This window comes from Lagierella massiliensis (assembly GCF_001407835.1).
GTDB classification, from domain to species: Bacteria; Bacillota; Clostridia; order Tissierellales; family Peptoniphilaceae; genus Mediannikoviicoccus; species Mediannikoviicoccus massiliensis.
Window position 1 is genome coordinate 519044 of sequence record NZ_CYUO01000005.1, and the last position, 57671, is coordinate 576714.

The following is a 57671-nucleotide window of genomic DNA, read 5'->3' on the forward strand; positions in this document are numbered from 1 at the left end:
TCCAAGAGACAACAAGAGTTCTAACAGAAGCTTCTATCAAAGGAAAAGAAGATAATCTGTTGGGATTAAAGGAAAATGTAATTATTGGTCAACTTATTCCTGCTGGTACTGGAGTTAAGTTATACAACACAATAAATATAGACTACGAAGGTATGGCTGAAGAAGATGCTCCAGTTGCAGAAGTTACTGAGTTGAAAGAAGCTGAAACTGTAGAAGAATAAAATTAAGCTGGGCCTTGTGCTCGGCTTTTTATAATATAGCATTAGTAGAGAATGGTCAACAGGAGGGAAAAATGGAAAATTTAAAAGCTCAATTAACGGATGTATTTGAATCACTAAAACAACAAAGTAAATTTGAAGACGGAAAAATTTTGGTTGTAGGATGTTCTTCCAGTGAAATTGTAGGTTCAAGAATAGGAACAAACTCAGATTTGGATGTAGGTCACACAGTTGCATCGACTATGCTTGAGTTATGCAGTGAAAATAATTTATATTTAGCTGCCCAATGTTGTGAACATATCAATAGGGCATTGGTAGTTGAAAGGGAATGTGCCTTGAAATATGGTTTTGAAATAGTTTCGGTAGTTCCACAAAAAAAAGCTGGGGGTTCATTTGCGACAGAAACCTATAAGCTTATGAAAGATCCTGTATGTGTAGAGTTTATAAAAGCAGATTATGGAATGGATATAGGACAAACAATGATAGGAATGCATATGAAGCATGTTTGTGTACCAGTGAGATTAAGCCCTAATAAAGTTGGAGAGACAGTTGTATCTGGTGCAAGAGTAAGACCTAAATTAATAGGTGGAGAAAGAGCAAAATACGCTTAAGGAAGAATGAATGGATGATATTTTAATAGAGGTAAAAGACCTGAGCTTTAAGTATGAGGATGAGGCAAAAAAATATACCCTTAAAAATGTGAACTTAAATGTAGAAAAGGGGGAATTTATTGCAATCCTTGGACATAATGGCTCAGGTAAGTCCACCTTAGCAAAACTTATAAATGGACAGATGGCTCCAACGGAAGGCGAGATAAAAATAAAAGGATTCAAGACTACAGAGGAAGAACATCTCTTAGATATAAGAAAGACTTGTGGTATGGTATTTCAAAATCCCGACAATCAAATAGTTGCAACAATTGTTGAAGAAGATGTGGCATTTGGACCAGAGAACCTGGGTGTTCCCATGCCAGAGCTTAGACAGAGGGTTGATGAAGCACTTGAAATAGTTGAAATGAGTGACTACAAAAGGCACTCTCCTGCACTTTTATCTGGAGGGCAGAAACAGAGAGTTGCCATTGCGGGAATTCTTGCAATGGATCCAGATTGCCTATTAATGGATGAACCTACAGCTATGTTAGATCCGCTTGGTAGAGAAGAGATTGTGAAAACCATGCTAAAACTAAATGAAAGAGGAAGGACAATAGTTTTAATAACTCACTTCATGGATGAGGCTATACTTGCAGACAGGGTTATCGTGCTTAATGAGGGAGAAGTTGTGATGGAAGGTAAACCAAGAGAGGTTTTCTCTGAGTTTGAAACTATAAAAGCTTTAGGGCTTGATGTTCCACAAGTTACAGAACTTGCATACAAACTCAATAGAGATGGTTTTGATATACCTAAGGATATTTTGTCCATAGAGGAAATGGCGGAGGCGTTATGGAAATAGAATTACAAGATGTTTCACATATTTACAATGAAGGTAACGCCTTCGAAAAGGTGGCATTAAAAAATATAAACTTAACTATTGGAGAAAACGAATTTATTGGCATTATAGGACATACCGGATCGGGCAAATCCACACTTGTTCAGCACTTAAATGCACTGAATCTCCCTACTTCTGGTGATATTTTTGTTGACGGTATAAACACAAAAGAAGATGGACAAAATAAGAGAAACATAAGAAAAAATGTTGGACTTGTGTTTCAATATCCAGAGTATCAACTTTTTGAAGAGACAATTTACAAAGATATTGCCTTTGGACCAGGTAATCTTGGATGCAGTGAAGAAGAGATTGAAGAAAGGGTTAAGTGGGCATGTAAAATGGTTGACCTTGACTTTGAAAGAGCAAAAGAGGTTTCTCCATTTGATGTTTCTGGTGGTCAAAAGAGAAGAGCTGCCATTGCGGGAGTTCTTGCAATGAAGCCAAAATTTTTGGTGCTTGATGAACCTACAGCAGGTCTTGACCCTAAAGGTAGAGATGACATTTTAGAAAATATAAATAATCTTTACAAAGAAGAAAATATGACCATAATTCTCGTATCCCATAGTATGGAAGAGATAGCAAGACTTGTAAATAGAATCATCGTGTTAGAACATGGCGAAATTCTTATGGATGGAAAGCCAAAAGAGGTTTTTGCAAGGCATAGAGAATTAAGAGAAGTTGGGCTAAATGTACCTCAGATAACTCAGCTTATGATTATGTTAAAAGAGAGAGGTATGGATGTTCCTACTGATGTGCTTACAGTTGATGAGGGAGAACGCGTTTTGAAAGAATTTTTAAGGAGGTCTAAATGTTAAAAGATATTACTTTAGGTCAATATTTTCCAGGAAATTCTTTCGTACACAAACTTGATCCACGAGTGAAGATATATGGGCTTACTATTTTTTTAGTTTCAATCTTTATTGTTAAGGATTTATATATGTATATTCCATTAGCCCTTGTACTAATAGCTGTAACCATGAACTCAAAAATTCCTGCTAAGTTACTTTTAAATGGAATCAAATCCCTTAGATTTATAATAATATTGACCTTTTTGATTAATATAATTGCAACACCTGGAGAAGTGGTCTTAAAATTTTGGATATTTAAAATTACAAGAGAAGGGATACAATTTGCAAGTTTTATGGCACTAAGACTAATTTTTTTAGTTACATCAAGTTCCCTTCTTACACTTACAACATCACCAATTGCACTAACAGATGGGCTTGAATCAATAATGAAACCACTTTCAAAAATTGGTTTTCCAAGTCATCAACTTGCAATGATGATGACTATTGCCCTTAGGTTTATTCCCACGCTATTTGATGAAGCAACAAAGATAATGAAATCTCAAGCTGCAAGGGGCGCAGACTTCGAGTCGGGAAATATTATTAAAAGAGCAAAAAATCTTGTGCCTTTACTTGTACCTCTTTTCATAAACTCATTTAGAAGAGCTGACGAACTTGCAACTGCCATGGAGGCAAGATGCTATCATGGTGGCGAAGGACGAACCAGACTTAATGCACTTAAGTATGATAGGAAAGATTATATAACAATGGTCTGTATAACTGTGTTTTTAGTTTTATTTATTCTTCAAAGGATTTTTATATGAAGAACATGAAGATAACAGTAGCTTATGATGGTGCTAACTATTATGGATGGCAAAATCAGGATGGTTATAGAACAGTTGAAGGAAGTATTCTTAAAGCTATAAAAAAGGTTATGCATAGAGATGTTAGACTTGCCACAGCGGGACGTACAGACAAGGGAGTTCATGCCTATGGGCAGGTCTTTAACTTTGAAGTTACAGATAATTATACAGAGGACAATGTTAGACGTGGACTTAATTCGTTTTTAACGGAAGATGAAATTCTTATAACAAAGGTTGATGAAGTTGATGACTATTTTCATTCGAGATTTTCTGCAAAAGGAAAGCACTACAGGTACATTTTAAATACTGACAGGCTAATGCACCCAATGTATCGAAACTACAAGGGAAATACTATCCACAGTCTCGATTTAAAGAAGATGCAAGAGGGAGCAAAGCTCTTAGTCGGACATCACGACTTTCAGTCCTTTACCAATTCAAAGCCAGATGAACCAATAAATACAAAGAGGACTATAGATAGTATAGAAATAGTTCAAGATGGTTATGATTTTATTTTTGATATAAAAGCAGAGTCATTTTTAAGAAATATGGTTAGGATAATCGTGGGGACACTTCACGAAGTTGGTAGAGGGAAAAAAGATTTATACTGGATTGAAGATGCAATAAAAAAAGCTGATAGGACATCAGCAGGACCTACCATTTCACCGGCGGGACTATATCTTATGGAAGTATATTATTAAAGGGAAGACGAATCTTCCCTTTTGCTATTTAAAAATATTAAGAATTTCGATTGGATTGTCTACTATAAAGTCTGCTCCAGCTTTTTCAAGCTCTTTTCTGTCTCCAAAGCCGTAGCTCACACCAATGGTCTTAAGGCCCCAGTGCTTACCGCCATTGATGTCGTAGTTTCTATCACCAACCATATAGGTTTTAGAAATTTCACAATCATAATTATCTAAACAATATCTTATAACATCGGTTTTGTGATTAATCTTGCCATCAAGACTTGCACCAGCAACATGATCAAAATATTTAAAGACATCGAAGTGTTTTAAAATTTCTATTGCAAATACCTCTGGTTTAGATGTTGCAAGAAGGATGTGATTGTTATACTCTTTTAGTTTTTCTAAGACATCTACAATCCCAGGGTATAATTTGTTTTCAAACTTGCCCTTGTCCCTATAATATATTCTATAAGTTTCAACTGCCTTTTGAGCATCTTCTTCATTTAAAGAAAAAACTCTTTTAAAAGAATCTATTAGAGGTGGACCAATAAAAGTGTTTAGTACTTCGTCACTTTGGTCCTCAAGGCCAAGTTCATTAATTGTATACCTAATTGCGTTTTTAATTCCTTCACCAGAGTTGGTTATAGTTCCGTCTAAATCAAAAAGTATGAAATAATTCATATTCCTCCTATTTAATAAATCTTTGTAGAAATTCTTTTGTTCTTTCTTCCTTTGGATTTTCAAAAAGTTCTTTTGGATTGTTCTCTTCTACTATTATACCCTTATCCATAAAACAAACTCTATTTGAAACATCTCTTGCAAAGTCCATCTCATGTGTAACCACAACCATAGTCATTCCAGATTTTGCAAGGTCTGACATAACATCTAATACTTCACCTACAAGTTGAGGGTCTAAGGCAGAGGTAGGCTCATCAAATAATAGAACTTCAGGATTCATGCACAATGCTCTTGCAATTGCAACCCTTTGCTTTTGCCCACCAGAAATTTGAGAGGGCTTTGCATCTTTTCTATCGAGCATACCTACTGATTCAAGAAATTTTTCTGCAGTCTTAGAGGCTTCTTCTCTGCCGATACCATGAACTTTAACTTGAGCAATAATACAGTTTTCAAGTACAGTCATGTTTTCAAACAAGTTAAAACTTTGGAATACCATACCAACCTTGCTTCTGTATTCACAGAGATCATAGCCCTTTGAGAGTATTGACTTACCATGATAGAGTATATCTCCACCAGAAGGTTCTTCAAGTAAATTTATACATCTCAGCATAGTAGACTTACCAGAGCCTGATGGTCCAATTATAGAAACCACTTCACCTTTTTCTATTTTCAAGTCAACATCTTTTAAAACTTCGATTACACCGAAGCTCTTTTCCAGATGTTGTAATTCTAAAATTGCTCCCATTAATTTTCACCTCCAGTAACTGACGAGATTTTAAAGTTTGATTGTTTAAATAATTTATACTCGATAAATCTTATTAATCTTGTCATAGCAAATGTGATTATAAAGTAAATCAATAACACTATGACATAGGTTTGGAAATATTTGTTTGTAGTTCCAGATACAGACCTTGATACAAAGAAGAGTTCTGTTACTGAAATTACTGAAAGTACAGCAGTATCCTTTATATTTACTACAAGTTCATTACCGATTGAAGGTATGATATTTTTTATAGCTTGTGGTAATATGACATATCTCATAGATTGACCATGAGTCATACCAAGAGCCTTACAGCCTTCGCTTTGTCCAGTGTCAATAGAGTTTATTCCTCCACGCACAACCTCAGAAAGATAAGCTCCGGTGTTGATAGAAACAACCACAAATGCAGTTATGGTAGCGTTGGTCTTTATATCAAAAAGATATGGGAGTCCATAGAAGAATAGTATAGCTTGAACCATCATAGGAGTCGACCTAAATATTTCAATGTAAAAAGTCAAAATAAAATCTACAATCTTCTTTAATACATATTTTATTTTGCTGTCCTTTGAAACTTTATGACTCTTTATAGTAGCAACTAAAAGTCCAATTAAAAATCCTACTGTAGTTGCAACTACTGCAAGGGCAAGAGTAAATCCAATTCCCTTAAAGAAGAGAGATTTATAGCTGTTCCAGATGTAAGCCACATCTTCCCAAAATGAAGTTTCTTCTTCAGCTTTTTCAGAAGTTTGAAGCTTGACCTTCTCCTGCATAATACTTTGTCTTTCATCTTCAGAGATACTTGCAAGAACTCTGTCCACATCTTCCGTAAGAGTTGTGTTCTTTCTAAGACCTACAGCTACTGAAGTATCTTCAGGATTTGTTTCAAAACCTTCTCCTTCATCAAAATCTACAAATGTTAAGTCAGAATTTGCAGTTATTGCAGATAGGGCTCCTGGTCTTTCAGAAACATATCCATCAATCTTATCAGTCTTAGTATTAAGGATTAAAGTTGAAAAAGTGTCCATAGGATCTTGTTTATTAACACCTTCGATTTGGTCGATTACTTCATAGTGGAAAGTATTTAATTGTGCGGTTATTTTTGCATCTTTAAAATCTTTTAAAGATTTTGAACTTTCAAATGGAGATCCTTTTTTTATAACGATTACTAAATCAGAAGTATAATAACTTGTTGAAAAGTCTACTTCTTTTTTTCTTTCATCAGTAGGGGACATACCTGCAATAATTGCATCTATTTTTCCAGATTGTAGAGCTGGAATAAGACCGTCCCACTCTATCTTTACGATTTCGAGTTTAAGTCCAAGCCCCTCGGCAATTCTCTTTGCCATCTCAACATCATAACCGTTAGCATATTCTCCTGGGCTATTAACTACTTCATATGCACCATTTTCTTCTGTAACTTGCGTCCAATTAAACGGAGCATAATTAACTTCCATTCCAACTCTAAAAACTCCATCAGTTTCAACTTCTACAGCGTTGGAAAAAGTGAATAGCAAATTAATTAAAATGAATGCGCTTAATAGAACTGTTAAATGCTTTTTCAATTTTTTCATTTTTTTCTCCTCAAATTATATAAATTGAAATTATTATATCATATAATCCCTCCAACATTAAAGGAAAATATGAAAATTAACGAAAAAATAACAAATAAATTCATCAAGGTACTTTACAAATTGAGAAAATAGGCTATACTATTGTTAAGATTATTAATAAAAGGAGGAAGTTATGGATAAAGCAAATAGTTCAAGTACAAGAAAAATGGTTATGTCAGCATTTTTTGTAGTGCTGAATATAGTTATGGGATTGTTAGTGGGGGCTTTAAAAATTCCTCTACTATTCATGGACACAATAGGAACTGTATTTGGTGCCGTGTGGTTTGGACCAGTTTGGGGGATGATTATAGGAGGACTTTCAAATGTACTTTTAGCAGTAACGCAAAACCCTAAGGACTTACCTTTTGCTCTTGTAAATATCGTGGTAGGTCTTGTAGTTGGACTTATTGCAAGAAAACATAAATTTGATTTAAAGACTGCCATAATCACAGGACTAATCCTTGCGGTCGTAGCACCACTAATAGGAACACCTATTGCAGTGTATGTATATGGTGGAATAACAGGAGATTTTAATGATGTATTTTTTACTGCGTTAAAACAAGGTGGAAGCACAATATTTTCTGCGGCATTTCTTCCAAGAATTGCATCTAATATAGTGGACAAGGTTTTAACTTGTGTAATAGTTGCATTAACTTTACCTAAAATTAGAAAGGGAATAAAATCATAGTGGACAAAAGAGAAAAAAGAGTTGTATTTTTATGCCACTGTATTTTAAATCAAAACACTGTGGTAGAACCATTAGCTCGTGCTAAAGGTGGATATAATCAAATAATTCAGGAAATCATGGATAGAAACATCGGTATTCATCAGATGGATTGTCCTGAGTATGAATTTTTAGGACCTGACAGAAAGCCGATGAACTACGATGAATATGATGCTCTTGAAGGATATAGAAAGGAATGTCAAAAACATGCTTTAAAGGTATACGAAAATGCTGAGAAATATTTAAGTAGTGATTACAAAATTATCGGGATTATTGGTATAAACGAAAGTCCAACCTGCTCTATTTCGGGACAGAGAGGTGTCTTTATGGAAGAACTTTTTAAAATCTTTGAAGATAGGGATATTAAACTTCCCTTTATAGAAGTTTCCACAAGTTATATGGAAGATGAAAAAAATGATTTAAATTCGTTAATAGAATTTCTTGATGCACAGGAACTTTAAAAGTTCCTGTTTTTCTTTGAAATATCAACTATCATAACACTTTTTTATTTGATTAAATTAGGCTTATCATTTAAAATAAAGATAGGTATATAAAAAAAGGTGTGATTATGAATAAAGAAAATTTAATGAGCTACATGATGCGTGTAATTCTTGCAGATAAAAATTTAACAGCACTCTTAGAAACTGGTAGGAGAATGAATCTTTCCTTAAGGCAAGATGATATGCCAGATTTTAAAGTAATAATTGGAGTAAAAGATCTTAATGAGATAGGACTTTTGGAAAATTTTCAAGAGATTGTAGAAGATAGCATAATATTTCATAAAAAGCAGGGTTTAAATATGATGAATAACCACTTTGGAAATGTGCTTAGGTATATAGTTATACTTAAAGACATTACAAAGGTGGATTTCACATTTATGAAAAATACAGATTTACAGTCCTATATTAACATTGATAGTTTATGTAAGGTTCATATTGATAAAGAGAGTTCTCTTGTATCAAATGCTAAAATTACAGATGCAAAGTATAGACAGTTAAAGCCAACACAAAAAGAATTTTTACAATGTTGCAATGAATTTTTTATAAAAGCCGTGTCAATAACAAAGGCGATTAATAGATCGGATTTGTTTTATGCTTCAATATTATTTGATAAGTTTAGATATGAATTAAATTTGATGACAGGTTACTATATCGGTTCTAAATATGATTTTGCAGTAAACATTGGTCCAAGATTCAAATCATTTAAAACCTATCTTGAAAAGGAACATTATGATAAGTTTATGGAAGTCTATCCGACTCCAAATGAAGATAAACTCTGGACAGCTCTATTCAATGCATGTATGCTATTTAGAAAGGCTGGTTTAGAAGTGGGTAGTGCTTTAGATTATGACTATCCTAAGAGAACCGACAGAGATATTTTACAGTTTATAAGAGAAAGTTGGAACAGTTCAATAAGATAAATGGGAACCTTCAATGTAAATGTTGAAGGTTTTTTGGTGGAAACATGGAAGATTTTAAATTATCCGTAAGGGGTTTAATAGAATTTGTTATGAGAAGCGGAGATATAGATAACTCCTTTACCGACAGAGGTAGACTTAAGGAAGGTCAGAGGATTCATCAGAAGCTTCAAAAGGAATATGGAAAAAATTACGAAAAGGAAGTTCGTCTTATAAACGAAACATTTCACAAGGAAATGTTGTTTAAAGTGGAGGGGCGAGCTGACGGAATATTTAGAGAAGAAGACCATGCTCTAATTGATGAGATAAAGACCACAACAAGACCTCTAAAGGAATTGGAATACAATACAAATCCATTACACTGGGCACAGGCAAAGTGCTACGGATATTTTTATTGTATTAAGGAAGAGCTTTCAAATATAGATTTGCAGCTTACTTATTATAACGTAGAAAACAGTGAGATAAAGAGAATTGTAAAGAACTTTTCTTTTTTTGAACTGGAAGAGTTCTATTTAAATTTGCTTGATCTATACTTAGACTTTTCTATTATGATAGTGGAGTTTAGAAAAAAAAGAGATGAAAAAATAAAGTCTACCCCATTTCCATTTCCGATTTATAGAAAGGGACAGAGGGAACTTTCTGTTGCAGTTTACAATGTAATATCTACAGATAGTAGACTATTTGTGGAAGCTCCAACGGGAATAGGAAAGACCATGTCTACAATTTTTCCTTCAATCAAGGCCCTTGGAAATAAAAAGACAGACAAAATATTCTACTTAACTGCACGTTCCACAACAAAGGAAGAGGCCAATAAAGCAATAGTTAGGCTAATGGGCAAGGGACTTGAACTTAAAACCTTAACCATTACAGCGAAAGAAAAAATTTGTTTGAACAATGAAATAAAATGTAATCCCAAGGACTGTCCATATGCAAAGGGACATTTTGACAGAGTTAACGAAGCCATATTCGACATATATGAACATGAAGATGTACTAAATATGGAAACTATACTGTCATATGCAAGAAAGCACAAGGTATGTCCAATGGAGTTTCAACTTGATATGGCAAACTTTTGTGACCTTATCATCTGTGACTACAACTATTGCTTTGACCCAGCGGTGTATTTAAAAAGATTTTTTGATGTTACAGTTGAAAACTATACTTTTTTAGTTGACGAAGCACATAATTTAGTTGATAGGGCAAGAGATATGTACTCTGCAGAGTTTTCCTTAAGCAGCCTTCGGGAAATTGTGGATTTATTTGATGAAAAACATTATAAAATTGTAAAGCAAATTGAAGAGCTTATAAAGTATTTAGAGAGTTTTAAACTTGACAACAAAACCACAGAAGTTGTAGAAGAATACATCAATCTGAATTTTTTAGACAACTTAGAAATAACATTGAGAATGCTTGAAAAGTTTTTGTCAAAAGAAAAAGAGGTTTCCTATTACGACAAGGTGTTAGAAAATTATTTTATACTTAAACAATTTTATAGAATAACAGACTATTACGCCGATAATTACAAAACATTGATTAGGAAGGAAGAAGATGATAGAATTATCGAGTTACTCTGTTTAGACACCTCACCTATATTAAAAAATATATTAAAGAGGGCAAAATCTTCGATATTTTTTTCTGCAACACTTTCACCTATGTCTTTCTATGTGGATGTGTTTGGTTGTAAAAATTCGAATTATTATAAGCTAAAACTTCCATCACCCTTTAATCCAGATTTTTTTAAAGCGGGGATTGTACCCCTTTCAACCAGATATATAGACAGAGAAGATAATTATGACATCATAACCAGGGTGCTTGAAAAATATGCAAAAAGAGAAGGAAATTTTTTGCTCTTCTTTCCATCATATAAATTTATGACAGAGATTTACAACCGATTTGATAAAAATGGCAAAGACATTGCAGTTCAAAATAGAGTTATGACGGAAGAGGAAAGACAAGATTTTTTAAGTCTATTTACACAAAAGTCAAACAGGGTAGGCTTCGTAGTTCTTGGTGGAGTTTTTTCAGAAGGAATAGACTTAGCAGGTGAAAGGTTAAAAGGAGTTGGAATAGTTTCAGTTGGACTTCCAGGAATTTCAACACAACGAAATCTAATTCGTGATTACTATGACGAAATGGGGAAAAAAGGATTTGAATACGCCTACATATATCCTGGCATGAACAAGATCTGCCAAGCTGCAGGGCGTGTTATAAGGACTGCACAAGACAGGGGAGACTGCGTTTTAATAGATGATAGATTTCAAAAATATCCATATAAAAATCTATTACCTTCACATTGGAAAGACATAAGACTTTTTAGAAGACCAAGAGACTTAGACTATTTTTTATAAGGAGAAGAACATGCTAAAATCACAAAATTTATTAAAAGGTGATATAAAAACATCCATAGCGAAAATGGCGATGCCTCTTATGGGTATAGCATTCATACAAATGGCATATAGCCTTGTTGATTTAATTTGGATTGGAAGACTTTCAACAGATGCAGTTGCAGCAGTTGGTACAGCAGGTTTTTTTATGTGGATGGCAAATGCAATAACACTAATAATAAAGACAGGAATGTCTGTAGAACTTGCTCAAGCCTATGGAAGAGGAGACGAAGAGGAAATTGAAAAGATTACCATAGGAGGGCTACAGTTAAACTTTTTACTATGGGCAATACTAACATCGCTATTTATATTTGGTAGAAAATATATATATGGATACTTTCATTTGGAAAAAGAAGTATTCAAACTTGCCTTAGACTACCATCTAATAATATCTATAGGACTTGTATTTACATTTCTACTTCCATTCTTCAGCTCCCACTTCTACTCCCAAGGTAACAGTGCAACACCATTTAAAACTTCGATAATCGCACTAATTTTTAATATTATTATGGACCCAATTTTGATCTTTGGAGTTGGTCCAATAAAGCCTATGGGAATAAAAGGAGCAGCCCTTGCAACAATACTTGCACAGGCTTTGGCAGTTTGTATCTACATCTATATTGGATTTAAATATAGAGAAGCTTACATGAAGTACAATTATTTTAAAAAGATAGAGTTTCAAAATGCAAAGGAGATTTTTAAGCTTGGCATTGCACCATGTGGCCAGTCACTTATACACAATCTTGTTTCCATAAAACTAAACAAGTACATTGCCGTATATGGCACAGTAGGAATTGCAACCTATGCAATAGGTTCACAAATAGAGTCCATATCATGGATGTCTGCAGAAGGCTTTGCAACGGCGTTTACAACATTCTTTGGACAAAACTACGGAGCGAAAAACTACGAAAGACTTGAAAAAGGAAAATGGGTTTGTATAAAGCTTATCCTTGCCATAGGAATAATAGCCACCGCTGTTTTGATGCTCGGATCAAAGAGCCTATTTAAAATATTTACACCAAATGACCCAAGAGTTATACAAGAAGGAACAATTTATCTACTTATACTTGGTTCAACAACTATTCTAATGTCACAGGAGATAGGAGTTTCAGGAATGTTAAACGGACTTGGACTCACAAGATACCCGGCAATAGTTTCAGCCATCTTCAATGTGATGAGAGTTCCATTAGCATTCTTCTTAATGAAAGTTTTTGAACTAAAGGGAATTTGGATAAGTATGTCCGCTTCCCAAGCATTAAAGGGAATCTTCATGCTTGGAATAATCACATATATCCAAAAGAAGACAAAGGGGTTCAGAAATAACATGGAAAGGTATATAAAAAAGAGATGAGAAAGAAAAAAGAGATAATATCAACAATTACATCAACAGAATTTCCAAACAAATCCATAGTAGAATATAACGATAAATTATATAAATTTAAAGGTGGAATCCCAGGACAAGTTGTAAAGATTTTGCCAAAGAGAAGAAAAAATAGCTACACCGAAGCAAAGCTTGTAGAAGTTTTAGAAAAATCAGAAATTGAAACAAATGAAACCTGTGACGTGTTTGGAAGATGTGGTGGATGTGCATACCAATCCATATCATACAAAGACGAAATTAAAATAAAATCAGGTGGAATAAAAAAACTTTATGAGGGACTATACGACGGTAAAATCAAAGTAAACCCAGCAAAGTCCATAAATGGTTATAGAAATAAAATGGAATATTCCTTTGGTGACCAAGAAATCGGAGGACCAATATTTTTAGGAATGCATACAAAGGGAAAGTTTTACGAAATAACTCCAACACTAAACTGTAATATAGTTCCAGAAGGATTTGAGATGATACGCCAAAATGTTCAAGAGTATGCAAGAGAAAAAGAATTTGACTTCTATAGAATAAAAAACCACGAGGGATTTCTAAGGCATTTGGTTTTAAAATATTCCTTTAGTGAAGACTCCTATATGATTAACATCGTAACATCATCCCAGGGAGAGCTCTATAAAGAAGACTTTTTAAAATCTTTAGAAGAACTTGAAATAAAAGACAAAATAAAAAGCGTTCTTCACACAACTAACGACTCCATGTCTGACTCTGTTCAGGCGGATAAGGTAGAAGTTTTATTAGGGGACAGCTACTTAGTGGAAGAGATGTTTGGACTAAAATTTCATATAGGACCATTTTCATTCTTCCAACCAAACCCGATTATGGCAAAAGAACTTTATAAAGTCGCACTTAACATGGCGGGAGATATCCACGACAAAATCGTATTCGACTTGTACTCAGGCACAGGAACAATTAGTCAAATCTTTTCAAAAAAAGCAAAGAGAGTATATGGAATTGAAATAGTGGAAGAAGCAGTTGAAAAAGCAAAAGACAGTGCAAAACTAAATGAAATAGAAAACTGCGAATTTATTGCAGGAGATGTCCTTGAAAAGATAGACGAATTAAAAGACCTTGCAGACATAATAGTTCTGGATCCACCAAGAGATGGAATCCATCCAAAGGCTATTAAAAAGATAATTGACATAAAACCAGAAAAATTTATCTATATATCTTGTAACCCAGTGACACAGGTAAGAGACTTAAAGATAATGAAAGAAAATGGATACGAAATAGAAGGTGTGGAAATACTTGATCAATTCCCAAGGACAACACATTGTGAGAGTGTAGTATTGATGTCAAGAATCGAAGGGGAATAGCTGAAAAAAGAGGATAATATTATTTTTTTTAATTTGAGTTATAATTCAAGTGATAAAAAATAGGAGATATTAAAAAATAGATTATTACGTAATAAGTCCATAGGTAGTTGGTGAGTATGATTTTATTGAGGTGATTTCTATTAAATATATAATAAATAATATTGAATTTCTTATTTCAACATGTATATCAGTGATAGCTATAATTGTTTCAGCAGTTGTTGCTAAAAATATACTAAAAAAAGAATTGAAAGAAAATAGAAAATTAGAACTTGAATTGAAAAATGCTGAAATCTTACAACAAGTAAGAAATTATAAAAATACATTAGTAATAAGACAAATAGATAATATGATAGAAATTTGTTTTGAAATAATTGATTATTTGAATGAAATCGAAAGTCTAAAGTTGTCAAATAAACTCTTTTATTTATTAGAAGACATTTCGAAAATTCCAACTATGATCAAAAGGTACGATTTGTTTAGGAAATTTGTCAAGGATTATAGATTAAATACTATTAATAAATGCAAATATCATATTAAAGAAATAAACAAAAAGAAACATAGGTTTAAACTTTTAGAAAATACTATTGAGTTTAACAAAGTAAAGATATCAATTGAACTACCAGATTTTGATGAATTAATGGATGATATAATACAAGATACTAAAATTTGCCAAAATATACTTTTAGAAACAAATAATTTAGAGAAAAATGCATTAACCACTAATGATGACAGAATAAATTATATGAATAGAAAAATTGAAGGTGAATTAAAAAATGAATTGTTATCACATAAAAATACTTATGAAGTTTTATATAACAAAATGTCAAATTTAATAAGTTTATTATATAAAATGCAACCAGTGATATCTGAATTTATAATTGACTTTGAGGAAGATCAAAAATAATGTTTAAGTATTAAATAATGTAGAGATTTGTTCAATATTAGCGTCTGTATGCAGTTTTAAATATATTATCATCAAGAATAGTATATTAAATTTGGATATGAAAAACTTTTAAAATAAATTCTTAAGATTAATGGATACTTTATTTAAACATAAGATTTCAAGTATAGGAACAACTTAATTTTGGGGAATACTAACGTGATAATAATAAAAGATGACTGTAAAAAAATTTTTAAAAGTAATCAATTAACTTATCTTAGAGAACGTCGAATTAAAAGATATAATAAAAGAGAACATTTAATAAGCTATAACAAGTAATAGAAGTGGAAGGATAGAGAAATAGAGAAAATGGACAAAGAAATGCTGGAGGTTCAAGAAGAGCTTTTAAAAGTTGCTAATGCCAAGAAAGATTACACAGACCTCGCAAAAAGGGTAGAAGAATTAAGGAATGAAAAAGAAAAGATACTTCTAAATTTAGCGGAAGAAAAGAATGAACAAAGCAGACTAATGGAATTAGAAGAGTTTTTAGACAATCAAGAATTAGAAATAGAAAGACACGATGAAGACTTGTTAGGGAAACTTATAGAGAAGATAGTAATTTATGAAGAAAATTTAAAAGTAGTATTTAAATCAGGAATTAACATAGAACTTGAAAGATAAACATAGATGTATTTAATGATTTAATTTTTACTGTAAAATGTTAAACTTATCGTTTATCTGGTATAATTATATAAAAAGGAGGTGCGACATGCTATATAATGAAATATTTACTGATGAATTTTTAAATAAATTTGGTCACTATAAAGATGGAATTTCAAAGCTTAGCTTGGTCGATAATTTGTATGAAATTGATGTTGAGGCTATTGCTGAAAAATGTGAAGTTTTATTAAAATATGGTTGTGTTGAATCTTCTGGATTTACTATTAATAGTGAAATGAATTCTCAAAATGGTAAGAAAGTAATTTCAATTAATGAATTTGAACCAGATTATAGACAGAGATTTACAATTGCTCATGAATTAGGTCATATTATCTTAGGACATGAAGGAATTTCATATAGATTTTCTGATGTGTCCAAATATAAAAATACGATTGAAAGAATGAATGAAGTAGCTGCTAATAAATTTGCAGCGGAATTAATAATGCCTGAAAAATTAGTTAAAGAAGTATTAGTGAATTCTATAAATGAATTAGACTATTCTATTGACCAAGATTTTGATGAGTATGATATTACTCAGTTAATTAATAAATCAGCAAATAAAATGGGTGTTTCAACGCAGGCTTTTAATTATAGAATAAAAAATTTAAGGGTTTTTATTGATGAAAATGAATAATGTCGACATATTATCATACAATGAATTACTAAATAAATGTACAAAAAACAAATTTTTTGATGAAGCTATAATAAGGATTATCTATACAAAAAATATATTCGATAACGGTAATGGAAGTCGCTTGTATAAAATTATTAGATTAGATTGTAATTATTCAGAAGATGAGGACAGGAATAAAAATTTAAAAAAATTTATAGAGAATTGTAACGATTCGATTCAAAACAATAAATATCCTAATGATTGGCAAATATTTTACTTATATAAGGAACTATTTCAACTTTTAATAAATGACCAAGTAAAATATAATTATTTTAGAGGCCAATCATGCAGCGATGATCCATTGCCAGGTATATTAAGAAATAGCGTTCCAAATTCATATAGATCAAATTTTGAAAATCTATACAGGAAGATTTCTAAAGAATTTCCAGATAAAATTGAATATGTGGAATTAAAAGATAACAGTCGTATTGAAGATAGGGAAAATCAACTTTCGCTATTGCAACATTATGGCTTAAAGACAAGTCTTCTTGATATAACAAGTAATCCTTACATTGCACTTTTATTTATGCTGTCTAGGAAATTTGATGAGTATAAGGAACCATCGTTATTTTTGTTTAGAATTAATGAGAATTATGATGATGAAAATTATTTGTTTACAGAAGTCAGAAAAGATAAAATAAATGAAAGAATAATAGCTCAAAAAGGTGCGTTTTTAAATTTTGATAAATTATGTTTTAATAGAGAAATACAAAAAATTCCTTCGGTAAAAATTATATTACAATTTTCTAGCGAAGAGTTATTGAAAGAAATCAATTTAGAGAGTTTTAAGTTGAAAGAAATGGAATCGGAGATTGATATATCTACTGGAAAAGAGGAAGATATTCTAATAATTAAAGAAAAATCAGATTATTTGAAAATACTAGAAACAGAAAAAAGCCAAGTAGAAGCTTCTAAGATTGATTGTTTAAATTTTATAAATGAAGAATTAATTAAAAAACTGAGAGAATACTACTATTTTGAGGAAGATTTATTCCCGGACTTTGAAAAAAGAATTCAATATTTATCAAAAAAATATCAAATAGAAACAACCAAAAAGGTTATCTCAGATGAAATAAAAAACCGATTATAACTATTGATTATTTTAGTAATTATTATCGGTTTTATTAGTAGAAAGAAACCATAATGTGCCTATTCATATTTTAATTATATAAAGCAGACATGTTCCCACATACGAGGCTTTTTAGAAATATGAAATTTTATCCATACTGACCATTCAAGCCATGTGGAGGCTATAGCGTTGATACAAAAGATATAAATTTAGAAATCCTGCATTTCAAGCAATTTTATAAGCATTTTGTCTTTGATAAAGATGAAGAAGGATACGTCAAAAAGACTCAAAAAAATTATATGGACGTAAGAGTAGTTTTGAGACTAGAATGAGGAAACACAAAAAATAGAATTAACTCATTTTGTACTTTCTACAAGAGTGGCTTAAAAGGCTGCTCTTTTTTTATTAAATGGAGTAATGTTTCGTTACATCCTTTTTAAAAAATAGAAAGCTCATAAGTAACTTTACATATTCGCTTTTATAAAATATTATAAAAGCGTAAATGAGAGGAGGAATATGAATACACTTAAAGAATATATACAAGAAAATTTAGTAATAACTAATAAAGAAGCAGAAGAACTTGGATATAGTAGGCATAATTTATCAAAATTAACAAAAATCGGACAATTAGAAAGATTAAGACCAGGACTATATCAATTAAAAGGAAAAGTAATAGACGATTTTGTTTTAATATCATCAAATAGCAATCGAATTATATTTTCCCATCAAACAGCTCTATACCTTCATGACCTATCAGACAGAACTCCAAATGTATTTCATATATCTGTCCCCCAAGGCTACAATGCAAGTCATATCAAAAAAAGATATGAAGATTTACAAGTTCACTATGTAAAAAAAGATTTATACGAACTTGGAAAGATAGAAATAAAATCACCACGAGGCAACCTTATTCCAGTTTACGATATAGATCGAACAATTTGCGACATCATAATCGATAGAGAAAAAATAGATAAGCAAATTTTTACACAAGCCATAAAAAGATATTTTAAATCACCAAATAAAAATCTAAGACGACTCATAAAATACAGCAGACTATTTAAAATATAAGATGAAATTAGGAAATATATTGAGGTATTATCGTGATTAATATAGAGAGTATAAAGGGGAAGATAAGAAGCATGGCAGAGAAGAAAAATAGTATAAACAGGAGATGCTATAATATTTGTATTAGCATTATCGGGTATAATTTAATAAATCCTTGTACAATTTAAATGAAAGGTGGTGGAAATATGGATATAATGAAATCATTTAACTTAGCAATTGACTATATTGAAGATAACTTAACTGATGAACTTGATGAAAAAGAAATAACACGGATAACGGGATATTCATTTCCAATGTTTTCAAGAATATTTTCAATCGTATCAGGATATTCATTATCTGAATATATAAGATTAAGAAAGATGACAAATGCTGCAATTGATTTAAAAAATTCAGATAAAAGAATTATAGATATTGCAATAAAATATGGCTATAATTCTCAGGATTCTTTTGCCTTAGCTTTTAAAAGTTTTCATAAGCTAACTCCAGGTCAAGTAAAAAAAGGAGAAAAGTATCAATATTTCCCAAGAATCTACTTTTCAATTTCAGTTCAAGGAGGAAATCAAATGGATATTAAGATTGAGAAAAAGAAAGCATTTAAAGTAGCTGGTATTAAATCAGATGTAACTAAGAGTTCAAATTTCCCAAAAGTTTGGGATAGACTAGTTGAAAAAGTACCAAGAGAAAAATTTGAAGAGTTTGGTAATGGTCAAATCTTTGGCGTAGGATATGACTATGTAATGGATGAAGAAGATTCATTTATATACTTAGCTGGTTTTGATTTAACGGATGAGGTAAAAGCTGAGGAGTTAGGTTTAGATATACTCAGTATTCCTGAAAAAGAGTATGCTATTGTAAGCTTAGAAGGTCCTATACCAAACTGCATTCACGAAGGTTGGAAGTATATTATTTCATATTTCTTCCCAAAAGAAGGATATAGACATGATGAAAGTCCCGATTTTGAAGTATATGGAGATGGAGACCCTAATTCAGAAGATTATAAAATGGAATTATGGGTTCCTATAGTAAAAGAATAATTTAAATTTGTTTAACGGCACCTATCAAAATGGTAGGTGCTTTTTTGTATAAGAAAACCCCCAGTTAGACTGGGGGTTCAGAATAGCTTTAGCGATGATAACCAAACAAAAATACCTCAGTGATATAATAAAATTGCGGTCTGCCAACTGCAAAATAAAAAATCAAGGAGGTATTGAATGACATCGTTAAATGACACTCATAGTTTATCACATACTAAATGGAATTGTAAATATCATGTAGTATTTGCACCAAAATATAGAAGAAAAGAATTTTAAGGATCAAAAAGACTAGAAATAGGAGCGATATTAAGAGAATTATGTAGTTGGAAAGAAGTAAATATCATAGAAGCAGAAGTTTGTCCCGATCATATTCATATGTTATTGGAGATACCACCAAAAATATCAGTATCAAGCTTCATGGGTTTTTTGAAAGGGAAAAGTAGCATAATGATATATGAAAGGTGGGGAAACTTAAAATACAAATACAGGGGAAGACAATTTTGGTGTAGAGGATATTATGTAGATACAGCAGGAAAGAATGCAAAGAAAATAGAAGAATATATAAGAAATCAACTTAAGACAGACCAATTAAGCGAGCAGTTAACATTTGATGTAGTTGACCCTTTTTAAGGGTAGCAAGTAAAGTCTGCAAGTGGCAGATTGACCAACGCCTTTGAGGCGTGGCTTGTTATACAGGCCATTTGGGCCGCATGTGAAAAACCCCCGGCTATGCCGGGGGATGTTTATTTTATATTAGGACATATTTTATAAATTTTTTTGTTGTAATATTTTTCGGACATTTACCTGATATACTATATACATAAAATAAAGGAAGTGAGGATATGAAGAAGATTTTAATTGTCGAGGACGACAATTTTTTGAATAAATTGTTAGCCTATAACCTGATCGCAGAAGGCTATGATGTGACTTCTGTCTTAAATGCAAGGACTGCCGCTGAAACCATTCTCCAGCGAGAATTTGATTTGGTAGTTCTGGATATCAACTTGCCCGATGGGAATGGTTTTGAACTGTGCAAGTTGATAAAACCTCAGTATCCATCCACAATTGTAATTTTCCTGACAGCCAATGATCAGGAGAGTGACCAGATACGAGGTTATGAGGCGGGTGCAGTAGACTACATCACAAAACCGTTTGGAATCGGGGTATTGCAGAGGAAAATCAAAGCAATGTTTGACATGATGGAACATCATAAACCAGTAAAGGATATTTACGATGATGGGCGCTTGTTTTTGGACTTCTCGGAGCAGGCGGCTTCCTTAAATGGTAAGGCTATAGCTCTATCAGCTATGGAGTTCAAAATGCTGAATCTGTTTCGCAAAAATCCTCGGATAGTTTTGACTAGGAGACAGCTTTTAGAAAAGTTGTGGGATATAGATGAGAAGTTTGTGGACGAACACACTCTGACAACCACCATCAGCAGAATTCGTAGTAAGATTGAATCTGATGGAGGAGCGCCATACATCAAGACTGTATACGGCATGGGTTATCAATGGACAGGAGGCGAAGCAAAATGAAGTTTAAGGATCTATCAGTAAAGCGTCTGTTTGTGTGGCTTATTCTGGGACTTTTTATCTCTACGTGTGGAATTATCATAGCTTTGTTTCTTATAACAAGACAGACGGCAGTCCTACTGACAGGAGGAGCGATGTTGACGTTCACCATTTTAGGACTCTTTATATTAACTCAGGAGTTTGGGAAACGCCTTTTGCAGTTTACTGATACTCTGTGTAAGACCTTAGACTATATGATTGCTGGAAATGAAGTTCCTCAGTGTCCGAAAGACAGCGAAACCCAACTTGATAAAATTTACCATCGCCTGACTAGGCTATATCATATCATGCAGGAGAATCGCCGTCTTGTTGACGAAGAAAGGAAGGAATTACAAACTCTTGTATCGGATATTTCGCATCAAGTAAAAACACCTATAAGTAATCTAAAAATGGCGACAGATACAATGTTGGAAAAGCATATAACCGAGACGGAGCGTATCGACTTTATTCACGGAATCCGTAGTCAAACAGATAAACTTGACTTTCTTTTTCAGGCCTTAGTGAAAACCTCACGATTGGAAACGGGAGTAATTCAGCTGGATAAGAAACCGAGTCGCTTGTTTGACACTGTGGCACAGGCCATGAGTGGAATTGTGTATGAAGCTGAACAAAAGAAAATCGCTGTGTTCGTGGATTGTTCGGAGGATTTCGTTGTTTCCCATGACAGTAAGTGGACATCTGAAGCAATATTTAACCTGTTGGACAATGCGGTGAAGTACACCGAGACAGGAGGAAAAATCACTGTGTCTGTAGTATTATGGGAAATGTATGTAGAGATTAAAGTAACAGATACAGGGAAGGGCATTTCTGAAAGTAATCAGGCCGCAATATTCCAGAGATTTTATCGTGAGGAAGAAGTACATGAACAGAAAGGTATAGGCATTGGTCTGTATCTGGCCCGCGAGATTGTAACACGTCAGGGAGGTTATATTAGAGTGATTTCTGAGCCAGGTAAGGGTTCAGAATTTTCTATAATGCTTCCTTTGTGGTGAAAAAAGTTTTCTACTTATGGAAAATTGAAACACAACGTAGAGATAAAATGAAAAGTCTTATCATTGTAACATTCTTTCATGGTTTTCAATGCATTTTTTAGCTACTGTAACATTTCACGGACATTTGGGTTTTATAATATTCTTAACAACAGGTAGGAAGCCTTGAAAGGAGTATTGAATATGAACGTTTTACAGACAATTGACTTGAAAAAGTATTACGGCACAGAACCTAACATTACACGAGCTCTTGACGGAGTAAACTTCTCAGTTGAGGATGGAGAGTTTGTGGCTATTGTAGGAACATCTGGAAGTGGGAAGTCTACCCTTCTTCACATGATGGGAGGATTGGATATTCCCACCAGCGGAACTGTGATTGTTCGGGGCGAAGAACTTGCAAAGAAAAATGACGAACAGCTTACCATCTTTCGTCGTCGCAATATTGGTTTTATTTTCCAAAACTATAATCTTGTTCCCCTTTTGAATGTTTATGAAAATATAGTCCTGCCAGTAGAGCTTGACGGGGATACGGTGGATCAGAAGTTTTTTAACGAGCTTGTTAATCTTTTGGGATTGAATGATAAACTGACAAGTATGCCAAACAATCTTTCAGGTGGACAACAACAGCGTGTAGCTATTGCACGTGCATTGATTAACAAACCAGCTATTGTGCTTGCCGACGAACCTACTGGTAATCTTGATAGTAAGACAAGTGCAGAGGTATTAGGTCTTATCAAGCGTACCAGTGCAGATTTTCGCCAAACTGTAGTTATGATTACCCATAATAATGACATTGCCCGTCTTGCAGATCGAATTGTTCGTATTGAAGATGGAAAAATTGTGGAGTAAGTAGGAGGTGGTATAGCATGATTTGGCCTTTTGAAAATGATACCAGCAATATTGAAAAGAAGATTGCTAAGCGTAGTTTACATAATGAACAACAGCGCAATCTATTTGCAATCATTGCTTTGGTTCTGACTGCATTTATGATAACTGCGACATTCAGTATTGGATTTAGTTATTTTGAAACATATAAGATGCAGCAAATTCGGTTAATGGGGACTACTGCAGATGTAGGAATCACAAATGCAACAGAAGAACAGTTAGTAGAAATCTCAAAATCAAATCTTGTACAAGACGTAGGAATACAGCAACATTTAGGTAGTATTGATACAGAGAAACTGCAAAACGTAAAATTAGGTATAGTTTGGATAAACGATACAGAATGGAAGGTTCATCGTCTACCGACCATATCAGATATCGTAGGAAATTACCCTTTAAATAAAAATGAAATTATGCTGCCAACATGGGCGCTTAAACAGATGGGTATTTCTGATCCACAAATAGGGATGGAAATAGTATTGTCTTATCAAATTGGTGATAGCTATGATTATGTATCAGACACCTTTTTGTTGTCGGGCTACTATACGGACTACATTTCAATGCGTACAAATAATCGTGGCTATGCTTATGTTTCAGATGCTTTTAGGGACAGTTTAAATGAACCACTGGATAATAGTGTTACGGCAATGATTAGCTTTCAAGGTAATGGTGATGTTGATAAGAATTGTGAAAGATTACGCGATGAGATTGACTTTACAGCAGGTCAAACATTTGAAATTGTCCCATTAGGACAAGCTAACGGATGGACAATTATTTTAGCTGTAATAATGTTAGCATTTTTTATATCATTTAGCGGATATCTTTTAATATACAATATTCTTTATATCTCTGTCATAAAAGATGTGCAATTATATGGTCGTCTAAAAACGATTGGAGCTACTAAAAAGCAAATAAAGAGAATTATCTATAAACAGACAATTAAAATTTCCTGTATTGGTATTCCGCTTGGTTTGCTACTTGGTGCGATTGTTTCTTTTGGTGTTGTTCCCTATTTCCTGAATATGATGTACTCAACAAATTCTGATGTGGGAACAAAAATATCTTTTTCGCCTTTTATTTTTATTGGAGCAGCTATATTTACATTCCTGACAGCTATGATTGCAAGCATGAAGCCTGCTAAAATTGCTGGGGGCGTTTCACCAATAGCGGCACTTCGATATACAGTAAAAAGCACAAAGACAGTCACCAAAAATGGCGGAAAAATGAAGTTATCTAAAATGGCATGGAACAATGTCTTTAGAAATGTAAAGAGTACAATTCTCGTCTTTACGTCATTGTTTTGTGGTTTTTCCTTGTTTCTAGTTGTCACGGGATTATTGTATGGATTAAGTCCAGAGAATTATGTTAAGCAATGGGGAGTAAGTGATTTTGCACTCACATATAGTATTTACGAAGATGAAGATTTAATTACCAATGAAATGGTGTCAGAGATTAGACAGATTGATGGAATCAAGAATTTGAGGTTGACATATGCGTCTTATCCTCAAGTAACAGTAGATGTTTCATATGATGATGCTGTATTTCATGACTTTCTCATGTCGTTAGATGGAGTAAGTGGACTTGATTTATCCGATTCTTCAAAGTTAAAAAATTATCAGCAAAATTTTTTCAGCGGAGTTTTTGGAATTGATAATGCATATTTGAAAGAAGTCAATGAAAACTTAAATTCGCCCGTTGATATAGATGCCTTTGAGCAAGGAGATGTTGTGTTACTTTCCAATACGTTAGAAGGCATCATTCAACCAGGACAGAAAATAACTATTCAGACACAGAACGGACAGCATTCTTTTGTAGTGGCAAATGGTTTTTTGAATGATGGTTTTCGTGCCGGAGGAGGAAATGAGCGTGGAACAGCTCCTGATTTATATATTAGCCAAAGAGCCGTACAAGAACTTTTTCCACGAAATAGAGTGTTTCGCATGGCCTTTGATACGGATGGTCAAAATGACGAAAGTATATTGAAAGAATTAAAGCAAATCACCTCATCTAAAACTAAAATTGATATTGTATCCCGCTATGAACGTAGAGAAGAAGTGCGAGATTATCTAGTTACAGCAAATGTTCTGGGAACAGGGTTATCTATAATTTTAATGTTAGTGGGTGTTATGAACTTTGTAAATACAATGGTTGTTAACGTAAGTACTAGGCTTTATGAATTAGCTGTTCTTGAAAGTATTGGAATGACAAAGAAACAAATTAAACGGATGCTGTCTATGGAAGGTTTATACTACTGGGGTATTTCTTTTTCCCTCGTAGTCACAATAGGGACGGCAATCTTCTTCTTACTATATGTTTTATTTAGCAAAGTAGTCTATTATGCTGTTTTTTCTTATCCATTTATCCCGATGATACTTGCATCTGGACTGGTGTTGTTAATTTGCCTTATAGTTCCTATATTAGTATACAAAACTGATATTAATCTTCCAGTTGTTGAACGTTTGCGATTGATAGAGTGAGTTTAAATAAAAAGATATCTTTCAGATTAATAACATCTAAAGGGAGCAGATTCTAACTGCTCCTTTTTTATTGAAGGGAGTAAGGATTTTTTATATATGTTATATAAAATTTAAAATCAATCAATATTGACAATGTGTTGACACTGCACGAAAAAAGTCATATAATTATTCTAAAGGAGATGAGGATATGGCTACAACAAATTTGAATATAAGGACAGATAAAGAAGTAAAAGAAGCAGCAGAAAAAATCTATTCTAGTTTAGGTTTAAATATGACTACTGCAATTAACATGTTTTTAAGGGCAAGTATTAGAGAAAGTGGCATTCCTTTTGATTTAAAACTTGATGTTCCAAGTGATGAAACCATAAAAGCTATAGAAGAAGGAAGAATGATAGCAAAAGATAAGAACGTCAGAGCCTACGATAATATGAATGACTTGAGGAAAGCTCTTGAAGTATAAAATAAAGTTTACTAAGAAATTTAAAAAGGACCTAAAGCATGCTAAAAAACAAGGGAAAGATATTGAAAAGCTATTTGAAATTATTGAGAAGATAGCAAAAGATGAAGCTCTTGATGAAAGATATAGAGATCATTCATTAGCTGGAAATTACAAGGGGACTAGAGAATGTCATATAGAGCACGATTTTTTGTTGATATATGAAAAAATAGATGAAGTTTTAGTATTATCCATAGTAAGAACTGGCTCACACTCTGATTTGTTTAAGTAAAATAACACGAATGAGAGACTTCTACGACATATACACCCTATACAAACTAAAAAAGATGAGATAAGCTATGAAATTTTAAAAGATGGAGTAGAAATAACCTAAAACAAAAGAGAAAGCATAGAGATAATGAAAGACTATGAGGAAATAATTGAGGACATAAAAGAAGATTCATACCTAAGACCTTGTGGAAAGTATATCTCAGTGAGAATAAGTATATTGGAGATTTGACATTTGATAGGGTTGTTGATGTGGTGAGAATTATTTCAAATAAAATAAATTAATCATGACCACACATTTTACAGGTGGTTCATGAGGGTCTGTAAATAATTTTGTGTATCAACCTAAATCCTGATATAGGGTAAGGGTTGATACATTTTTTTTATGTATCAATACCTATCCATTCCTATAGGAATGGAGCTTGTCTTAATTTTACACGACTTTAATAAGCTGTCAAATTTTTCGGAAATTTGCAGTCGATTTCATTTTTGTATATAACACCAGTTGTATTAGTTGCTTTTGCAATCTGGTTTATATTATTTGTTGCCTTTGAAAGTAGCCATTGTAGCTTTCTAAATGGTTCTAAATCTACTACATAAATTTCTTTTTCTAATACACACTTTCTAAGAAGGTGGGACATAGTTTTGCAATTTGCAAGTTTCATTTTCTTTTCAAAAACTTCCTTTTCTTCCTTAGTTAATTTTATTTCTATTCTTTCATTTCTGAATCTATTTGCCATTTTATTTTCCTTTATAAAATATATTTCGGGGTCTTAGGGTCCTCCCTAACAAGGTAAAAATTAGCAGTAGACTTCAACCAATCGCTAACTATATTAGCTCTTGGGAAGTCCTTGCATAGCACCTACCAAACACTTGAGTAAACTTTCGTGTGGTTAGGTGCGTAAAAAAATGGAGCATTCCGTAAAGGTTTGCTCCATTAATTTTTACGTAAGTGTCCGTACACTTACTGTGCTTGCTTCTTTCAAAGCTCCTTTCAAAGTTTATATATTTTTTTTAAAAAATAGAGTAATTATAATTTGGTTATTTTTTAATATTAGAATTGATTAGATAAGAAATGGAGGAATAATGTATGGAAATTATGCTTGAAACAAGAAATTTAGCAAAGAAAATCAAAGAACAAATGATACTTGAAAATGTATCAATTAAAGTAGAAAAAGGAAAGATATATGGATTATTAGGACCAAACGGTGCTGGCAAATCAACACTATTAAAAATAATTACTAAAGTTATGAATTGTACATCGGGGGATATTTTTTTTGAAGGAAAAAGCATGTGTACAGAAGATTTAAAAAAAGTTGGAGCTATCATAGAGCATCCTGCTATCTATCCAAATTTAACAGCATATGAAAATCTGGAAGTTTTAACAGTATTATTAAATATTGACAAAAGAAGAATTGACTATGTGTTAAAAATAGTTGGTTTAGAAAACACAAATAAAAAATTGGCAAGAAATTTTTCGTTAGGTATGAAACAAAGACTTGGAATCGCAATGGCGTTGATAAATAATCCAGAATTATTAATACTTGATGAACCGACAAATGGATTAGATCCTTTGGGAATTCAAGAATTAAGAGAATTGATAAAAGAGTTTTCTAAAAAAGGAATTACAGTCATTATTTCAAGTCATATTTTGAGTGAGATAAAGCAGATAGCAGATAAGATAGGAATTATTAATAATGGACATCTCATTTATGAAGCGAATAATTCTGATGAGATGGATCTGGAGAAGCTATTTTTAGAAATGATAAAAAAGGATGTGAAAAATAATGATTAGTTATATTAAAACAGAGTTAATGAAAGAAAAAAGATCTGCTAACTTTAAATTAGGAATCATTGTGCCTATAATTTTTATTTTATTTAATATAGCTATGGTTTGTTTGATGGGGAAAAGTCCAGAAGGGAAAAGTTACATATTGGCAACTTCTTTTAATTGGTATCCACTTTTAATTCTCCCAATAGTCTTGAGCTTACTAGTTGTGAATATAAGCGGTAAAGAAAAGAGTGAGCATATTGTTTTGCAAAAAAGTAAAAATTTGAGTTTTGCAAAAATAGAATTGGCAAAAAATATTATTATTGTAGCTGAATTGTTTACTATTACAGTAGTATCAACAATGTTAATATTTACTGTTGCTACATTTTTTCTGGGTGAAAAAATATCTCTAAGTCAATTAATTATGGCTACTATGTGCCTTCTTGTTGGAAGTTTGCCAGTAGTTGCTTTATCTTTTTTGATATATGGACTTACAAAAAAGAAAGCTGTTCTTATATTGTTGAATTTTGTGTTGACATTCCCATCAGCTGAGATTGCGGTAACAAAAAATTGGATTTTATTTCCATGGTCATATAACTTGCGAATGCTTAGTCCAGTTGTTGGAGTACATCCAAATGGCACTTTTCTTGAAACCGGCTCTGAACTACTGAATATGGAGGCAACATACTTAGGATTGTTTTTAAGTATTGCTGTCTATGTAGTCGTATTAACATTAAGTCTTTTAATTAACAACAAAAGGAGTAAATGAAGTGTATAATATAATATCATCATACTGGCTTAGAAGTAAAAGGACACCAGTAAGACTAATAACTTTTTTATGCCCAATCCTATTTTCTTTGATTTATGGTATGTACGCGATAAATTCAAAAGGATTAATCGGAAAAGAAATGGGAGTGTTTTTTTGCATATATATAATTTTAGCGAATTTTTCGATAAGTTTTTATATCCCAATGATAGATGAAATTGATAAGGTTGCTGGAAACTTTGCAAATGATTTAAGGACAGGTATTAGTCGGAAAAAAATATTCTTTTCTAAATTTATTTATATCTCTGTATTAATATTTATCATTGAATTTATATCTGTCTTGGTAATGATGTTTATAGGTTTTGGGAAAGTCGAGTTTAATTATATAAGTATAGTTTTATGCTTTTTTACGGGAACAGTTATGTTAATACCGATGATTCCTGTCTATCAATTTTTAAGTTTGAAATTAGGTTTTTCCAGTAGTATACTGGTCGGGGGTTTTTTAACACTATCAGGCATTTTGTTGGGAACTACAGAATTGGGTGGTAATGTTTGGTATTTCTTACCGTTTGTTTGGCCGATAAAACTTATTTTTGCTTATACAAGTCATGAAGTTACCAGTCATGTTATCTTGTTGTTTTTAATGTTATCAGTAATCGTTGCTGTATTTTTTATAGGCGTAGTTAATAGTTGGTATAATAGATGGGATGGTATTAATAAAATGGAGGAGTAGGATGAATTTATTAATCATAGATGATGATAAAGATTTACTGCGACTTTTAGATATGACTTTTAAGAAAGAATATAATGTTGACCTTTGTGATTCAGCTAAAAAAATTGTTCCTGAACAGCTGGTTAAATACAATTTGATTATTCTTGATGTCATGATGGATGAAATGGATGGATTTGAGTTCTTATCACGATATAGAGAATTGATAGATGCACCTATTATCTTGTTGACGGCCAAAAATTTCGAAAAGGACAAGATAGAGGGGTTTGCCTTAGGTGCAGATGATTATGTTACAAAGCCATTTTCTGTATCTGAAATAAGGGCGAGAGTTGCAGCACATCTTAGAAGAGAAAATAGAGATAAGCACAGCAGAATAATTGATTATCCAATTTCTTGTGACTTGTTGTCTAAAAAAATATATTTTAAGGAAAATGAAATTATTCTTACCAAAAGTGAATATGAAATATGTGAACTACTTTTAAAAAATAGAAACCAGGTATTTACCAAAGAAAAAATTTATACAACAATTTATGGATATGATGCTGAAGGAGATAGTTCAACTTCTATTACGGAAAGAATAAAAAAGATAAGAGAAAAATTTGCTGGATTTTATATAGATCCAATTAAAACTATTTGGGGAGTAGGGTATCAATGGGAAGTAAAAAAAGCTTAACCTATACAATTAGTAAATTTGCAATTTTAGAATTATTTTTTGTGCTATTTATGCTTTTATTCTCCTATATGCTTCTAAAATTTTTAATTAACACTGGCGTAGTATATCCTGCAAATTATGCAGATATAAATTCCGATACAGTAAAATATGAATTTCTAAAAGAGAATTGGAGGATTGATAAAATACCATTTTTTTATGAATATCAATTAAGAGACAATGGGGAAATTATACAAAATACGATTGATGAACGCTATAATCAAAAAATAAGTGAAGCATTACAAAACGGAAAATCTTCAAAGGATCAAATAATAGGTTCAGATGTATTTAAGGCTTTTAAAAATGGAAATAAAGATTTGATCATAAAATATAAAATCAGTGCCATACCTACCAATCCAAATGTGTATAAACTAATTGGGAATTTTGAACCAGTGTTTTTTATAAGCGTGTTTTGTCTATGGCTAATTGGATTTATTTATTTAATAAGTAATTTGACAAGGGAATTAAGGAGTGAAATTAGAAAGATATCCAAGGCTAATGATAATATTGAAAAATTACAATTAGAATTTGAAAGAGAGCATTCCGATTATACAGAAATTTCAGGAGTATTGGATTCGATAGATAGAATGGCAAGGAGCTTAAAGGCATCATTAGAAAAACAATGGGATATGCAGATGACACAAAAAGAGATGATTGAATCGATTACTCACGATGTGAGGACTCCGATTACTCTAATCAAAGGGAATATTGAATTATTAAAAGAAGATCAAGAAAATGTTCTTGAAAGAGCTGAAGATGCTCTAAATGGTGTGGAGAGATTGGAATCTTTTTTAAAAAAACTAAATGAATTTTCTGATTTGATGGAAACTCCAAAGGAAGTTGTATCAAAAGAAGTTTTAGACTATTGGGCAAAAATTGTGAATAGTATTTGTAAACTTAAAGGCTTTAGCGTATCAATTCTTTCGTATGATGCAAGCAATATTAAACTAGATAAAAATGCAATTTCTATTGCGATACAAAATTTAGTAAATAATGCAATTGAAAACTCTTCAGTGGGTTCTACTATATTCATCGGATTTTACGATGATATAGATGATTATACAATTGTTGTAAGGGATCAAGGCGATGGATTTAATAATGATATTCTTTACGATGTAAAAGGAAAATTTATATCAACGAAGATGTATGATAATAATATACATGGCTTAGGGCTTTCAATTGTTACTAAAATACTTGAAATTAACAAGGGGCAATTGTTGCTAAATAATTATGATGATGAAGATAATGGTGCTGAAGTTAAAATGGTATTTAAAAAGTAAGAATATTTAAAAAAAATAAATATAATTATTATTAGAAATCGTCTCTTTCATTTTAGAGGAGGGTGTGTGAGAATTTAATCATTCTGACACACCCGCAATTTACAAAAATTAACTGGCAATGTGTAAGATCAACCAAAAAAGGTAAAAAATATTGCCCTCATTCAAAGGGAATACAAGAAGCGGCAATAGAAAAAGCTTTTGTTGAAAGCTACAGGCAATTATGTCATGCAGATTCAACAGTAATAGATTACTTTTAAAAAATTGTTGAAGAAGAAATAAATGATGAATCTTTAGTCAAGGATTTGAAAAAGATAGAAAATCAATTAAATAGAATCATTAGTCAAGAAAGAAAGTTAGTTGATCTTCATTTAGAAGATAGTATAGATGAAGAAGTTTATGATAAAAAGTATAAAAAACTTACAAAACAAAAAGAAGGATTACTTGATGAAAAGAAAACACTGGAACTAACAATAAAAGATGAAAATTCTATTAAAGAAAGACTAAAACAATTTAAAAAGGTCTTAGAAAATAGAGAAATTATAGAGGAATTTAACAGAACAGTATTTGAAAGCATAGTTGATAAAGTTGTGGTTTGAAGAATTGACAAAAATAAATTAGAAGAGTGCGAGGTAAACTATTTATGAAATCATATCAGGATATAAATAAAGAAACTATCGATAGATGGGTTGAAGAAGGTTGGGAATGGGGAAAGTCTATTTCCCATGAAGATTACATTAAGGCGAAAAATGGAGAGTGGAAAGTTTTTCTTACTCCAACTGTAGCAGTGCCAATAGATTGGCTTGGAGATTTAAAGCGAAAGAAAATCTTAGGATTAGCATCGGGAGGCGGACAGCAAATGCCGATATTTAATGCTTTAGGTGCCACATGTAGCGTAATTGACTATTCTTCAAAACAAATTGAATCAGAATATAATGTTGCAAAGAGGGAAGGGTATACAATAGAAGCAATAGAAGGTGATATGACTAAAAAACTTCCATTTGATGGTGAGACATTCGACATTGTTTTTCATCCTGTTTCAAATTGTTACGTTGAAGATGTACAGCATATTTTTAATGAGGCGTATAGGGTATTGAAAAAAGGTGGTATTTTTCTTGCTGGATTAAATAATGAAATAAACTACATTGTAGACCAAAATGAAAGAGAAATAGTTTGGAAAATGCCATTTAATCCATTACAAGATGAAAAAGCTAAAGAGTTCATGGTTAAGGAAGATGCGGGAATGCAGTTCTCGCATGATATGACAGAACAAATAGGTGGTCAATTGAAAGCTGGTTTCACCTTAGTAGATATTTATGAAGATACCAATGGATTTGGAAGACTACATGAATTGAATATTAAAAGTTTTATAGCAACAAAGTCAATTAAAAAATAAATCCCAGTTTGTCGATATGATATGTTTACAAAATCAGATAGGATTACTTGAAATAGTTGATTTTTACTCGTTTCATGTGGAGGCGGTATTTTTTTAGAAAGGATTGGATAAATGCTTAAGACTTATATTCCAGAATATAAAGACTTGTGGTTTAGGGAAAAGATGCTATCAGATTCAGATACCATGTCCTACAATAAGGCATGGGGAGGCACTATTGATTTTCCAGAATCTAAGTGGAAAAGATGGTATCATTATTGGATTGAAAAACCAGAAGATAAAAGATTTTATAGATATTTGATTAATGAAAACAACGATTTTATTGGAGAGATAGCTTATCATTTTGATGATGAGGAGAGAAAATATTTAGTAAGTGTAATAATCTATTCAAAATATCGTGGAATTGGTTATGGACGTGAAGGCTTGGAACTATTATGTTGTTCAGCAAAAAATAACGGACTGAAAAGTTTATATGATAATATAGCTTTAGATAATAGTGCCATAAAACTTTTTTTAGAAAGTGGATTTACTGAAGAGTATAGGACAAAAGATATAGTTATGCTTAAAAAAGATTTAGAGTAAATATATCTTGTGTTTAGATTTTTCATTTAATTCTAATTAAAAATGGAACAAAAAACTGTTGGGTTATGTTTAATCATACTGAGTCCAATAGTTTTTTAATATAAATAATAATATAAAAAACAAGAGGAGATGTGAACTTTATAAGTTAGAATCTCCTCTTAATTTTTGATTTATTTTATGCGTAGTCGATATTTTCAATTTCGATTTCTTTATTCAACAGTCTTAATTCTTTTATCATAAATGCAAGTGTCAATATAAACGAAAGTATATCGGAAATAGGATAAGTTAACCAAACTCCGTTAAGGCCTAAAAATCTTGGAACTATTAATAGTACTGGCAATAGTATCAACAACTGACGTGATAGTGATAATATAATTCCTCGTACAGCTTTTCCTGTTGCTTGGAAGTAGTTTGAAGAAATTATTTGGAAACCAACAACTGGGTTTGCAAGTGAGCTTAGCCTTAAACACGAAACTGCACCAGGCATTACCTTGTCAATATCTTTTGCGTTCATAATAAATGCTTTTATAAGTGTTTCAGGGATAAACATCATTGCAAGATAGGTCAAAGTCATATAAATGGTTGCAACTATACATGCCAGTTTAAAAGCTTCTTTGACTCTGTGGTATTTTTTTGCACCATAATTAAATCCAATGATAGGCTGGCTTCCTTGATTGAGTCCAAACACTGGCATAAATGCAAGTGTGGAAATGCTGTGCATGATTCCCATGGCTGCAATTGCTTGATCATCACCATAATGATTTACTTGAAGGTTAAATACAACAATTACTAAGCTTGCAGCAAGTTGCATTCCAAATGGAGCAAGTCCAAGAGCGATTATCTCTTTGACTACAGGGGTTTCGAGTTTTATATTTTCTCTTTTCAACTTCAATGAGGTTTTCTTTCCTAAGAAGAAAGCAAACACCCAAATCATGGATAAATATTGTCCTATGATAGTTGATAATGCAGCTCCTTTAACACCCATGCCCATTAGGATTACAAATACATAGTCTAAAATAATATTTGTTATTGCACCAATTAGCATTGTACCCATTGCTGTTGAAGGACTGCCTTCACCTCTTATGAAAAAGTTCATACCAAATCCAAGGAGCTGGGCTGGTATACCAATTGCTATTATAAATAAATATTCAGATGCTATAGGAAGAAGAGCTTCACTTGACCCAAGTCTTTTTAAGATTTCTTCAGGAAATAATAAAATTATAATAGTTAACGCAACTGATAATATAAATTGAAGAGTAAAGGACTGTCCAAGTATTTTTTCTGATTGTTTTACTCTTCCCTGACCCATTCTTATTGAAGAAAGAGAATTTCCTCCCATACCGATAAGCATTGAAAATGCCATTATAATTAAACTTACAGGATAAGTGAGATGAACTCCTGCGATTGCAAGAGAACTTACTTGCCCCAAGAATATTTTATCTATAACATTGTATAGGGCGTTAACCAACATTCCTATAATTGCAGGTACTGAAAATTTTATCAATAATTTTTTAACATCTTCTTCACCAAGTAACTTATTTTTTTCGATTTTTTCCATAATTCACCCCACAAATATTTTTATTTTCCTTAAAATACAATAATAGATTTTAACACAAACTTGCGTATAATACAAAGGAAAAGGGTAAAATAATATTGAAAATTAAAGAAAGAAGTGATAGACATGAAACTGCTTTTACAATCGAGTAATAATTTTTTGATTACCACAGTTAAAACTATTTTAAAGGACAATAATATAAATTATGTGGATAGTGAAGGTGACTTTAATGGATATCTAAATATCATGGGTGCAGAAGTTGTACGAAATGAAAGTATCTTTATAGATGAGAATGAATTTGAAAGGGCATATTCACTACTTCAAGGATTTTTAGAGTATGAACCTGATTGTGATAACGTTTATTTAGATGATGATTCTATATGATGATTCAAACAAAGCAACAATAAAGAGGTTGAAATTAAAAAATTAATTTAGGAGATTTTCAATATTGCTATTCACAAATTCTTGTTTATAGTATATTATAAATATGAAACGGATATAAATTTTTGTTTCATAAAAGCGTTTTCAAAAAAAAGGAGGAGTATATGAAAAATAAATTTTCAAAAATTTTGGCTCTAACATTAGGAGCGACAATGGCTATAACTGCCTGTGGTAAAAAAACAGGCGGTGGGGAGAAAGATTCTACAGCACAAGTAGAGTCAGAAGGAATTAAATCTGAAATAACTGTACAAGTTGAAAAGGATTGGATGGACTACTATCAAAAGGCGGTTGATAAGGTTCTTGAAAAAAATCCTGATTCTAAAATTAATCTAAAGGAAATAGGCTCATTTGATCACTTAGATATATTGAACAGTACTGATGCTACAAATCCTGACTTTGCAGATGTGTTTGCACTACCACTTGATAGATATACAGACCTTGTAAGTCAAGATGTTTTAGGAGCAGTCAATGCACCTGCAATGGCAAAAGAAATAGGTGGATATGACAACTATGATGAAAGTCTTGGTGGTTTCTTTAAAGATGGAGAAGATTATTTAGCATTTCCTTTTAATATAGAAACACTAATAACTTATGTTAATAAAGAAAATGCAACAAAGGCAGGAATCGATTCTGAAAAACCTATAGAATTAAATGATATAAAAGATCCTGCAAATGTTCTTTTGCCATTCTTTGACGCTTGGTTTGGTGTAGCATCTACAAACTCAGCGGGAATTTCTCTTCTAAAAGAAGAAGGAGACAAGTTTGAATCAGACATGACAAAAGACTTTAAAGATTTAAGCGAAGACCAACAAAAATTATTTGAGTCTTTATATGAATATTGGAAGAAAAATAATGAAGTAAATTCACCTCTATTTTCAGGAGAAGATGAAGGTTGGGCATATATAGGTGACGAATTTACAACAGGTGGTGCAGGTGTTATTAGACTTGGTGGCCCATGGGAGTTAAATGACAATGTTGAAAAAGCAGGAGATAACCTTGAAATTTATCCAATAGACCATATAACAATAAATGGAAAACCACTTTCTCACTGGCAAGGTGGATGGGCAATGGCAATAAATGCAAGGATTGAAGAAGATGCGGATAAAAAAGCATTAGCAGAAAACTTTATAATGGAACTTGTTAATCCAGAAAATGCTGCAGAATTATTTAAGGCAACAGGAAAGATACTTCCAAATGTATCTGCAGAAGATTATGAAAAGACAGATCTTTCTGACTTAGATAAGAAAGTTATTAAGAATGTTATAGAATCATATGATATTTCTGAACCAAGACCAATTTTTAAAGAGTATGGAAATGTTTGGGACACATGGAAAAATGCAATTCTTTCATGGAACAATGTTAAACCTACAAATGCTGAAGAAGCTTACAAGGAACTTAACGCATCATTCAAATCCATGATGGAAAATATAGGTAACTAATATGATAAAATTAACCGGGGATTTTCCCCGGTTAATATTTAGGAGTAAAAGTGAAAAGTGAAAAATATATTACAAGAATACTAATCACAGCGGTCTTAATACTAATAATGGCATCATTTGAAGCATTTATTAAAGGGAAGTCTTTAGCGCTTTTTAATTTATTTCATACTAAAACTGGAGGAGATTTAGGGGATTATATAAATTTTGTTATGTTTAACTATTTTTTAGACATACTTGAACCTCTAATTATATCTCTCTTCTTAGTATTTGCCGTTAAAAAACTTAAAGTAAATAATCTCATGAAATTTGTGCTCGCAGGAATGGTAGCTGCAAAACTCATATTTAAAATAACCAAGTTGGAATTTAATTCAATATTTTTCTACTTGGAAATTTTGTTATATTTATTACTTTTCTACTTTATCATAACAATACCGATCTTTAGAGAGGATAAAAATGAACTATAGATTAGAAATTAGGGATAGTTTTGGAAATGTTCATGAAAGAAAAAATCAATATATCTTAGACTCTATTAAAAATGTAGATGGACAGGTAAATAAAAAAACCCATCCCTATAACAAAAAATTAAAAGAATTTAAACAAGCGGAGAAAACTTTTCTTAAATCCTTAAATAAGGTTGATGCTCACATTGAAAATGGAGATAGCAGAAGCATAAAAAATCTTAAAAGGAGATTGTCTAAGGCTCAGTTAAAAAAAGATTTCTATGGTAAATATTTAGATTTAACTTATGATGCAGTTCTTCAATATGAAATTGCAGAGGCTGAAAAAGATCAAATTCCAGCCATATTAAATCACTATGAAGAACTTAATGAAAAGCTTTCTGAAAGCGAAGAAAGATTAAAGAGTTTAAAACCTTCAGAGCTTAAAGAAAGAGAGTCTGAAATTGAAATAAAGAAAAAAGAAGAGATAGAGAGATTTCATCAAAAAACAAATGAAATAAATAAAAAATATAGCGATGGACTGATTTCTAAAAAGGCAAAAAAGACTGAAGGTAAAATTGCTATAAGAGAGCATAAAGAAAAGTTAAATGAAATTGAGCTCTTAAATGAAAGTAAGTCGATAAAAGAAACTATTGAAAACTTAAAACATCGAAAAAAAATAGATGTAAAGTCAATGGATAACGTACTTGAATCCTATATTTCAAATATTAGAAGAAAAACTCCAGTAGAAGTAGAACAAAAAAAACCTTTTATAAGTTTCTTAACAGCAGTTTTACCTGGACTTGGACAGTTGTTAAATGGACAGAAGATGAAGGCGTTTTTATTTTTCCTCGGAAGTTTGTTTATTTATTTAATAGCAATACCATATGCTCTTGGATTTGGTAACTATCAAGGCGATGGAATTGCAGGGTTAGTCACCTTAGCAGAAGGCGGAAGAAGACTAGACAGATCAATTATGTTTATGATTGAAGGAATCATCGCTATAATTTTAGTTATTTTAGCATTATTTATCTTTATAATGTCCTTTAAAGATGTTCATAGAGTTGAAAAAGAGAAGATTGAAGGGATTAGACCTAAGAACTGGTTTGAGTCGAAAGAAGTTATTGCAACAGATGGTTTCCCATATTTAGCTTCTTCACCAGGCTATATTCTAACTATATTTATAGTTCTGATTCCAATTATAACAGCAATCTTGATTTCTTTTACTAACTTAGATCCAAATCATCAATCTAAATTTAATTGGATTGGAATTGAAAACTATAAGATATTATTCTTAGGAAGGGGAGTAGCAGGGAAAGCTTTCTGGTTAATATTGATTTGGACATTAATTTGGACTCTTGGAGCAACAACGTTAGCAATACTCCTTGGATTTGTATTGGCGCTTCTTGCAAACCAAGAGAGAATTAAAGGTAAGCCCATCTTTAGAACAATCTATTTATTACCTTGGGCAGTGCCTGCCTTTATTACGATAATGTTTTTCTCTTTGATGGTTGGAAGACAGGGACCTATTACCGAGCTATTTAAAAATGCATTTAATATTACTTTGGATGTAAAATCAAATCCAACACTTACAAGGATATCTTTAATACTTCTACAGGGATGGCTTGGTTCATCTTATATATTTCTGTTATCAACTGGGGTATTACAGGGAATTCCTAAGGACTTATATGAAAGTGCAGATATTGATGGAGCTACAGGATTTCAAAAGACTTGGAGAATTACAATTCCACTTGTACTATTTCAAACAGCTCCACTTTTGATAAGTCAATATACTTTCAACTTCAATAACTTTTCCATTATATATCTCTTTAATGGAGGAGGACCTTTCAATCCAAGTAAGTATGGAAACCTTGCAGGTTCATCAGACATTTTGATTTCATATATTTACAAGCTTACCATGGAGTCAAACTATCAGGCTCTTGGTGCAGCAATAAGTATATTGATTTCACTTGTACTAATGTTTTTTGCCTACATTGGATTTAAAAACACTAAAGCGTTTAAGGAGAGTTAAATGAGTAAGAAAAATAAAGAAAAAAAATTACACCTTTCTGACAGTCAACCACTGGATACTATAGGAGTAATATCTTTAATTATCTCCTACATTCTTTTAATAACTTGGGCGATTTTAATTATATGGCCACTTGCTGTAATGGTTATATCAAGCTTCAATGGAGGACAGAGTAGATATATTTCCCTTTCAGGAAATTTCAAGTTTTCATTTAAACATTTCAAATATCTGTTTACTGAAACTTATTTCTTAAAATGGGTTAAAAATACAATTGTAATTGCAGTATCAACTTCAATCTTAACCTTAATTATAGTTTCCTTTACGGGATACGCTTATTCAAGATATAGATTTAAAGGCAAAAAAGGTAGTCTAATGGCAATTATGTTAATTCAAACCATACCTGCATTTGCTGGAATAACTGCATACTATGCAATACACTCAATAGTAAGTGGTATTATACCAGTGTTTTCAAGAACTGCAATGCTTATCTTAATATATTCAGGTGGTGGAATTGCATCAAACACCTTTATACTAAAAGGATATATAGATTCAATTTCAAAAGAACTGGATGAAGCTGCAAAGATTGACGGATGTTCTAACCTTCAATTATATAGACTTATAATCATGCCAATAGCAAGGCCTATGCTTGCAATTATAGCACTATGGTCATTCATAGGACCATTTATGGATTATATGTTGCCGAAGATTCTTCTAACAAATCCATCAGAGTACACTTTGGCTACAGGGCTATATACTTTGATAAGTGATGTTAGAACAATGAATGCACCTGCTTTTGCTGCAGGTGGGTTATTGACCGCTATACCTATAATTATTTTATTTATCAGCCTTCAAAACCAATTGGTTTCCGGTTTAAGTAGTGGTTCTGTTAAAGGTTAGGAGGAAATATGAGAGTATTATTAAAAAATATTGGTAAAAAATATGAGGGTAGAGATAAATTTACCATTAGAAATATAGATTTGGAAATTAAAGATAGAGAATTTTGTGTAATCTTAGGTCCATCTGGTTGTGGTAAGTCAACACTTTTGAGAATGATAGCAGGGCTTACTTCAATAACAGAAGGGGAACTTTACTTTGGAGATAAACTTATGAACAGGGTACTTCCAAAGGATAGAGATATTGCAATGGTATTTCAATCCTACGCTCTTTATCCTCATCTTACAGTCTATGACAATATGGCGTTTTCACTTAAGATGAAAAAAGAAAGAAAAGAAGTTATTCATGAAAGAGTTATGGAAGCCGCAAAGATTCTTCAAATTGAAGACTATCTCTACTCAAGACCATCAGACATCTCAGGAGGACAAAGACAAAGGGTTGCCCTTGGTAGAGCCATGGTTAGAAAACCTAATGTATTTTTGATGGACGAACCACTTTCAAATCTTGATGCAAAACTTAGAGAGCATATGAGAGTTGAACTTGTAAGACTACATCAAAGACTTGAGACGACTTCGATATATGTAACTCATGATCAAACAGAGGCCATGACCATGGCAGATAAAATAATCTTACTTGACAAAGGAAAGATTCAACAATTTGGTACTCCAAAGGAATTTTATGACAAACCACAAAATTTATTTGTAGCAGGGTTTATAGGATCACCTACTATGAATATTATAAAAGGCAAAATGGAAAACGGAAAATTTGTATCAGAGCTTAAAGATATAGTAGTTACTCCAAATGAAAAAGATCTTTCTTCATTAAATAATTATGAGGGAAAAGAAGTTTATATGGGAATAAGATCAGAAAGATTTTTGGCAAAGAAATCTGATGAGAATTCTTTTCAAGCGAAGGTTGAAGTAATAGAAATGTTAGGAAAGGAAAAATTACTTCATATCAGAACAAAAGAAGGACAGGAGATGGTCGTATCTCAACCAGGTCACTTCCTATATGAAACTTCGGAACTTCATAACTTTACATTTGACTTAGATGCACTTCATTTCTTTGAATCAGATACAAAAGAAAGAATTAATTAGTAACAGGAAAGATTCATGCTGGACGAAAAATATAATTTTAAAAAGATTAGTGAAAATAGAACTTCAGGAGTTCTTCTTCATATAACTTCCCTTCCAAATGAGTTTGGAATTGGAAGCCTTGGAGAAGAATCAAGAGAGTTTATAATTAAATTAAAACAAGCAGGACAGACTTGGTGGCAGATACTTCCAATAGGACCAACAGGATATGGAGATTCTCCTTACCAATCTTTTTCAAGCTTTGCAGGTAATCCATATCTTATAAATTTGGATTATTTAAAGGACTGCTCTCTTTTAACTGACGAAGAGATAACAGAAGTGAAGTCTTTATACGACTGTAATAGAGTTGACTTTGGAAAATTATATAACGAAAGGTATAAAACTTTGCGAAGGGCATATGAAAGATTTGATAAATCATCACTTGATTTTGAATCATTTTGTAGAGAAAATAGTTTTTGGTTAAATGACTATGCGCTTTTTATGACTCTTAAAGACGAAAATAATGGCAAGCCTTGGCAGAGCTGGGAAGATAAATATAAATTTAGAGATAAAGAAGCAATTGAAGAGTTTGAAAATAATAATTTTTCAAAGGTAAATTTCTATAGATTTTTACAATTTCAGTTCTTTAGCCAATGGGATGGGCTAAAGCGCTTTGCTCATGAAAATGGGATAAAAATAGTGGGAGATTTACCAATATATGTTGCTGAAGATAGCTGTGATTGTTGGGCAAATTCAGAACTTTTTTCCCTTGATGAAAATTTAAAACCCATTTGGGTTGGGGGATGTCCTCCAGATGGTTTTTCTGAAGATGGACAACTTTGGGGAAACCCTTGCTATGATTGGCAAGTTCATGAAGAAACGGACTATGACTGGTGGGTTAATAGATTTAAGTGGCTGTTTTCAATTTTTGATTGCGTAAGAATTGATCACTTTAGAGGATTTGAATCCTATTGGAGAATACCTGCAGGAGATGACACTGCAAGAAATGGTTCATGGATACAGGGGCCTGGAATGAAATTATTTTCAAAACTAAAAGATGAACTGGGAGAGCTTCCTATAATTGCAGAAGATTTGGGATACATGACTAAAGAAGTTTATGAATTTAGAAGAGAAACTGGATTTCCAGGAATGAAAATATTATTATTTGCCTTTGCAAAAGATGCCTCTTCAGATTATCTTCCACATAACATGGATAAAAACTTCGTAGTTTATCCTTCAACTCATGACTCAGATACAGTTATTGGGTGGATTAAAGAGCATGATAGTGAGGAAGTTGAGTTTGCAAAGAGATATCTAAACATGACTGAAGAAGAAGGTTTAAATTGGGGAATGATTAGAGGCGCAATGACTTCGGTTGCAGACATGGCGATTTTTCAAATGCAAGATATACTTGGACTTGGGAATGAAACAAGGATGAACTACCCTGGAACAGCTTCAGGAAACTGGACCTGGAGAATGAAACCAGGAGAATTTTCTGAAGATTTAATAGAGAAATTAAAATTATATACACAAATGAGTGGACGATTAAAAAAATAATATTTTGATGGAACAAAAAACTGTTGGAGGAGTTTTAACAAGTGATGTGTACCCATAAAACTGGACACATTATTAAATTAATTATTTGCAAGAGGATGCTATCCTATATTTTATAGGTGGCATCCATTTTGTTTTTGATTGAATTCTTTCGTTATTGTAATAATATATATATTCCTCAATTGTTCTTGAAAATTCTTCAAAAGAACTATAGCTCTTTTCATAACCATAAAAAACTTCATTTTTTAACCTGCCAAAAAATGTTTCCATGATAGAGTTATCATAACACTTCCCTTTTCTTGACATTGATTGTTTTATGCCATGTTTTTTTAGTTCATTTACGTAATAATTATGTTGGTATTGCCAACCTTGATCTGAATGAAGTATCAAGTCATTTAGTTTTGGAAATTTGCTAAATGCTTTTGTTAACATATTAGATATTTGTTTTAAATTAGGACTTAAGGATAAATCGTAAGAGATAATCTCGTTGGTATACATATCAAGTATTGGAGAAATGTAGCATTTACCCCATGAGAAGTTAAATTCTGTAACATCTGTTAACCATATTTGGTTAGGTTTGTCAGCTTTAAATTCTCTATTTACAAAATTATCTGCTACTTTTCCTACTTCTCCTTTGTATGATGATATTTTTCTTGATCTTTTTCTAAATATTTTTAGTACATGCATTATTCTTAAAACTCTTTTATGGTTGACATTAAATCCTTTATTTTTTAATACCATAGTTACTCTTCTTACATCCATATCTACCTTTTGATAGGTGAATATCTCAGATATCTTATTTTCTATATGCTTATTCCTAATACTAACAACATCAACTTTTTTCATTTCAAAATAGTATGTTGACCTTGGCAAATCAATAGCTATTAAAAGATATTTTAGTTTGTATCCTTTGTCTTTGAGTTGTTTGACAATCGCTGCTTTTTCGCCTTGAGTTGCGCAGCGTAACGTTTTTCTCTCAAGGCGATCTCTTTTTTTATTATTTCGTTTTCAGCCTTTATATATTCATTTTCTTCTCTTATTCTTTTTAATTCTTCTCTTTCACTTTCTTTTTTTGGTGTATGGATATTTGTCTTTTTCATGGTTGTATTTTTAGATTTACGACCTTTCTTCTTATTTACAAGACCATTATATCCATAAATTTTGTAATTGTTAACCCATGAATAAAGTTGTCCCTCATTAATTCCTTTTTCTATTGCAGTAGACTTTATTGATTTTCCAGCTATCACTTTAGATACAATTTCTAATTTCTCATCAGGTGTCCAATTAATATTACTTCCATGTTTTAAAATTTCTGGTCCATGAAGTTCTTCTAACCTAAACCACTTTCTAATTGAATCATGAAAGTTTTTTTCTTCAACTCCTTCAGGTGTATCAGGCCATTTACCTTCTCTATACAATTGTACGCATTCTTTTTTGAATTCATAACTATATTTCATAAAAATACCCTCCTTACTGGTTTGTCCAGTAAAGAGGGTACATATCAAAGCCTTCCAACAGTTTTATTTTGTTCCTTTATTTTATAGATTTAAAGATTTAGATGTCCAATTTTTTAAACTATGATATACCGGATCAGATTCCAAAAACTCTGCAACGATAAGTGAAATTGATGAAACTATTACAAGGGGAAGTAGCGACATTGCCCCTCCAGTCATTTCAAAAACTAAAATCACTGCAAGGATTGGAGCCCTTACAACAGAAGCAAGAATTCCAGTCATACCCAAGACGATAAATGCTGAAGTAAGATTTGGAAAGTATGGACCCAATATTTTAGAAAATATACTTCCAGTTAGTGCACCAAGCACAAGTATTGGTAGAAATATTCCGCCTTGTGCACCTGTACCGTAGCAAAAGCAAGTGAAGATTAGTTTTAATATAAGCATTGTGAGTAAAATTCCCAAGGAATAGTCTGAGTCCATTAAACCTTCTATTACATTGTGACCGCCGCCTAATAAATTTGGCATAAACACAAATAAAATAAATGCAAATACGCTTGCAAACATTGGCTTAAATCTCTTTTTAAGCTTAATTTTGCTAAACATTTTTAAATTAAACATTAAATTAGAATTGAATAGGACTCCTATAATGCCTGTTAAAATGCCTAAAATTATAAACAGGATTAGAGACTTTCCATCAAACTTTATGTCTGAAATTTGTGAAAATGAGTTGTTGTATCCAAATACCTGCTTACTTACAAAGTCTGCCACTACACAGGCTATTAACATAATTACCAAGAGTCTTTGAGTTATTCTCTTATACATCTCTTCAATAGCAAATAAAGCTCCAGATAGAGGTGCATTAAATGCAGCGGCTATACCAGCTCCAGCGCCTGCAGCAACAAATATTTTTGTCTCTGTATCCCTTTTTGTTTTATCGGAGACGAGTTTTCCGCATGAACCTCCCAATTGTATACAAGGTCCTTCCATTCCAAGAGAGTATCCTATAAAAGATCCAAGAGAACCACCGATAAACTTTGCAAAAATTACTTTAAGTGGATTCATACTCACCTTAGATTCAATTTCTAACTGGATTTGAGGAATACCTGAACCAGAGGAAAGAGGTTCGTATTCTAACAGAAGTCCAACTATGTATCCAAGGATCAGGGAAACAATTAAAAAAATAAAATAAAATTTAAAATCTTTTCCAGCAAACAGATTCACTCTGAGTTTTCCAAGGAGAGTTAAAGAGTATCTGTAAGCTGAACAGATAAGTCCGGCCATTAGTCCTATAACAAGACCATAAAATCCGGTTACTAATGCTTTTTTCTTCATATAATCACCTAATATAATTTTACCATATTTTTTTAACATTTAAGTATTAGTGCAATAATGGGTAAAAGATAAAAAGAAAAGAAAATTATGGAGGAAACATGGAATACTTAAATAAATTGAAAAATAAAGAAGAATTTTTTTGGGAGAATCTAAAACTTGGAAATAAAAGTGAAGAAGATTTTGGTTTAAACTTTGAAGGAGTTTATGAAGCAGAAGAGATTTTAAAAAAATTTGCACCATTTATTATGAAAAAATTTCCAGAGACGATAAAAAGAGATGGAATAATTGAATCGAAAATTTCTGAAATACCAAATATGAAAAAAATTTTAAATGAAAAATATCAAAGCAATGTATCTGGAAAAGTTTTTTTAAAACAAGATAATGAACTTGCAGTTGCAGGATCTGTTAAAGCAAGAGGTGGAATATATGAAATTTTAAAATATACCAAGGAGATTTTAGTTGAAAATAAATTATTAGAAGAAAATGATGATTACTCTTTAATAGCGTCACGAGAAGTAAATGAATTTTTATCAAAGTATACAATCCAAGTTGGATCAACAGGAAATCTTGGACTTAGCATTGGTATTATATCAAGGACATTGGGCTTTAAAGTTGTGGTTCATATGTCAAGAGACGCTGCACAGTGGAAAAAAGATTTGCTTAGAAGCTATGGGGCAGAAGTTATAGAGTATGAGGGTGACTATGGAAAGGCTGTTGAAAGAGGAAGAAAGCTTTCAGAAGAAAATACATATTCTTATTTTGTGGATGATGAAAATTCTAAAAATTTATTTTACGGATATGCGGTGGCTGCCATTAGACTAAAAAAACAATTGGATGAATTAAATATAATAGTTGATGAAAAAAATCCTCTATTTGTATATATACCCTGCGGAGTTGGAGGAGCACCTGGTGGAATTGCCTATGGTCTAAAGGAAATATTTGGAGAAGATGTTCATATATTTTTCGTTGAGCCAACCAACTCACCATGTATGCTCTTAGGAATGGCAAGTGGTAAACATAGAGACATTTCAGTCTTTGATATAGGGTTAACGGGACTTACCCTTGCAGATGGACTTGCAGTTGGAAGACCATCAGGCTTTGTAGGCAGGGTTATGGATAGTATACTCTCTGGAATATTTACAATAGAAGATAAATATCTTTTTGATTACATGAAAGATTTATACTCAAGCGAAAATATTTTTATAGAACCATCTGCCGCATCCTGCTTTCAAGGTGTTGCAAGATTATATGATGACATAGATTTTCAAAACTACATCAAAAAAAATATTAAAACTGAACAGAAAAATATTAATCATATTCTGTGGTCAACGGGAGGATCACTTGTACCTATGGAAATAAGAAAAAAATATCTTGAAAAACCCTTTAAATAGATAGTAATAGTTTGATGATTTAAATCAAAAAATAAAAAAGTGAAAAAAGTTTAAAAAATACTTTACAACTACAACATAATGAAGTATAATAAGAACATCATCTTAAGATTTCTTCTATTCATATTTCTCTTTGAATAAGAGACAGCAAAGTCAGGGGTTCCTGACTTTTTTGTCGTTTAGGGATAATGATATGGTAAAATAGTTTAGAGGAGTTAAAATGAAAAGATTTTTTAAATTTATTATACCTTCCATAGTATCTATGTGGGTGTTTGCACTCTATACTATGGTTGATGGTTATTTTGTATCCAATTATGTAGGAGAAATAGAATTTTCTGCGGTTAACATATCCATGCCTATTATAACTTTATTTTTTTCTATTGGGATACTCTTTAGTATTGGAACACAAGCCAGGGTTGGCATGAGTCTTGGGCGAGGAGATAGGCAAAAAGCAAATACTATTTTTACGTCATCCTTTTTAAGTTTACTAATGACAGGAATCATCATATCAATATTTTTGTTTTTTACACTAAATAAAGTTGTCATGTTACTTGGAGTTACTGACAAAACCATCTTATTTGTAAAAGAGTACTTAAGCACAATAATTCCATTCGCTATGTTTTTTATGTTGAGTTATCAACTGGAAGTTATGGTAAAAATAGATGGAGCACCACATATTGCTGCATTTTCTGTGGCACTTGCTGCAATTTCCAATATTGGTTTGGACTATCTTTTTATAGTGGTATTTCATATGGGAATATTTGGAGCAGCCCTTGCAACAGGAATTGCACAAGTAGTTAGTACCTTAGCTTTTTTAATTCATTTTTTAAAAAAAGGTGGCAGACTTAAATTTACAAAAAAATTGGATTTTACAGTTTTAAAATCAACTATTCCCCTTGGTATAGGGGATGCTATTTCAGAAATTGCATTAGGCTTTACAGTGTTTTTATTTAATACGAACCTTTTGAAGGTCTATGGACAGGATGCTCTTATAGCTTATACGGTTATTTCATATATATCTGTATTTATATCTGCAACTATGACAGGTGTGGCACAGGGACTTGCACCACTTTTTTCCTATGATTATGGTCACAGAGATTATAAAAAGATAAAGTATTATATACGCAAAGGCGTAATAAGTATATTATCAATCTCTGCATTCTTTATAATAATTTTAACATTCTATTCAGAGCCGATTGTAAATTTATTTTTGGATGAAGGTTCAATGATAATGGGAAAAACCAAAGATGCTTTGAGAAAATATTCCTGGGCATATCCCTTTGTAGGACTCAATGGTTTGTTGGTTACATTTTTTGCAAGCTTAGGCAAGGGGAGAATGGCAACAGTGCTATCTATCTTACGTACACCTGTTGCAATTAGCCTTAGCATGTATTTAACAAGGAACTTATTACCCGACTATATGATTTGGTATGTACTTGCATTTTCAGAAGCTTTAGTATTTCCAGTTGGGCTTTACTTTCTAATGAAATATATTGTAATACCTCTTAGATATAGAAAAAGAGAATAGAAAAACAAATGGAGCATAGGTTCAAGTAATGACCTGAACCCGTAAACACGGAACAATTTAATAATCTTTTAAGCGGAATGTAATCTGTACATAACAGGGGACATTCCGTTTAATTTTGTTTTAATCCTATCTTCATTGTACCATTTAATATATTTTTCAATCTCACTTATTAAATGGTCATAACTTTTAAACTCTTCTCCATAAAACATTTCTTGTTTTAATATCCCAAAGAAGTTCTCCATTGGAGAATTGTCTATACAATTCCCTTTTCTTGACATACTTTGCCTAATGTTCATTTTTTCTAACTTACTGGTCCATGAACTGTGTTGATAGTGTAAGCCTTGGTCTGAGTGTATTGTTAAGTTATTCTTGTTTTTTAACTTGTCTAAAGCTTTATCTAACATTGTATTTGTTAATTCTATTGTTGGGTGATAACTTAGGGTATAGCTTATTATTTCACTGTTGTAAACATCTAATACTGGTGATAGGTATAGTTTCTCCTTTCAGCTTCAACCCTAAATTCTGTAACATCTGTTAACCATAATTGGTTCGGTTTGTCAGCTTTAAATTCTCTATTTACAAAATTATCTGCTACTTTTCCTACTTCTCCTTTGTATGATGAGTATTTTCTTGATCTTGTTTTAAATTTAGTACATAGCAATGATTCTTCTCTCATTATTCTTAAAACTCTTTTATGGTTGACATTAAATCCTTTATTTTTTAATACCATAGTTACTCTTCTATATCCATATCTACCTTTTGATGCTTCTACTATCCTTATTATTTACTTTTTGATTTATTTATCTTTCTCTACTGGTTGTGATCATTTTATATTCCATTCATATTATGTCTATTTTGGTAGTTTCGATATTGATAACCATTCGCTTATCTTGTTTTTTGGATATTCTTTTATTAACTTGAGGATTATCTTTGTTTTTTCCTTGCTTCTGCTTCCTCTTCCAGTAGCAAGGCTTTTAACTTTTTTTCGTATACTATTTTCATTTTAAGGAGTCTATTTTCTTCTCTAATTCTTATTAACTCTTCTCTTTCAGATTCATTAATTGGAGTATTAAGTTTAGACTTTTTATTTGATTTGGTCATGTCTTTTTTAGGCCTTCCTCTGTTATCTTCTAACCCAGATAGACCACGTTCAAGATACGCCTTCTCCCATCTGTATACCATAGATCCATTAACAAGATTGAAGTGCTCTGCAGTCTCTCTGAGCGAAATATTATTGATTTGCCTATATTGTATTACAGATAGCTTAAATTCAATAGTGAATTTGTTATTTTTTGACTTTTTAGATAAGTTATCAAAGCCTCCTGAATTGTATTTGTTTATCCAATTTCTCAAGGTAGAATATGGAATATTATATTTATTAGCAATACTTTCTTGACCACCCGATTTACCTGATAAGTATTCTAATACTAATTTTATTTTAAATTCTTTTGTGTATTTTGGCATAGAAAAACCCCTCCATCCGTATTCCGGATTTTGGGGTTCAGGTCATAACCATGCTCCATATTTTAATTATTTTATTTTTATTTTTTGGAAAATTTTCTTTCCCTTTTGGATTATTATTTCGTCATCTTTAAAGTCGTCTAAAGAAATTTCTTTCTTGAAATCTTTCACAGTCTCTCCATTTAACTTAACTCCGTTTTGTTGGATAAGTCTTCTCGCTTCTCCATTTGACTTTGTTAAATTTAATTCTGTAAGAAGATTTAATACTCCAACACCTTCATTAAAATCAGATTTTTTCATTTCAGTAGTTGGCATATTTTCATCGGAAGCGTGTCCTTCGAATAGTGATCTTGAAGTTTCAAGAGCTTTTTTTGCCTCTTCTTCGCCATGAACCAATTTAGTGATTTCAAATGCAAGGATTTCCTTTGCTTCATTTATCTTAGAGCCTTCTAAAGAGCCAAGTCTTTTACATTCATCAGTTGGAAGGAAAGTAAGCATTAGTAAAAACTTTTCTACATCAAGGTCGTCAACATTTCTCATGTATTGGAATAGTTCATATGGACTTGTCTTCTTTTCATCAAGCCAAACTGCACCTTTTTGTGACTTACCCATCTTAACACCTTGAGCAGTGGTAAGTAGTTTAAAGGTCATTGCATATACCTTGTCCTGCTCAAGTTTTCTAACTAAGTCATAGCCACCAAGTATGTTTGACCATTGATCTGATCCACCCATTTGAAGTTTAACACCATAGTCTCTATATAATTTTAAAAAATCATAGGATTGCATAAGCATGTAAGAGAATTCGAAGAAAGTGAGACCATCTTTCATTCTATTTTTATATGCGTCTAATGTTAGCATTTGATTTACATTAAAATGCACACCGATTTCTCTCATGAAGTCTAAGAAATTTAATTTAAGCAACCAATCGGCGTTGTTTGCAATAATGGCTTTTCCATCTTCAAAGTCTATAAATCTTTGGAATTGATTGTAGAAGCACTCTGCATTATGATTGATAGTTTCTTTTGTCATAATAGTTCTCATATCTGATCTTCCAGAAGGGTCACCAATTAAAGTTGTTCCACCACCAAGTAGTGCAACGGGTATGTGACCATGTCTTTGCATACGCATCATTACCATTATTTGTATAAAGTGACCTATTGTGAGCGAATCTGCAGTAGCGTCAAAACCAATATAGAATTTAATATGTTCTTTTCCAAGTAACTCCCTAAGTTCGTCTTCATAGGTTGCTTGTTCAAAGTAACCTCTTTCGACCAATTCATCAAAAACATTATCGTGTTCCAATTTGTAATCTATCATTTTATACCTCCAAAATAAAAAATCTTCCAATTGAAAGGACGCTAAACCGTGGTACCACCTTTCTTCACTGGAAGTCTCGTTACAATATAAGCTATTGTGTGCCTCGGACAAAGTAAGTTGTAATTCCCTTAAACACCGTTACGAGTCAAGGTACTGAAAATCCTATAAGTCCATATTTATTTAATGGTATTATATCATAAAAAACAAAAAACTCAAGTGTGAAACACACTTGAGTTAAGCTATCTTAATAATTAAAGTTTTTCAATTTCAGAAACGAGTCTATCAAGATGTTCTTTTAAAACTTTTGTAGGTAGTGCTACATTAAATCTTTCATAGCCTACGCCTTCTTCTCCAAAGTTTTTGCCAGGATTTGTAAAGATTCCTGCTTTTTCATATAGGAATTTATGGAGAGCTTCTTCGTCCATTCCAAGTGGTCTAAAGTCAACCCAGAACACATAAGTTCCTTCAGCTTTAGAGTATGGGAGATTTAATTTAGAAAAGACTTCTTCACATAATTTAAAGTTTTCATCAAGAACTTGAAGTAGTTCCTTTAACCAAGGAAGTCCTTCTGTATAAGCGTATTCACAGGCTTTGTATCCAATTACATTTATAGAATTTAGATGCATTTGTGCAAGTTGATTTTTTAAACCTTCTCTAAGTTCTTCGTTAGGAACTATAATGTTTGAATTCTTTAGTCCTGCAATATTAAAGGTCTTTGATGGAGCTGTACAGGTAATAATTATATTTTCTAATTCCTTTGAAAGGCTTGCAAAGATATGATGTTCATTTCCTGGTCTTACTAAGTCCATCCAAATTTCGTCGCAAATAATTTTCAAATCATTTTCAAGACAGATTTTTCCTATTTTTTCAAGCTCTTCTTTACTCCAAACCCTTCCCACAGGATTATGAGGAGAGCAGAAAAGTAAAACTTTGTTGTTTAAATCCTTAGCAGCTTTTTCAAAAGCTTCAAAGTCGATTTCATATCTCTCATCATGATTTAAAAGGGGAACATTAACTTCTTTTAAATTATTATTCTCAATTGCTGCAATCATTGGAGGGTAAATCGGTTTAAATATTATAACGCCATCACCTTCGTTACAAATTGATTTTAGTCCTGCAATAAATCCATCAACAACCCCTGGACTTTGTACAATCCATTCTTTTTCAATTTTGTAATTATGTTTCTTATCAAACCAATCTTTAACAATTTCTAAGTAAGAGTCATAGGGCATTGTATAACCTAAAATACCTTCATCTAAAAAGTTTTTAAGCCCTTCCACTATGCATGGTGGTGTGTGAAATTCCATGTCTGCAACAGAAAGAGGGACTATATCATCGCAAACTTTGTCGTAGCATTTATACATCAATTCCCACTTAGATGAACCAGTATTTTTTCTTGATATTTTTGATTCAAAATCGTAATTCATATTGCCTCCTTAAAATTTTCTATAATTTTATTCTAACATAAATAAGTAAAATATTATTCGTTTTCAGCTTTTATTTTTGAAAAATCTCATTAGATGATAAAATAGATATTAGTATAATCAGAGAAAAAGGGATTAGATATGATAGTAAAATTAAAACAAGAATTTGATAAAAAAAATGTTAAAAATTTAATATCTTGGTTTGAGAAAAAAGATTTAAAAGTTGTAGAAACTAAAGGAGAAAACTCCATAGTTTTATCCATTATCGGCGATACCAAGATGATAAATGAAACTTCTGTCAAAGCCTTTGACTGTGTTGACTCTGTATATAGAATACAGGAACCATACAAAGAGGCAAACATCAAGTACCACAAGGACAAGGCAGTTGTAAAAGTAAAAGATATAAAAATCGGAGGAGGAGACTTTGTTGTGATGGCGGGACCTTGCTCCGTTGAATCAAGGGAACAGGTTTTAGAAGTTGCAAAAAAAGTCAAAGAATCTGGAGCAAATATTTTAAGAGGTGGCGCCTTTAAACCAAGAACTTCACCTTATTCATTCCAAGGCATGGGAGAAAAGGGAATAGAGTATTTGTTAGAGGCAAAGGAAGTTACTGGACTACCAATAGTTTCTGAAATTATGGATATAGATGATCTTCCATACTTTGAAGAGGTAGATGTTCTTCAAGTTGGTGCAAGGAATATGCAAAACTTTTCTCTATTAAAAAAACTTGGTGGTGTAGATAAGCCTATACTTTTAAAGAGGGGACTTTCTGCAACCTATGAAGAGTGGTTGATGTCTGCCGAGTATTTAATGGCTTGGGGCAATGAAAATATTATTCTTTGCGAAAGGGGAATAAGAACTTTTGAAACTGGAGTTAGAAACACTTTGGATATAACTTCTGTACCTTACTTGAGACAGAGGACACAGCTCCCAATTATCATAGACCCATCACATTCCAGTGGTGCGTGGGAGCTTGTAGAACCACTTTCCATGGCAGCAATAGCAGTTGGAAGTGACGGACTCATTGTAGAAGTTCACAACAATCCTGAGAAGGCTCTATGCGATGGATCACAGTCCTTAAAGCCAAAGAAATTTGACAATATGATGAAGAAAATTTCAATTATGAAAAACGCATTAAAAGAGATAGAAGAATTAAATGAATAAGATTATAGAAATAAATGTATCAGAAAGCTACAAGGTTTATCTTGGATATGAGAATTATAAAGAGATACTAAATTATATTGATGATAAGAAAAAAATTTTTATCATTACAGATGAAAACTTAAAAAAACTTCATCTAAAAGAATTTACAAAAATTTTGGATGATGAAAGAATTAACTATTCCAACTTTATTTTAAAACCAGGAGAGGATTCTAAGAGTTTAAAAAGTGTTGAAAGAATAATGAATTCCATGGCAGAGCAGAAGATGAGTCGTTCCGACATAGTCATCGCCTTTGGTGGAGGTGTTGTAGGAGATATTGCAGGCTTTTGTGCATCCATATACCAAAGGGGAATAGAGTATATACAGATTCCAACAACACTTCTTGCGGCGGTTGACTCTTCAGTTGGTGGCAAAACAGCAGTCAATTTAGAAAGTGGAAAGAACTTAGTTGGTTCATTTAAGCAACCTCTTTCAGTGATTTGTAATTTAGATACATTTAAAACCCTAAGCAAAGAGGAGTTTAATAATGGAGTTTATGAGTGTATTAAATATGGAATTATATTTGACAGAGACTATTTCGATATTTTTTTACAAGAGGACTTTGATGTAAATTCAAATAGACTTATGGAAGTTGTAGAAAGTGCTATAACCTTTAAGTCTAAGGTTGTAATAGAAGATGAGTTTGACTTTGGAAAGAGAAGGCTTTTAAACCTTGGGCACACATTTGGCCATGGTATTGAACAGGCTTCAGCTTATAAAATAAAACATGGTTTTGCAGTGGGACTTGGAATGGAAATTGTATCTAAAATAAGTTACTCTTTGAATGGAATTTCAAAAGAAGAACTTGACGAAATATTATCTGTGATGAAAAAGTACAGAAATATAAAACTTCCTACTATTTCTCCACAGGACATTCTTTCATATGCACTTGTAGATAAAAAAATTTATGGTGGAGTTATTAACATGATTATTCCCAAATCCATTGGCGAATGTGAAATAATAGAGGTTGAACTTGATAAATTAAAGGAGCTTTACTACCTTGGAACGAATAATAGTTAGACCGAACAGCTTAAGTGGAAAGATAAAAGCCATACCATCAAAGACCTATGGTCATAGAATGATAATTCTTTCGGCCCTTTCCAAAATACCTTCAAGGATTATTGTAGATGAGTATAATGATGACCTATTGGCAACTCTTAACTGCATAAGAGAACTTGGTGCAGACTACAGTATAGATGGAGAAGTTTTAGAAATAACTCCAATAAAAAAAGCAAATTCAAAACCATTTTTAAACGCGGGAGAATCTGGATCTACACTTAGATTTATAATTCCAGTAGCAACAGCTCTATTTGAAAATACAATTATAGATGCGGAAGGTAGTTTAAAAAGTAGACCTATAAAGCCATTACTTGATGGACTAACAAGTGCCGGGGTAAAATTTTCAGACACAACTCTTCCCATAGAGACCTTTGGGAAATTTACTGGTGGAGAAATAGAACTTCCAGGTCATGTGTCATCACAATTTATTTCGGGAATACTCTTAGCGGCTTCAATTACACATAAAGATACCAAAATAATTTTGACAAGTAACTTAGAGTCAAAGGCATATGTGGATGTAACCATTGATGTACTTAAAAGCTATGGAATAGATGTGGAAAAAAACAGCAATGGATTTTTTGTAAAAGGTGGACAGAGTTTAAAGCCACAGGAGGAAGTTATAGTTGAAGGGGACTGGTCAAATGCCGCCCCATTTCTCGTAGCAGGAGCACTTAATGGCGAAGTCGAAATTACTGGATTAAATAGTGATTCAAATCAGGGAGACAGAGTTATATTAGATATTTTAAAATCATTTGGAGTAGATATTTTTATTTCTGACACAATTAAAGTTAAATCAAAAGAAAAACATCCTATAAAAATAGATGTGAACGAATGTCCAGACCTCTTACCGTTGCTTTCAATACTTGCATGTGGAGCAGTTGGACAGTCAGTATTTACAGGTTGTCACAGACTTAAATTAAAGGAGTCAGATAGACTTAAAAACTCCATGGAATTAATAAACCTTTTAGGTGGAGAAGCTTTTATAAAAGATGAAAGTTTGATTGTTAATGGAAGTGGATACCTTTTAGGTGGAAAAGTAAAAAGTTTTGGTGACCATAGAATGGCTATGGCAGGGACAATAGCATCTTTAATTTCGAAAAATGACATTCAGATAGATGGCTTTACTGCAATAAATAAATCCTATCCACGATTTTTTGAAGACTTTAAGTGCCTTGGAGGTGATGTAGTTGAGTTCAATAATTGGAAATAATTTTAAAATATCTTTATTTGGAGAGTCCCATGGAAAATGTGTTGGCGTTGTAATCGATGGAATGCCACCGGGATTTGAAATAGACATGTATAAATTAAAAAGTTTTTTAGACAGAAGGCGACCTGGTCTATCAAAATTTGCAACACCAAGAAGTGAAAAGGACAAGCCGATTTTTATGTCTGGTTTAAAAGGTAATGTATCTACGGGATTTCCCCTTTGTGTAATCGTGGAAAATGAAGATAAAAAAACTTCCGACTACGACAACTTAAAAGAAATTCCAAGACCATCACACTGTGACTACACAGCTCTATTAAAGTATGTTGGATTTGCAGATTTAAATGGATCGGGACATATGTCTGGAAGACTTACTCTACCAATTTGCATTGCTGGAGGAATTGCAAAGCAGATGCTTGAAAAGAGGAAAATATTTGTCGGAGCACATCTATATAAAGTTGGAGATGTTAAAGATACACAGTATGATTTTGTAAACTTGGACATAGAGACTTTAAAGAAAACTGACAATAAAAATTTTCCTGCAATAGATAAAGACAAAAGTGAAAAAATGAAAGAACTTATTGAAAGAGTTAAAGAAGAAAAAGATTCAATTGGTTCCATTATCGAAGTTGGAGTAATTGGTATGCCAAAGGCAGTGGGTAAACCAATTTTTAATACAGTTGAAGGAAGACTTTCACAAATGGCATTTTCAATCCCAGGTGTAAAAGGTGTTGAGTTTGGTATGGGCTTTGACTGTGCAAAGCTAAAGGGTTCAGAACATAATGATAACTATATAATTAAAGATGGAAAGATAAAAACAGAAACAAATAATAACTCTGGAATAGTTTCGGGGATTACCAATGGAATGCCAATTGTTTATAGATGTGCTTTTAAACCTACGCCATCAATTGGAAAGATTCAAAACTCAGTCAATCTTCAAACTATGAAAGAAGAAAGACTTTTGATTGAAGGACGACATGATCCTTGCATTGGAGTTAGGGCAGTTTCTGTAATGGAAGCTGCAACAAGCCTTGTATTAATAGATATGATAATGGAGGAAGGACTATGGCAAGAAATAGATTTGGACTTATAGGAAAGACTTTGAAACATAGTTTCTCACCGAAACTTCATAAGTACCTTGGAGACTATAGCTACGAATTATTTGAACTAAAGCCCGATGAACTTGAAAGTTTTTTTAAAAGGCAAGATTTAAAGGCGATTAATATAACCATGCCATATAAAGAAGAAGCCATGAA

The 57671-nt window shown here is 32.2% G+C and carries 58 protein-coding genes and 3 pseudogenes (2 of these 61 running past the window's edge); 48 read left to right on the forward strand and 13 right to left on the reverse strand.

Annotated elements, in window-relative coordinates:
- The 6 genes from rpoC to truA all read left to right on the forward strand — a co-directional run.
- Positions 1-221, forward strand: the 3' end of a protein-coding gene (rpoC, locus tag BN2746_RS06010) for a DNA-directed RNA polymerase subunit beta' (protein WP_187364080.1). The gene continues 3304 nt to the left of window position 1, outside the view; 221 of the gene's 3525 nt are visible here — the last part of the coding sequence; the start codon falls outside the window, past its left edge; it ends in the stop codon at positions 219-221.
- 71 nt (positions 222-292) lie between these two features.
- Entirely contained in the window at positions 293-829 is a 537-nt protein-coding gene (locus BN2746_RS06015; RefSeq protein ID WP_055078885.1) for a TIGR01440 family protein, read from the forward strand.
- 10 nt (positions 830-839) lie between these two features.
- Positions 840-1667: an energy-coupling factor transporter ATPase gene (locus BN2746_RS06020; RefSeq protein WP_055078886.1), complete on the forward strand. Its 828-nt coding sequence runs from the start codon at positions 840-842 to the stop codon at positions 1665-1667.
- Positions 1658-2518 carry an energy-coupling factor transporter ATPase gene (locus BN2746_RS06025; RefSeq protein WP_055078887.1) on the forward strand — a complete coding sequence of 287 codons (861 nt, stop codon included), beginning with the start codon at positions 1658-1660 and terminating at the stop codon, positions 2516-2518. The genes BN2746_RS06020 and BN2746_RS06025 overlap by 10 nt, the downstream gene beginning before the upstream one ends.
- Positions 2512-3312, forward strand: a complete 801-nt coding sequence (locus tag BN2746_RS06030) for an energy-coupling factor transporter transmembrane component T family protein (protein ID WP_055078888.1) — start codon at positions 2512-2514, stop codon at positions 3310-3312. The genes BN2746_RS06025 and BN2746_RS06030 overlap by 7 nt, the downstream gene beginning before the upstream one ends.
- Entirely contained in the window at positions 3309-4049 is a 741-nt protein-coding gene (truA, locus tag BN2746_RS06035) for a tRNA pseudouridine(38-40) synthase TruA (protein WP_055078889.1), read from the forward strand. The genes BN2746_RS06030 and truA overlap by 4 nt, the downstream gene beginning before the upstream one ends.
- A gap of 24 nt (positions 4050-4073) precedes the next feature.
- Here truA and BN2746_RS06040 read toward each other — a convergent pair whose 3' ends face one another.
- The 3 genes from BN2746_RS06040 to BN2746_RS06050 are packed head-to-tail and all read right to left on the reverse strand — an operon-like array spanning position 4074 to position 7043.
- Entirely contained in the window at positions 4074-4715 is a 642-nt protein-coding gene (locus BN2746_RS06040; protein WP_055078890.1) for an HAD hydrolase-like protein, read from the reverse strand.
- Between the two features lie 7 nt (positions 4716-4722).
- Positions 4723-5457 (reverse strand): amino acid ABC transporter ATP-binding protein, encoded by a 735-nt coding sequence (locus BN2746_RS06045; RefSeq protein WP_055078891.1) that lies wholly within the window; start codon positions 5455-5457, stop codon positions 4723-4725.
- Positions 5457-7043 (reverse strand): ABC transporter permease subunit, encoded by a 1587-nt coding sequence (locus tag BN2746_RS06050; protein WP_055078892.1) that lies wholly within the window; start codon positions 7041-7043, stop codon positions 5457-5459. The genes BN2746_RS06045 and BN2746_RS06050 overlap by 1 nt, the downstream gene beginning before the upstream one ends.
- A 172-nt stretch (positions 7044-7215) precedes the next feature.
- Between BN2746_RS06050 and BN2746_RS06055 the strand changes: the two genes are divergently transcribed.
- From BN2746_RS06055 to BN2746_RS09210, 20 genes and pseudogenes are all read left to right on the forward strand, one after another.
- On the forward strand, positions 7216-7770 hold the full coding sequence (locus tag BN2746_RS06055; protein ID WP_055078893.1) for a CD3073 family putative ECF transporter S component: 555 nt from the start codon (positions 7216-7218) through the stop codon (positions 7768-7770).
- A complete protein-coding gene (locus BN2746_RS06060) occupies positions 7770-8267 on the forward strand; it encodes a CD3072 family TudS-related putative desulfidase (protein ID WP_055078894.1) in 498 nt (165 codons plus the stop codon). Before BN2746_RS06055 ends, BN2746_RS06060 begins: the two co-directional genes overlap by 1 nt.
- Positions 8268-8374: 107 nt before the next feature.
- Positions 8375-9226, forward strand: coding sequence for an aminoglycoside 6-adenylyltransferase (locus BN2746_RS06065; RefSeq protein WP_055078895.1), 852 nt, complete (start codon positions 8375-8377; stop codon positions 9224-9226).
- A 44-nt stretch (positions 9227-9270) separates the two neighbouring features.
- Positions 9271-11571 carry an ATP-dependent DNA helicase gene (locus BN2746_RS06070; RefSeq protein WP_055078896.1) on the forward strand — a complete coding sequence of 767 codons (2301 nt, stop codon included), beginning with the start codon at positions 9271-9273 and terminating at the stop codon, positions 11569-11571.
- Positions 11572-11581: 10 nt separating this feature from the next.
- Positions 11582-12958, forward strand: coding sequence for an MATE family efflux transporter (locus tag BN2746_RS06075; RefSeq protein WP_055078897.1), 1377 nt, complete (start codon positions 11582-11584; stop codon positions 12956-12958).
- Entirely contained in the window at positions 12955-14310 is a 1356-nt protein-coding gene (rlmD, locus tag BN2746_RS06080) for a 23S rRNA (uracil(1939)-C(5))-methyltransferase RlmD (RefSeq protein ID WP_055078898.1), read from the forward strand. The genes BN2746_RS06075 and rlmD overlap by 4 nt, the downstream gene beginning before the upstream one ends.
- 190 nt (positions 14311-14500) lie before the next feature.
- Positions 14501-15214, forward strand: coding sequence for a hypothetical protein (locus BN2746_RS06085; RefSeq protein WP_055079421.1), 714 nt, complete (start codon positions 14501-14503; stop codon positions 15212-15214).
- Positions 15215-15559: 345 nt separating this feature from the next.
- The gene (locus tag BN2746_RS06090; protein ID WP_055078899.1) at positions 15560-15871 is read left to right on the forward strand and encodes a hypothetical protein; all 312 of its coding nucleotides are present in this window, start codon (positions 15560-15562) and stop codon (positions 15869-15871) included.
- 88 nt (positions 15872-15959) lie between these two features.
- Positions 15960-16544, forward strand: a complete 585-nt coding sequence (locus BN2746_RS06095; RefSeq protein WP_055078900.1) for an ImmA/IrrE family metallo-endopeptidase — start codon at positions 15960-15962, stop codon at positions 16542-16544.
- A 121-nt stretch (positions 16545-16665) separates the two neighbouring features.
- Positions 16666-17673 (forward strand): FRG domain-containing protein, encoded by a 1008-nt coding sequence (locus BN2746_RS06100; RefSeq protein ID WP_197273092.1) that lies wholly within the window; start codon positions 16666-16668, stop codon positions 17671-17673.
- Between the two features lie 495 nt (positions 17674-18168).
- Positions 18169-18720, forward strand: coding sequence for a type IV toxin-antitoxin system AbiEi family antitoxin domain-containing protein (locus BN2746_RS06105; RefSeq protein ID WP_055078901.1), 552 nt, complete (start codon positions 18169-18171; stop codon positions 18718-18720).
- 182 nt (positions 18721-18902) lie between these two features.
- Positions 18903-19751, forward strand: a complete 849-nt coding sequence (locus BN2746_RS06110; protein ID WP_055078902.1) for an AraC family transcriptional regulator — start codon at positions 18903-18905, stop codon at positions 19749-19751.
- A 177-nt stretch (positions 19752-19928) separates the two neighbouring features.
- Positions 19929-20381 (forward strand): annotated as a pseudogene (tnpA, locus tag BN2746_RS06115) (IS200/IS605 family transposase).
- 212 nt (positions 20382-20593) lie between these two features.
- Positions 20594-21286, forward strand: a complete 693-nt coding sequence (locus tag BN2746_RS06120) for a response regulator transcription factor (RefSeq protein ID WP_055078903.1) — start codon at positions 20594-20596, stop codon at positions 21284-21286.
- The gene (locus BN2746_RS06125; RefSeq protein WP_055078904.1) at positions 21283-22314 is read left to right on the forward strand and encodes a sensor histidine kinase; all 1032 of its coding nucleotides are present in this window, start codon (positions 21283-21285) and stop codon (positions 22312-22314) included. Before BN2746_RS06120 ends, BN2746_RS06125 begins: the two co-directional genes overlap by 4 nt.
- 180 nt (positions 22315-22494) lie before the next feature.
- On the forward strand, positions 22495-23160 hold the full coding sequence (locus BN2746_RS06130; RefSeq protein ID WP_055078905.1) for an ABC transporter ATP-binding protein: 666 nt from the start codon (positions 22495-22497) through the stop codon (positions 23158-23160).
- Between the two features lie 17 nt (positions 23161-23177).
- Entirely contained in the window at positions 23178-25670 is a 2493-nt protein-coding gene (locus BN2746_RS06135; RefSeq protein ID WP_055078906.1) for an ABC transporter permease, read from the forward strand.
- A gap of 187 nt (positions 25671-25857) precedes the next feature.
- On the forward strand, positions 25858-26130 hold the full coding sequence (locus BN2746_RS06140; protein ID WP_055078907.1) for a type II toxin-antitoxin system RelB/DinJ family antitoxin: 273 nt from the start codon (positions 25858-25860) through the stop codon (positions 26128-26130).
- Positions 26120-26398, forward strand: a complete 279-nt coding sequence (locus tag BN2746_RS06145) for a type II toxin-antitoxin system YafQ family toxin (RefSeq protein ID WP_055078908.1) — start codon at positions 26120-26122, stop codon at positions 26396-26398. Before BN2746_RS06140 ends, BN2746_RS06145 begins: the two co-directional genes overlap by 11 nt.
- A gap of 4 nt (positions 26399-26402) precedes the next feature.
- Positions 26403-26679 (forward strand): annotated as a pseudogene (locus tag BN2746_RS09210) (nucleotidyl transferase AbiEii/AbiGii toxin family protein); the annotation flags it as partial.
- 191 nt (positions 26680-26870) lie between these two features.
- Here BN2746_RS09210 and BN2746_RS06150 read toward each other — a convergent pair.
- Positions 26871-27134, reverse strand: a pseudogene (locus BN2746_RS06150) (plasmid mobilization protein); the annotation flags it as partial.
- A 350-nt stretch (positions 27135-27484) separates the two neighbouring features.
- Here BN2746_RS06150 and BN2746_RS06155 point away from each other — a divergent pair.
- The 8 genes from BN2746_RS06155 (at position 27485) to BN2746_RS06195 (ending at position 33622) form a co-directional block, all read left to right on the forward strand.
- Complete coding sequence (locus BN2746_RS06155) at positions 27485-28189, forward strand: lantibiotic protection ABC transporter ATP-binding subunit (RefSeq protein WP_055078910.1); 705 nt, start codon at positions 27485-27487, stop codon at positions 28187-28189.
- Positions 28182-28934 (forward strand): ABC transporter permease, encoded by a 753-nt coding sequence (locus tag BN2746_RS06160; RefSeq protein WP_055078911.1) that lies wholly within the window; start codon positions 28182-28184, stop codon positions 28932-28934. Before BN2746_RS06155 ends, BN2746_RS06160 begins: the two co-directional genes overlap by 8 nt.
- Position 28935: 1 nt before the next feature.
- A complete protein-coding gene (locus BN2746_RS06165) occupies positions 28936-29664 on the forward strand; it encodes an ABC-2 family transporter permease (RefSeq protein WP_055078912.1) in 729 nt (242 codons plus the stop codon).
- Position 29665: 1 nt separating this feature from the next.
- A complete protein-coding gene (locus BN2746_RS06170) occupies positions 29666-30334 on the forward strand; it encodes a response regulator transcription factor (RefSeq protein ID WP_055078913.1) in 669 nt (222 codons plus the stop codon).
- Complete coding sequence (locus tag BN2746_RS06175; protein WP_055078914.1) at positions 30313-31650, forward strand: sensor histidine kinase; 1338 nt, start codon at positions 30313-30315, stop codon at positions 31648-31650. Before BN2746_RS06170 ends, BN2746_RS06175 begins: the two co-directional genes overlap by 22 nt.
- Before the next feature lie 302 nt (positions 31651-31952).
- Complete coding sequence (locus BN2746_RS09285; protein WP_231718332.1) at positions 31953-32246, forward strand: hypothetical protein; 294 nt, start codon at positions 31953-31955, stop codon at positions 32244-32246.
- Between the two features lie 44 nt (positions 32247-32290).
- Positions 32291-33043, forward strand: coding sequence for a class I SAM-dependent methyltransferase (locus BN2746_RS06190; protein ID WP_055078916.1), 753 nt, complete (start codon positions 32291-32293; stop codon positions 33041-33043).
- Between the two features lie 111 nt (positions 33044-33154).
- A complete protein-coding gene (locus tag BN2746_RS06195; protein ID WP_055078917.1) occupies positions 33155-33622 on the forward strand; it encodes a GNAT family N-acetyltransferase in 468 nt (155 codons plus the stop codon).
- A 175-nt stretch (positions 33623-33797) separates the two neighbouring features.
- Here the strand turns inward: BN2746_RS06195 and BN2746_RS06200 are convergent, their stop codons facing one another.
- Positions 33798-35180 (reverse strand): MATE family efflux transporter, encoded by a 1383-nt coding sequence (locus tag BN2746_RS06200; RefSeq protein ID WP_231718333.1) that lies wholly within the window; start codon positions 35178-35180, stop codon positions 33798-33800.
- Positions 35181-35303: 123 nt separating this feature from the next.
- On the opposite strand from BN2746_RS06200, the gene BN2746_RS06205 reads away from it, so the two are divergent.
- The 7 genes from BN2746_RS06205 to malQ all read left to right on the forward strand — a co-directional run bounded on the left by BN2746_RS06205 (position 35304) and on the right by malQ (position 43047).
- Entirely contained in the window at positions 35304-35561 is a 258-nt protein-coding gene (locus tag BN2746_RS06205; protein WP_055078918.1) for a putative signal transducing protein, read from the forward strand.
- A gap of 161 nt (positions 35562-35722) precedes the next feature.
- Positions 35723-37057 (forward strand): sugar ABC transporter substrate-binding protein, encoded by a 1335-nt coding sequence (locus BN2746_RS06210; protein ID WP_055078919.1) that lies wholly within the window; start codon positions 35723-35725, stop codon positions 37055-37057.
- Between the two features lie 50 nt (positions 37058-37107).
- Positions 37108-37521, forward strand: coding sequence for a hypothetical protein (locus BN2746_RS06215; RefSeq protein ID WP_055078920.1), 414 nt, complete (start codon positions 37108-37110; stop codon positions 37519-37521).
- Positions 37511-39526, forward strand: a complete 2016-nt coding sequence (locus BN2746_RS06220; RefSeq protein WP_055078921.1) for a carbohydrate ABC transporter permease — start codon at positions 37511-37513, stop codon at positions 39524-39526. The genes BN2746_RS06215 and BN2746_RS06220 overlap by 11 nt, the downstream gene beginning before the upstream one ends.
- Positions 39527-40420, forward strand: a complete 894-nt coding sequence (locus BN2746_RS06225) for a sugar ABC transporter permease (protein ID WP_055078922.1) — start codon at positions 39527-39529, stop codon at positions 40418-40420. It abuts the gene before it with no gap.
- 8 nt (positions 40421-40428) lie between these two features.
- Positions 40429-41514 (forward strand): ABC transporter ATP-binding protein, encoded by a 1086-nt coding sequence (locus BN2746_RS06230; RefSeq protein WP_055078923.1) that lies wholly within the window; start codon positions 40429-40431, stop codon positions 41512-41514.
- 15 nt (positions 41515-41529) lie between these two features.
- A complete protein-coding gene (malQ, locus tag BN2746_RS06235; protein ID WP_055078924.1) occupies positions 41530-43047 on the forward strand; it encodes a 4-alpha-glucanotransferase in 1518 nt (505 codons plus the stop codon).
- Positions 43048-43128: 81 nt separating this feature from the next.
- Here the strand turns inward: malQ and BN2746_RS06240 are convergent, their stop codons facing one another.
- From BN2746_RS06240 to BN2746_RS06250, 3 genes are all read right to left on the reverse strand, one after another.
- Positions 43129-43977 carry an IS3 family transposase gene (locus tag BN2746_RS06240; RefSeq protein WP_077064937.1) on the reverse strand — a complete coding sequence of 283 codons (849 nt, stop codon included), beginning with the start codon at positions 43975-43977 and terminating at the stop codon, positions 43129-43131.
- Positions 43941-44501 (reverse strand): helix-turn-helix domain-containing protein, encoded by a 561-nt coding sequence (locus BN2746_RS06245; protein WP_055078926.1) that lies wholly within the window; start codon positions 44499-44501, stop codon positions 43941-43943. Before BN2746_RS06245 ends, BN2746_RS06240 begins: the two co-directional genes overlap by 37 nt.
- Positions 44502-44582: 81 nt before the next feature.
- Positions 44583-45833, reverse strand: coding sequence for a ClC family H(+)/Cl(-) exchange transporter (locus BN2746_RS06250; protein WP_055078927.1), 1251 nt, complete (start codon positions 45831-45833; stop codon positions 44583-44585).
- Between the two features lie 98 nt (positions 45834-45931).
- On the opposite strand from BN2746_RS06250, the gene BN2746_RS06255 reads away from it, so the two are divergent.
- A complete protein-coding gene (locus BN2746_RS06255; RefSeq protein WP_055078928.1) occupies positions 45932-47224 on the forward strand; it encodes a D-serine ammonia-lyase in 1293 nt (430 codons plus the stop codon).
- A 217-nt stretch (positions 47225-47441) separates the two neighbouring features.
- Positions 47442-48749 carry an MATE family efflux transporter gene (locus BN2746_RS06260; protein ID WP_055078929.1) on the forward strand — a complete coding sequence of 436 codons (1308 nt, stop codon included), beginning with the start codon at positions 47442-47444 and terminating at the stop codon, positions 48747-48749.
- 68 nt (positions 48750-48817) lie between these two features.
- Here the strand turns inward: BN2746_RS06260 and BN2746_RS08945 are convergent, their stop codons facing one another.
- From BN2746_RS08945 to BN2746_RS06285, 5 genes are all read right to left on the reverse strand, one after another.
- Positions 48818-49204, reverse strand: a complete 387-nt coding sequence (locus tag BN2746_RS08945; RefSeq protein WP_082420222.1) for an IS3 family transposase — start codon at positions 49202-49204, stop codon at positions 48818-48820.
- A 17-nt stretch (positions 49205-49221) separates the two neighbouring features.
- On the reverse strand, positions 49222-49533 hold the full coding sequence (locus BN2746_RS08950; RefSeq protein WP_082420223.1) for an IS3 family transposase: 312 nt from the start codon (positions 49531-49533) through the stop codon (positions 49222-49224).
- A gap of 140 nt (positions 49534-49673) precedes the next feature.
- Positions 49674-50213, reverse strand: coding sequence for a helix-turn-helix domain containing protein (locus BN2746_RS06275; protein WP_055078930.1), 540 nt, complete (start codon positions 50211-50213; stop codon positions 49674-49676).
- Positions 50214-50279: 66 nt separating this feature from the next.
- A complete protein-coding gene (tyrS, locus tag BN2746_RS06280; RefSeq protein ID WP_055078931.1) occupies positions 50280-51527 on the reverse strand; it encodes a tyrosine--tRNA ligase in 1248 nt (415 codons plus the stop codon).
- A 251-nt stretch (positions 51528-51778) separates the two neighbouring features.
- Positions 51779-52954 (reverse strand): MalY/PatB family protein, encoded by a 1176-nt coding sequence (locus BN2746_RS06285; protein WP_055078932.1) that lies wholly within the window; start codon positions 52952-52954, stop codon positions 51779-51781.
- A gap of 138 nt (positions 52955-53092) precedes the next feature.
- Between BN2746_RS06285 and aroF the strand changes: the two genes are divergently transcribed.
- The 5 genes in view from aroF to BN2746_RS06310 are tightly spaced (each overlapping or abutting the next) and all read left to right on the forward strand, a layout consistent with a single transcriptional unit that may run on beyond the window.
- Positions 53093-54115 (forward strand): 3-deoxy-7-phosphoheptulonate synthase, encoded by a 1023-nt coding sequence (gene aroF, locus BN2746_RS06290; protein ID WP_055078933.1) that lies wholly within the window; start codon positions 53093-53095, stop codon positions 54113-54115.
- Entirely contained in the window at positions 54108-55172 is a 1065-nt protein-coding gene (gene aroB, locus BN2746_RS06295) for a 3-dehydroquinate synthase (RefSeq protein WP_055078934.1), read from the forward strand. Before aroF ends, aroB begins: the two co-directional genes overlap by 8 nt.
- Entirely contained in the window at positions 55153-56421 is a 1269-nt protein-coding gene (aroA, locus tag BN2746_RS06300) for a 3-phosphoshikimate 1-carboxyvinyltransferase (protein WP_055078935.1), read from the forward strand. The genes aroB and aroA overlap by 20 nt, the downstream gene beginning before the upstream one ends.
- Entirely contained in the window at positions 56399-57508 is a 1110-nt protein-coding gene (aroC, locus tag BN2746_RS06305) for a chorismate synthase (protein WP_055078936.1), read from the forward strand. The genes aroA and aroC overlap by 23 nt, the downstream gene beginning before the upstream one ends.
- Positions 57481-57671, forward strand: partial view of a shikimate kinase gene (locus tag BN2746_RS06310; protein WP_055078937.1) — the beginning only. 1054 nt of this gene lie beyond the right edge of the window; 191 of the gene's 1245 nt are visible here — the first part of the coding sequence; its start codon is at positions 57481-57483; its stop codon lies beyond the right edge, outside the window. Before aroC ends, BN2746_RS06310 begins: the two co-directional genes overlap by 28 nt.

What these genes read in the sequence shown, in the direction of transcription:
- BN2746_RS06040 (WP_055078890.1), bottom strand. Translation starts at nt 4,715, where the DNA reads ATGAATTATTTCATACTTTTTGATTTAGACGGAACTATAACCAACTCT.
- BN2746_RS06020 (WP_055078886.1), top strand. Translation starts at nt 840, where the DNA reads ATGGATGATATTTTAATAGAGGTAAAAGACCTGAGCTTTAAGTATGAG.
- BN2746_RS06210 (WP_055078919.1), top strand. Translation starts at nt 35,723, where the DNA reads ATGAAAAATAAATTTTCAAAAATTTTGGCTCTAACATTAGGAGCGACA.
- BN2746_RS06245 (WP_055078926.1), bottom strand. Translation starts at nt 44,501, where the DNA reads ATGAAATATAGTTATGAATTCAAAAAAGAATGCGTACAATTGTATAGA.
- BN2746_RS06175 (WP_055078914.1), top strand. Translation starts at nt 30,313, where the DNA reads ATGGGAAGTAAAAAAAGCTTAACCTATACAATTAGTAAATTTGCAATT.
- BN2746_RS06130 (WP_055078905.1), top strand. Translation starts at nt 22,495, where the DNA reads ATGAACGTTTTACAGACAATTGACTTGAAAAAGTATTACGGCACAGAA.
- BN2746_RS06220 (WP_055078921.1), top strand. Translation starts at nt 37,511, where the DNA reads ATGAACTATAGATTAGAAATTAGGGATAGTTTTGGAAATGTTCATGAA.
- aroF (WP_055078933.1), top strand. Translation starts at nt 53,093, where the DNA reads ATGATAGTAAAATTAAAACAAGAATTTGATAAAAAAAATGTTAAAAAT.
- BN2746_RS06140 (WP_055078907.1), top strand. Translation starts at nt 25,858, where the DNA reads ATGGCTACAACAAATTTGAATATAAGGACAGATAAAGAAGTAAAAGAA.
- BN2746_RS06110 (WP_055078902.1), top strand. Translation starts at nt 18,903, where the DNA reads ATGGATATAATGAAATCATTTAACTTAGCAATTGACTATATTGAAGAT.
- BN2746_RS06275 (WP_055078930.1), bottom strand. Translation starts at nt 50,213, where the DNA reads ATGCCAAAATACACAAAAGAATTTAAAATAAAATTAGTATTAGAATAC.
- BN2746_RS06205 (WP_055078918.1), top strand. Translation starts at nt 35,304, where the DNA reads ATGAAACTGCTTTTACAATCGAGTAATAATTTTTTGATTACCACAGTT.
- BN2746_RS06125 (WP_055078904.1), top strand. Translation starts at nt 21,283, where the DNA reads ATGAAGTTTAAGGATCTATCAGTAAAGCGTCTGTTTGTGTGGCTTATT.
- BN2746_RS06135 (WP_055078906.1), top strand. Translation starts at nt 23,178, where the DNA reads ATGATTTGGCCTTTTGAAAATGATACCAGCAATATTGAAAAGAAGATT.
- tyrS (WP_055078931.1), bottom strand. Translation starts at nt 51,527, where the DNA reads ATGATAGATTACAAATTGGAACACGATAATGTTTTTGATGAATTGGTC.
- BN2746_RS06225 (WP_055078922.1), top strand. Translation starts at nt 39,527, where the DNA reads ATGAGTAAGAAAAATAAAGAAAAAAAATTACACCTTTCTGACAGTCAA.
- BN2746_RS06170 (WP_055078913.1), top strand. Translation starts at nt 29,666, where the DNA reads ATGAATTTATTAATCATAGATGATGATAAAGATTTACTGCGACTTTTA.
- BN2746_RS06120 (WP_055078903.1), top strand. Translation starts at nt 20,594, where the DNA reads ATGAAGAAGATTTTAATTGTCGAGGACGACAATTTTTTGAATAAATTG.
- BN2746_RS06030 (WP_055078888.1), top strand. Translation starts at nt 2,512, where the DNA reads ATGTTAAAAGATATTACTTTAGGTCAATATTTTCCAGGAAATTCTTTC.
- BN2746_RS06190 (WP_055078916.1), top strand. Translation starts at nt 32,291, where the DNA reads ATGAAATCATATCAGGATATAAATAAAGAAACTATCGATAGATGGGTT.
- BN2746_RS06025 (WP_055078887.1), top strand. Translation starts at nt 1,658, where the DNA reads ATGGAAATAGAATTACAAGATGTTTCACATATTTACAATGAAGGTAAC.
- BN2746_RS06015 (WP_055078885.1), top strand. Translation starts at nt 293, where the DNA reads ATGGAAAATTTAAAAGCTCAATTAACGGATGTATTTGAATCACTAAAA.
- BN2746_RS06070 (WP_055078896.1), top strand. Translation starts at nt 9,271, where the DNA reads ATGGAAGATTTTAAATTATCCGTAAGGGGTTTAATAGAATTTGTTATG.
- BN2746_RS06075 (WP_055078897.1), top strand. Translation starts at nt 11,582, where the DNA reads ATGCTAAAATCACAAAATTTATTAAAAGGTGATATAAAAACATCCATA.
- BN2746_RS06255 (WP_055078928.1), top strand. Translation starts at nt 45,932, where the DNA reads ATGGAATACTTAAATAAATTGAAAAATAAAGAAGAATTTTTTTGGGAG.
- BN2746_RS06090 (WP_055078899.1), top strand. Translation starts at nt 15,560, where the DNA reads ATGGACAAAGAAATGCTGGAGGTTCAAGAAGAGCTTTTAAAAGTTGCT.
- BN2746_RS06260 (WP_055078929.1), top strand. Translation starts at nt 47,442, where the DNA reads ATGAAAAGATTTTTTAAATTTATTATACCTTCCATAGTATCTATGTGG.
- BN2746_RS06285 (WP_055078932.1), bottom strand. Translation starts at nt 52,954, where the DNA reads ATGAATTACGATTTTGAATCAAAAATATCAAGAAAAAATACTGGTTCA.
- BN2746_RS06050 (WP_055078892.1), bottom strand. Translation starts at nt 7,043, where the DNA reads ATGAAAAAATTGAAAAAGCATTTAACAGTTCTATTAAGCGCATTCATT.
- aroB (WP_055078934.1), top strand. Translation starts at nt 54,108, where the DNA reads ATGAATAAGATTATAGAAATAAATGTATCAGAAAGCTACAAGGTTTAT.
- BN2746_RS06055 (WP_055078893.1), top strand. Translation starts at nt 7,216, where the DNA reads ATGGATAAAGCAAATAGTTCAAGTACAAGAAAAATGGTTATGTCAGCA.
- BN2746_RS06045 (WP_055078891.1), bottom strand. Translation starts at nt 5,457, where the DNA reads ATGGGAGCAATTTTAGAATTACAACATCTGGAAAAGAGCTTCGGTGTA.
- BN2746_RS06250 (WP_055078927.1), bottom strand. Translation starts at nt 45,833, where the DNA reads ATGAAGAAAAAAGCATTAGTAACCGGATTTTATGGTCTTGTTATAGGA.
- BN2746_RS06095 (WP_055078900.1), top strand. Translation starts at nt 15,960, where the DNA reads ATGCTATATAATGAAATATTTACTGATGAATTTTTAAATAAATTTGGT.
- rlmD (WP_055078898.1), top strand. Translation starts at nt 12,955, where the DNA reads ATGAGAAAGAAAAAAGAGATAATATCAACAATTACATCAACAGAATTT.
- malQ (WP_055078924.1), top strand. Translation starts at nt 41,530, where the DNA reads ATGCTGGACGAAAAATATAATTTTAAAAAGATTAGTGAAAATAGAACT.
- BN2746_RS06200 (WP_231718333.1), bottom strand. Translation starts at nt 35,180, where the DNA reads ATGGAAAAAATCGAAAAAAATAAGTTACTTGGTGAAGAAGATGTTAAA.
- BN2746_RS06195 (WP_055078917.1), top strand. Translation starts at nt 33,155, where the DNA reads ATGCTTAAGACTTATATTCCAGAATATAAAGACTTGTGGTTTAGGGAA.
- BN2746_RS06065 (WP_055078895.1), top strand. Translation starts at nt 8,375, where the DNA reads ATGAATAAAGAAAATTTAATGAGCTACATGATGCGTGTAATTCTTGCA.
- BN2746_RS06105 (WP_055078901.1), top strand. Translation starts at nt 18,169, where the DNA reads ATGAATACACTTAAAGAATATATACAAGAAAATTTAGTAATAACTAAT.
- BN2746_RS06160 (WP_055078911.1), top strand. Translation starts at nt 28,182, where the DNA reads ATGATTAGTTATATTAAAACAGAGTTAATGAAAGAAAAAAGATCTGCT.
- truA (WP_055078889.1), top strand. Translation starts at nt 3,309, where the DNA reads ATGAAGAACATGAAGATAACAGTAGCTTATGATGGTGCTAACTATTAT.
- BN2746_RS06155 (WP_055078910.1), top strand. Translation starts at nt 27,485, where the DNA reads ATGGAAATTATGCTTGAAACAAGAAATTTAGCAAAGAAAATCAAAGAA.
- BN2746_RS06230 (WP_055078923.1), top strand. Translation starts at nt 40,429, where the DNA reads ATGAGAGTATTATTAAAAAATATTGGTAAAAAATATGAGGGTAGAGAT.